Source organism: Thioalkalivibrio sp. ALE30 (assembly GCF_000377465.1).
In the GTDB taxonomy this organism is placed as follows: Bacteria; Pseudomonadota; Gammaproteobacteria; order Ectothiorhodospirales; family Ectothiorhodospiraceae; genus Thioalkalivibrio.
The window spans coordinates 1-55,945 of the sequence record NZ_KB898168.1 but is presented as its reverse complement, the minus strand read 5'-3'; the positions used below and the strand labels follow the sequence as shown (position 1 = coordinate 55,945).

Here is a 55,945-nt window from a genome sequence, read left to right as displayed (position 1 = left end):
CGCCGGAGTGCAGGCGCGCCACGTCCTGGCCCGCCGCGTGGGCGCGTTCGATCTCCTCCATGATCGCGTCCAGCGTCAGCGGCGCGGTGTTGACCACGCGCGCCCCCTCCGGGGCATGTTCCAGCACGGCCTCCGGCACCAGTGAACCCGCGTACAGGCACACCGGACAGGCCGCAATACGATCCCGGCCGCGCAGGGTCAGCAGATCCGCGGCACCCGGGCCTGCACCGACAAAATGAACCGTCATGATGACTCCTCGAAAAGATGTTGGCGGTCGACCCAGGCCACCGCGCAGCTGGCCTGCGGTGACAGACGCCGCGGCAACAGCAGACGCGCGCCCTCGCCGGCCGCTGCCAGCGCCGCTGCCTCGGCCACGGAACCGACCCCGGCCGTTGCACGCACCCGTGGCGACTCCGTCAGCACTCCCCCCTGGCAGTCCGCAAGGGCGGCCATGGACGGGAATACGAGTTCCAGTTCCAGCTCCCGCGCGACCGTCGCCAGCATGCGACTGTCACTCTTATGCACCGGTGCCGCCAGCTGCCGGGCCCCGAGCACTCCGGCACGCTCCACTCCCAGCACGGCGCGAGCCTCGGCCAGTACCTCGCGCATCAGACCCTCCAGCTCCCGGGCCGTACAGGCGGAGGCGAAGCCGACGCCCGGCACGACCAAGCCCCCCTCCTGGTTCAGATCCGGCGCAGGGCCCACAGGGTCACCGGCCGCAGCGGTTTCCAGCCGGACATCGCGCCCAGCGGTTCCGAGCGACTCACATTGATGCGTGTCAGCTCGCCACCATGGCGCTCGCGAGCCGCCGCCAACACCGCATCGCCCTCCACCGTCACGCTGCTGGCGACCAGGCGCCCCCCCGGGCACAGACGCTCCACGCAGTGTTCCACCAGCCCGGGCGTCGTCAGCCCACCACCGATGAAGATCGCGTCGGGGGCAAACAGGTCATCCAGCGCCTCCGGCGCGCGCCCGTGGATGCGGCGCAGTGCCGGCACTCCCAGTGCGCTCGCGTTGCGCGCGATGCGTTCCAGGCGCTCCGCGCGCGGCTCGATGGCCACGGCGGTGTTGGCCGGATCCGCCAGCATCCACTCGATGCCGATGGCACCGGAGCCGGCGCCCACGTCCCACAGCCGCTCGCCGCGACCGGGCGCCAGCAGGGCCAGCGCCACCGCCCGCACCTCGCGCTTGGTGATCTGACCGTCCTGCTCGAACTGCGCCTCCGGCCGGCCGGCACTGGCGGCCAGCACCTGCGCCGCCGGATCGGCCCGGCATTCCAGCGCCACGGTGTTCAGCGCCTCGATCGCGACCTCCGGCCAGGCCCCGGCGCGCGCGCGGACGACCGCCTCGCGGTCCGCACCGAGGGACTGCAGCACGGTCAGGGTGGAATCGCCGAAGCCGAGCCCGGTCAGCCAGTGCGCCAGTTCCGCCGGGGTATCCCCGTCGCGGCTCAGGATCAGCAGTCGCGCGCCGTCATGCAGCCAGGGCCGCAGCGCCTCCATCGGCCGGCCGTGCACCGACAGGCAGCGGGTCTGCTGCAGCGGCCAGCCCATGCGCGCGGCGGCCAGGCTGAACGCCGAGGGCGCCGGCCAGACGGCGGTCTGCGCGACCGGAAAGCGCCGCATCAGGGTCGCCCCCACCCCGAACCAGAAGGGGTCACCGCTGGCGAGCACGCACAGCGGCTGTCCGGCGCGCGCCTCGATCCAGTCCAGCGCGGTCTCCAGCGGCGACGGCCACACCAGGCGCTCCTGCCCCGGCCGCTCCGGCAGCATCTCCAGATGCCGTGCGCCGCCGATCACCGTCGCCGCCGTGTCCAGCGCCATGCGGGCATCCGGGGTCAGCCCGGCGAGCCCCTCCGCGCCCACGCCGACGATGTTCAGCCATGGCGCTCGTTCGTCATTGGTGGCTAGACTGGTCATCCTCATGAGCTCCCGTTCATCCTCCGAAACCGGCCCCCGGGCTGCGCGCCCGCGGCAGATCCTGCTGCTGGGCGGCACCACCGAGGCCGCAGCCCTGGAACCGCTGCTGGACGGCCACCCGCGGCTGCACGCCACCGTGTCGCTGGCCGGACGCACGCGCAGGCCGGCACCCTCGCGACTGCCGCGGCGCACCGGCGGGTTCGGCGGCGCCGAGGGCCTCGCCGCCTTGCTGCGCGACCACGCGATCGACGCCGTGGTCGACGCCACCCACCCGTTCGCGCGGCAGATCTCGGCCAATGCCGTCGCCGCCACGCGCCGCGCCGGCGTACCCCTGGCCCGGCTGACCCGGCCGCCGTGGCAGGCGACCCCCGGGGATCACTGGCTGCGCGTGCCCGACCTGGAGGCCGCCGCCCGCGCGCTCCCCGGCCTCGGCCGGCGCGTGCTCATCACCACCGGGCGCCAGCACCTGGAGGCCTTCGCGGCCGCGCCCGAGCTGGACTACGTGATCCGCTCCATCGACCCGCCGGAACCGCCGCCGGCGCTGCCCCGGGTCACCTGGCTGCGGGCCCGCGGCCCGTTCAGCCTGGCCGATGAGCACCGGCTGCTGGAGACCCACGCCATCGACGTGCTGGTCACCAAGGACAGCGGCGGCGCGGCCACCGCCCCCAAGCTGCAGGCCGCCCGCGAACGCGACATCCCGGTGGTGATGGTGGACCGGCCGCCGGACGCCCCCGGGGTGCCCCGCTTCCACGCCCCGCAGGCGGCCCTGGAGTGGCTGGAAGGCCTCCCGCGCGTTCACCGCGACTCCGCCGACTCGACATAGCGCGGGGTGTACACATGGCGCCGGCCGGAGCGGCGCTCCAGCACCCGGGTGGAGGCGGCGCCCACGATCACCAGCGTGCTCATGTTGGCCGCCGTCGGGTCCACCTCGCCGAGGGTGGAGATCTGCACGTCTTCGCGTTTGCCGCGTCCCACCGCGGTGGCCAGCACGACCAGTGTCTCCGACCCCTGCACCTCGCGCACGATGCCCAGTGCCTCCCCCAGCTGCCAGGGACGTGCGCGCGAGATCGGGTTGTAGAAGGCCATGGCGAAGTCGGCCTCGGCCGCCAGCCGTACCCGACGCTGGATCAGCGACCAGGGCTTGAGGTTGTCCGACAGCGAAATCACGCAGAAATCGTTCCCCAGCGGCGCACCCAGCCGCGCCGCGGCGGCCTGCATCGCCGAGATCCCGGGAGTCACGTCCACCTCGACTCCCGCCCAGCGTTGCGCTTGCGCCCCTTCCAGGGCCTCGAAAACCGCCGCCGCCATCGCGAATACGCCCGGATCGCCACCCGAGACCACGGCCACGTCCCGCCCCTCGGCGGCCATGTCCAGGGCGTGCATCGCGCGCGCCAGTTCCTCACGGTTGTCCGAGGAATGAACACGGTGATGAGGGCCCGCAATCCGTTCCAGGTACGGCCCGTACCCCACCAGATCGGTGGCCGCTTCGAGACGGGCAGCGACCTCCGGTGTGATCCATTCCGGCCCCGCCGGACCCACCCCGACCACACTCAGCCGACCGACCACCGGACCGCCATCCCCGCTCATCGCCGAACCCCGCGCCCGGGGATCACGATCATCGAGAAATAGGGCACCCGTTCCGGGATCTCGGACAGCGGCAGGACCCGCTCCTCGGCAGTGCTGGCGCGTTCCACGTACCAGGCGCGCTCACTCAGCCCCAGCTCCTGCAGGACACCGACCACCGCATCGCGATGGGTCCCCACTTTCATGATGACCGCTGCATCAGTCCCCTGCAGGGCCTGGCGCAGATCGTCGATCGGCATCGTGCCCGGGATCACCGTCAGCAGGTCATCGCGCATGGTCAACGGAGTTGGCAGTTGGGCGGCAGAGGCCATAATCGAAGTCACTCCGGGCACAATACTCGTGCGAAAGCGCTCCTTGAGCCGCAGGTATACGTGCATGAAGGAGCCGTAGAAGAACGGGTCGCCCTCGTTCAGCACCACGACCGAGCGCCCGGCTTCCAGTTCGGCCGCCAGCTGCTCGGCACAGGCGTCGAAGAACTGTTCGATGCGGCGGCGGTATTCCTCGGAGCCGTGCGGAATCTCGTTGGTCACCGGGTACTCCAGCGGCATCTCGCACTGGCCGGTACCCAGGTGGGCGTCCACAATCGCACGCGCCTGACCGCGCCCGCCACGGCGGCAGAAGTAGGCCACGACCGGACTCTGTGCGATCAGCCGCGCGGCCTTCAACGTCAGCAGCTCGGGATCGCCAGGCCCGGTGCCGACTCCATACAGGCAGCCCGCCTCCGGAGATGCATTCACAGGGGAAGAAGTCGTCATATCCGGTCACTCGCAAAGGCGTTGATGGCCGCCGCGGCCATGGCGCTGCCACCGCGGCGTCCGAAGATGGTCAGGTACTCGAGGTCCAGCGGGCTGGCGGCCAGCGCCTCCTTGCTCTCCACCGCACCGACAAAGCCCACCGGGATACCGAGTACCGCGGCCGGACGCGGCGCGCCCTGGTGCAGCATCTCCAGCAGGTGAAACAGGGCCGTGGGCGCATTCCCGATCGCCACCACCGCACCCTCCATATGCGGTCGCCACCATTCCAGCGCCGCCGCCGAACGCGTTGTGCCCATACGCTCGGCAGCAGCCACCACTCCGTCCTCGCGCAGGCTGCAGATCACCGGGTTATCCGCCGGCAGCCGGGCGCGCGTGACCCCATGCGCCACCATGTTGCTGTCGCAGAGGATCGGCGCGCCAGCAGCCAGCGCCGCGCGAGCCGCCCGGGCCACGCCAGCCGAAAACCCGACGTCCTGCGGCAGGTCGGTCATACCGCAGGCATGGATCATGCGTACCACCGCAGACACCAGATCCTCCGGAAAACGATCCAGCGCCGCCTCGGATCGAATAATCGCGAAGGATTCCCGGTAGATGGCTGCGCCGTCGCGCTCGTAATCCGGTACGACCCCCGCGGTATCGCTCTGCGTCATGTTTCTTCTCCGTTATTCATCATCGCGTTGAGGCGCCGACGCAGCTCGGTCGGGCCCAGCCTGCGCAGGGCCGCGAGCATCCCGACGCGCTCTGCGTGCGTAATCTGTTCAAGCGCCGACAGGGCCGCTCGCAGCTGATCCGGTGAAAGACCCTCAAGAAGGGTCTCCCAGTGCGCCGGGGCAGATTGCAGCGACAGGTCGTAATGCCCCGCCCGCGCCGCAAGGACCACCCGGGCATTCGCGGGCCTCCCGCAGTGCTTCTCGCAGCCACTGACATGCAGATATTCGTCATCCGCCAGCAGTCCGCGGGCGGCTGTCCCGAGCATCGCGGCGTCCGCCCGAGTGAATGTCGTACCCGCCGAGCATCCCCCCTGACCGACACAGGCGCTCACCACTAGGCGACGATCTCGTGGATCCGTTACTCCGCCCCATTCAGCCAGCCGGTCCAGGGTGATCGGCCGCGCCCCGACCAGCAGCACGCTGCGCCAGGGAGTCAGCCGCAGGCGCCCTTCTTGGCCGCGGATCTGCTCGGCCAGCCCCCGCAGGGCCTCGGCGCGCAGGGATCCGAACGGGAACGCGACCCCGAAGGCATCGCCATTCAGGCACGCACCAATCCCGGAGTCGGCGTTTTCGCTGCTCCGTGCCGCAACCGGATCCCCACCCGGAAGCACCCGCTCCAGCCCGGGAGGCGTCAGGGCCTTCGCGCCGAACCGAGCCAGTGCGCCGGGCAAACGGCCCGGCGGATCCGGATCCCCCTGGCGCAGCGCCACGAATTGCTCGAGGACTTGCAGGGCAGCGTCCACGGCCTTCTCCGGGCGTGCCCACCCAAGCACCGTCGCGGCGTGAGCCGACGCCCCGACGGCCACGCGAATCCACACGCCACCCGGTCCCGTACAGGCCTCCAGTCGAAGGTCCGCCGGCACTCTACCCAGCGGCAACCCGCCACCCGCCTCCACCAGCACCCCGACCTTCGGCGGCAGTGCGCGCAGGCGCGGGGTTGCGCCCAGTGCCCGCGCAAGTTGCCGCGCGATGGGCTGTACATCCATGGCGGCCTCCAGGTCGATATCCGTCGCCGGTGCCACCAGCACATTGCGCACCGCCTCCGCCTCGGGATCGCGATCCGCCAGACCCGCCGCCTCGAGTTCGGCCCGTGCCGGCTCCAGGCCCGCCGCGTCCAGACCGCGCAATTGCAGATTGCCGCGACTGGTCAATTCCAGGTCACCGGAACCGAAACGCAGCGCTACCTCGGCGAGGGTGCACACCTGCGCCGCGTCGAGCCCTCCGATCGGGTGACGTACCCGCATCAGAAGCCCGTCTCCGGTCGTCATGGGCGCAGCGACTCCGGGACACGCCCGGCGCACACGCGGATGCTCGACACCCAACGGCTTCGCACCCCTGCTCATGACCGGATCCGCACGCCGCGAGCGACCAGGGCCCAGGCCACCCCGCCGACAACCAGGGTGGTCCCCACGAGCACCCAGAAGGTTGTGGCCCAGGCGAAGGACCCGGTCCCCAGCAGACCGTAGCGAAAGCCCTCGACCATGTAGTACAGCGGGTTCAGCGCCGCCAGCGATTGCCAGGGCTCGGGCATCCGTTCCACCGGATAGAACAGCCCTCCCAGATAGATCAGGGGGGTCAGCACGAACGTCGCCACCACGGAGGTGTGGTCGAAACTGCGCGCGTACAGGCCATTCAGCAGGCCTGCCAGGGCGAACAGCGTGGCACTGACCAGCGCGATCCCCAGCGTCGCCGCCAGGTGGTGCAGTTGCAGGTTGGTAAACGGGATCGCAACCAGCGCCACTAGCGCCCCGGCCAGCAGACCGCGGATCACCCCGCCGGTTGCAAAGCCCGCCACGATCAGCCAGGCGGGGAGTGGCGCAACCAGCAATTCCTCGATGTGCCGCTGCAGGCGCGCGCCATAGAACGCCAGCGTCACATTGCTGTAGGCGTTGGTGGACACGGCCAGGATGATCAGACCCGGCAGGATGAAATCGGCGTAGTCGACGCCACGCATGGTGCCCAGCTCGCGCCCGACCAGGTGACCAAAGATCACCAGAAACAGAACGGTCGTTACCACCGATGGCAGCAGGTTCTGCACCCAGGCACGCAGGAAGCGGCGCACCTGCTTGATCACCATGCCGCGGTAGGCAAATCCGTAAGCCGCGAGTCTCATGTCCCGGCCCCCTGCGATGCACTGGCACGTTCCGCGATGCGCTGCAGGAACAGCGACTCGAGCCGGTTGCGCTTGTTGCGCAAGCCCGCCACTCGGATCCCGCACGCGCCGAGGCGTTCAAAAAGCGCGTTCACTTCCATGCCCTGCGGCAGGTCGATCTCCAGGGTCCAGCGATCCACCCGCCGGATCGCCAACCCTTCCAGCTCGGGGCACGCATCAAGGGGGGCGCTCAACTCGAGCACCAGGGTCTGCACGTTCAGCCCGTGCAGCAGTTCGCCGGTCTCGCCGCGCGCAACGATCTCGCCCTGATCCAGAATCGCCAGCGAATCGCACAGCGCTTCCGCCTCCTCGAGGTAGTGCGTCGTCAGGAGGATGGTCACACCATCCGCATTCAGCGCACGCAGCAGTTCCCAGGTTGTATGGCGTCCCTCGAGGTCCACCCCCGCGGTCGGCTCGTCCAGCAGCAGCACGTGCGGGCGGTGCACTAGCGCCCGGGCAATCATCAGCCGGCGCTTCATTCCGCCCGACAGCCCCCAGGCGGACTGCCGCCGCCGGTCCGCCAGGCCCACCTGTTCCAGTACCTGGCCAGTACGCTCGCGCGCCCGCCGCGGGGACAATCCGTAATAGGCCGCCTGGGCTTCAACAATCTCGCCCACCGGCTCGAAGCTGTTGAAGTTGATCTCCTGCGGCACCACGCCCATGCAGGCCTTCGCCGCAACCGCCTGTGTCGCCACGTCGAAGCCGCAGACCCGGATCGACCCGCGATCGGCCCGCACCAGCGTGGTCAGCAGTCCCACCAGGGTCGTCTTGCCGGCCCCATTCGGCCCCAGCAGGCCGAAAAAGCGGCCCGCCGGGACTTCCAGGTCAACATCCGCCAGCCCGACCCGGCCACCGGCATAGCGCTTGGCCACCGACTTCAGGGCGATTGCCGGGGCCATCATGGCGCCAGCCCCCCGGTGTCCCTGGCCAACCCGACGATGCGTCCGGCCCGATCCACCGCGCAGACCTCCAGCGCCGTGGTCTCCGGCAGCATCCCGCGCGCCCGCTTCCAGGCGCGCGCACTGATACGGTCGGCCAGCGCCACACCCTGCTCCAGGCAATCCGCAAGCGCCTGGGCGCTGGTATTCGCCGCGCGCATGCGCGCGACTAGTTCCTGGCTGCCTCCCAGATCCGCCGCCTCCTCCGCCAGCGCGTCGAGATCGATGCGCGACTTGCGGCTGTGGGCATCCAGGTGTCCGGCCGCGAATTTGCTGAGCTTGCCGAACCCCGCGGCCAGCACCACCGCAGGCAGAGGATGACGCCCCAGGTACTTCAGTGCCGCCCCGAACAGATCCCCCATCTCGATCAGCGCCATGTCGTCCAGGCCGTACTGTTCGCGCATCGCCGCCTCGCTGGTACCCCCGGTGCAGCAGGCCACACGCGGACAGCCGTTGGCGCGGGCCACGTCTATGGCCTGATGGATAGATGCGATATAAGCGGCGCAGGAGAACGGCCGGACGATGCCGGTGGTGCCCAGAATCGAGAGTCCCCCGAGGATGCCCAGGCGGGCGTTCATGGTCCGCTCGGCAATCCGTTCGCCGCCGTCCACGCCAACCGTTACCCGAAAGCCCCCGCTGTATCCGCTCGCCTCGGCGAGCGCCTCCAGGTGGCCCTGCATCATGCGCCGCGGGACCGGGTTGATTGCCGGTTCGCCCGGCGCCAGCACCAGGCCCGGGCGCGTAACCGTCCCGACCCCGGCACCCGCGACGAACTCCACGCCGGGTTCGCCGCACAGGGTGACCTCGACCCAGACCCGCGCCCCGTGGGTCGCATCCGGATCGTCACCGGCATCCTTGATGACTCCGGCCACCGCACCCCCCGAGGTCGGTTCCAGATCGTTCAGTGCCAGGCTCACCACCTGCCCCCTGGGAAGGGTGACCTCGACCGTCTGGAGTCGTTGCCCCTCCAGTAGCCAGCGGGCCCCGGCAATGACAGCCGCGCTCGCGCAGACACCGGTGGTCAGACCGGTGCGCAGGCGCCCGGTGGTCTCGGGCGTCTCCGGGCGCATGGCACCCTGCGGACGGTTCGAGTCAGCCGATTTCATGCGTTCCCGGGACGGACTGGGCATCTTGCGCGGCAATCGTCTCGCGCAGCCGCACCACTTCGCCCACGATCAGCAGCGCGGGCGACTGCATGGCCAGATCCGCCACCCGCGCCGGAAGGTCGGCCAGCGTGCCCTCAATAACGCGTTGCGTCGGGCGGGTGCCCTGCTCCACCAGCGCGGCCGGCATCGCGCCATCCGCGCCCGCCGCCATCATCTCGCCGCAGACCTCGGCCAGGGTGTGCAGCCCCATGTAAACGACCAGGGTCTGCTGCGGATGGACCAGCGAGGCCCAGTCCAGATCGGTCTCGCCGGCACGCCGGTGGGCGGTCACGAACTGGCAGCGATAGGCATGATCGCGATGGGTCAGCGGGATTCCTGCATAGGCCGCACAACCACCCGCCGCGGTAATCCCCGGCACGATGCGCACGGGCACCCCGGCAGCGGCAATCGCGGCAGCCTCCTCGCCACCTCGCCCGTAGACAAACGGATCGCCCCCCTTAAGGCGCACCACGTAGTGTCCCTCCTGGGCCAGTGCGACCATGCGATCGTTCAGATCCCCCTGATCGCAGCTGTGCCGTGAGCGGGCCTTGCCCACATACAGGCGTTGCGCCTCCGGGTTGGCCAGATCGAGGATCGCCTCCGGGATCAGGCGGTCGTGCAGCAGGACATCGGCGTGCTGCATCGCTGCGGCGGCGTCCAGTGTCAGCAAGCCCGGATCGCCCGGCCCTGCCCCGACCAGATCCACGCAACCGGGCTTTCGCTCGCCGCACAACGGGAGGCGGGCCCCGGCGCGCGCCCCGGGCTCGATCCGCGTCACATTGTCCCGCGGTCGATCACTCATGCTCGAAACAGCTGGGCCGTGGCCTCCGGGTTGGAGGGGAACCAGGCATGCAGATAGGTCGCGGTCAGGCGGCCGTCGCGATAGATCGCCTCGCCCTGCGACCCCGTCCCGCGCGCGCGCCAGCAATGGCCATAGGGCTCGAGCCCGACCTCGGAGTGGGTGTGATGGAAGGTGTGCCCGCGCAGCTCGCCCTCCGGCAGCGGGGCCGCCTGAAGACCCAGACCCTGCAGGCGGTCCGCCAGTTGGGCCTTGCCCGGCACCAGCCCAGCCATAGCCGCGGCATGGCCCTCGCGGTCGGCCAGTTCGTCCAGCAGGTAGAGAAAGCCCCCGCACTCCGCCAGGATGGGGCGGCCCGCCGCATGATGGGCCTCCAGGTCCGACTTCAGGGCAGCATTGGCGGACAGCTGATCCAGATACAACTCGGGGTAGCCACCCGGCAGCCAGACGGCATCGGCCTCTGGCAACCCGTCCCCCGCAAGCGGGGAAAAGAACCGCAGTTCGGCGCCCATCTTCTCCAGCAGGCGCAGGTTGGCCGGATACATGAAAGCAAAAGCCGCATCCCGCGCGATCGCAATGCGCACGCCGGACAGCGCCGCCTCGGTCGGCGCAATTGTTTCTGGATGAAAGGTCACCGGCTCCGGGAGCCCGGTCACCCCAGCCTCTTCAATCGCGGCCGCTGCCGCCTCCAGCCGCGCATCCAGATCGGCGATCTCGCCTGCCTGCACCAGACCCAGGTGACGATCCGGGACACTTAGCGTCTCGTTACGCTGCACAGCACCAAAGAAGCGGATCGCCTCCGGGGTGCAATCTTCCAGCATCCGCGCATGGCCGGGACTGCCCACCCGGTTGGCAATCACGCCGGCAAACGACAGGCCCGGACGGTAGGTCGACAAGCCATGCACCAGCGCCCCGAAGGTCTGGCCCATGCCGCTGGCATCCACCATGGCCAGGATCGGCAAGCCGAAGGCCTGGGCCAGATCCGCACCGGACGGATCCCCGTCAAACAGCCCCATCGAGCCTTCCACCAGGATCAGATCGGACTCCTGGGCCGCCTCGTACAGCATCGCTCGACAGGCTTCTTCCCCGACCATCCACAGATGCAAGGCGTCGACCGGATGCCCGGAGGCCTGTTCCAGGATCATCGGGTCGAGGAAGTCGGGGCCGGTCTTGAACACGCGCACTCGCAAACCCTGGTTGCGGTGGTAACGGGCGATGGCGGCGGTGATGGTGGTCTTGCCCTGGCCCGAGGCCGGGGCCGCCACGAACGCGGCGGGGCAGCTCACACTCACAGCTCGATCCCCTTCTGCGCCTTGATGCCGGCCTGGAAGGCGTGCTTGACCACACCGATCTCGCTCACGGTGTCGGCCGCCTCGATCAAGCCCTTGGGCGCGGCGCGACCGGTGGTGATCACGTGCTGCATCGGCGGGCGATTGGCGAGATCCTCCAGCACCTCGTCCACATCCAGGTACTGATATTTCAGCGCGATGTGCAGCTCGTCGAGCAGCACCAGGTCGACGTTCGGGTCGTGCAGCATGTCGCGGGCATGTGCCCAGGCCTCGCGGGCCGCGGCCACATCCTTGTCGCGGTCCTGGGTCTCCCAGGTGTAGCCCTCGCCCATCACGTGGTACTGCACCTTGTCCTGGCCACGGAAGAAGGCCTCCTCGCCGGTGGCGAACTGGCCCTTGATGAACTGCACGATGCCGACCTGCATGCCGTGCCCCAGGGCGCGCGCAACCATGCCGAAGCCGGAGGAGCTCTTGCCCTTGCCGTTTCCGGTCAGGATCAGGAACACGCCCTTTTCTTCCTGGGCCTCGGCGATCTTGCGGTCCACCACTTCCTTCTTGCGCGCCATACGCTGCGCGTGGCGTTCGGCCTTGGCCGCGTCGGTATCGTTGGTCATGTTGATGTACTCCTTGAGTTCATTGCTTGTTCGGGGTGCGCAGGGGGCGGGCCTACTCGCCGATCAGGATCATTCGTCCGGTCTCCGGGTCACGGTAGACCTGGCCCATCGACTCGAAGCCGGAGCCGACCTCGCCGGCGCCCTCGGGCGGGTCCGGGATCTCGCGCCCGGGTTCGATCTCGGCACCGCCGCTGGCCGGTTCCAGTCCGCTGCCCGAGGCGGCCATCACCACCATCAGGCCGACAGCGAACACGAGCATGATGTCGGCCAGATTGGCCAGTGGGCCCATCGGCTCTTCGTCAGGGGCATCGAAGCGGCTGGCGCGGTAGTGCGGGACTCTCATGCCGCCGCCTCCAGGCGCTCCATCGCGGCGTCATACCAGCGCCGCCGGAGGCGTCCAAGCAGGAAGCCGAGGATGCCGACCAGCAGCCCCAGCACCGTGGTGTTGAACGCCACCGTAACGGCCTGGGCCAGGATTTCCAGTTCGCCCCGGCCCATCGCGGCCAGCCCGGGACCCAGCGGAATCAACGTCCCCATCAGCCCGAGCATCGGGCCGATGCGTGCCAGCAGATCCGCGCGGTCGATGCGGCGTCGTGCGCGGTAGGCCAGTCGCTCGGCGTCACCGGTGGCCTCCAGCCGGCGCACTCCGCCGGAACGTTCACCCAGTGCCAGCCCAAGCTCCCACACGGCGACCGCGACCAGCACCAGCAGACCGACGATCACCGGCTCCAGCAGCCAGCGCACCACGGTGTCCATCAGTTCCATCGTGATCGAGAACGGCATTCGCGTTTACCTCATTAACCTTTGTTCAGCGCTTCCCAGGTTCTTATGTAGGAGGCCAGCCCTCTGGCCGATGAGCCGCCGGACATACCCCATCGGCCAGAGGGCTGGCCTCCTACAGGAGACATTTCCAGCGGCGGTTATCGCCGTCGGCCGGCGGCGACACCACCGATCAGAAGCAGGAACAGCACGCCGGCGACCAGCCACGGGAGCCAGGGCATGCCCCCCGCCTCGTCGCCAGCCTCCTGCCCGCCGTCGGCCTCGGCCGGTTCGGGGATCTCCGGCATCTCTTGCGCCGCCGGGTCTTCCAGCGGCTGGATCTCGGTGACACGGCTGGGGTCGGCCTCCGCCTGTGCGCGATCGATCTGCGCGGACGCGCGCACGGCCTCGAAGGCCTCGCGCAGTTCGGGCTCCTCCAGGCGCTCGGCCACCTCGTCCAGCATCGGGTGGTCGGGGCGCGTGTGCCCGCTGCCCGGCAGGCCGTGTTCCGCCACCAGTTCGGCAAAGCGTTCGGACAGGGCCTCCAGTACCTCCGGATCGGCCTCCCAGAACCCACGACTGGCGGCCACCAGATGCACGGCCTGCAGGTGGGTCTTCACATGCACGTTGTGGCCGTCGGCGAGGAATTCGTCCACGCCCAGGCCGTGGCGGTCCTGCAGATACACGTCATGCACCTCGTCCCAGACCCAGGAGCGGATGATCTCGGGATTGGTGGCCTGCCAGCCCCACAGGTTGTCGACGAAGTCGCGGGCCATGGTCCGCGCCCCGGCATAGCCGTGGTCCATCAGCGGCTCGATCCACTGCGGGTTCAGGTTCTGCCCCTGCAGCTCGCGCATCAGCGCGCGGCCCAGCGTCTCCACCCGCGGGTCGTCCGGATCGGCGTGCTGCAGCACGCGGTTGTCCGGCACAGCGCCGCGAATACTTTCGACCGCGGTCGAGAGCCCGCCCTGGAAGTCAAAACCGTCGTCGTTGTCCAGCAGGCCGTAGAGGTGCGAGGCGCGCCCGAGATAGGTGCGCCCGACCTGGCCCAGCCGGGCCTCGAAGGCCTCGTGCGCGGAGCCACCGGATTCGTCCGCCCCGTAGGCGTGGCCCATCCGGCGCAGATAGGCCGCGCCCAGTTCGGCTCGGTCCTCCCAGGCCCCGGAACGGTCCGCGAGACGATTGACCCCGGCCCCATAGGCCCCGGGGGCGGTACCGAACACCCGCAGCGCGGCCTGCTGACCCGCCTCGAGGCCATTGAGGCCTGCGGCGCGCAGGGCCTGGGTGTCCTCCACCCATTGGGCGGCCACATCGTTGCGCGCCAGGGGCTCGGTGCCCGGATCGCGCAGGTCTTGCCCCAGCGGGGCCAACGCCGCTTCCAGTGCCTCTTCCAGCTCGGGGTACTCGGCAAGAATGGTCTCGGACGATCCGTCCAGCGCGAGGCGCGCGGCACGATCCAGCCACACCAGCTGGTCCTCGTAGAGGTCGCGGAACAGACCGGAGGTGGTAAACAGGGCATCGCGACGTCGATCGCGCCCGGCTTCATCAAGGTCCATGCGCTCCAGCCCCTGGACGATCCCGCGACTGTTCCAGGCCGGACGAATGCCCAGCATGTCCATGCCAAAGGCGATCATCACGCCCTCGTCACGCACAGTATCCGACGCCCAGAGGATGATCGCCTCGCTGCCATCCGCCTCGGGATCACCGTGCTCGCGGGCATCCGCGGCCAGCTCCTGACCGATACCCCAGGCGATACGCGTGGGGACCAGGTCCGCCGCCAGCGCGTGGAAGTTGCGCCCGGTCGGCAATACCTCCGGCGTACGGATCGGGTCGTTGCCCTGCCCTGGCGGCACGAAACGGCCTTCCAGCGCCGCCAGCAGATGCGCGCGCTCGCTCGCCGGGGACCCACGCAGCTTGGCGTCCCAGTCGTCGCCGACCGCGTCGTCACCCGCCATCGACTCGAGCATCGTGTCCACAGCCTCGTCGCTCCAGTCGCGTCCGAACACATGCAGCCCCAGCGGCATCTGGTCTTCCTGCATGTCGGTCAGGTAATGCCCGATCTCGTGGACCAGCAACTCCTCGTCCATCTCCGCCAGCACGGTCGTTGCATGTTCACCATGGCCCTCGTCCGCGTGGTCATGCTCATGGGCGTGTTCGTGCTCTTCATCCCCGTGTTCCCGGTGATGGTCCGCGTCGCGATGTTCGTCGCCGTGTTCGTCTCCGTGGCCTTCGCCATGTCCCGCGTGGTCCTCGTCGTGATGCCCCTCGTGATGATCACCGTGATCATCATGGTGATGCCCGTGATCGTGATGGTGACCCCGCGCCAGTTCACGCTCGATGGTCTCGGTCAGGCCAAGGTCCTCGATACGTTCGCGCAGGGTCTGGACGGCCCGCGAGCGCGTCGCGGCATCCGGCTGCGCGGCGGCCTCGTAGGTCTCCACCAGCTGGCGCAGTTCCAGCAGGCTGTCGTAGAGCTCGGTGGCCGCCAGCGGCGGGGTCAGGTGGCTGATCATCACGCCCATGGCGCGGCGCTTGGCCTGGATGCCCTCACCCACGCCATCGACAATGTAGGGATAGATGATCGGCAGGGCCCCGCCAAGGAGCTCGGGGTAATCATCCGGTGCCAGCCCCGCGCGCCGGCGCGGCAGGAATTCGCGGGTCGAGTGACGGCCCACATAGACCAGCGCATCGGCCTCGAAGTGATCGCGGATCCAGTGGTAGAAGCCGACATACTGGTGGGTCGGCGGGAACGTGGTATTCGCGTGCAGCAGGCGCTCGCTGACCTCCCAGCCGCGCGGCGGCTGCGGCCCGATGAATACATTGCCGAATTCGATCCCCGGGAACAGCATCTCGCCATCGCGGGTCATCGCCTCGCCCGGCGGCTCGCCCCAGCCGGTCAGGCCGGGGATGCCCGTGCGCACCAGCGCCTTGCGCAACTGCTCGGTGGTCGCGTGCGCGTCCTCCCCCGCCAGCGTGGCCTCCCAGGCCTCCTCGTACTGGGCCAGCAGGTCCAGTGCACGCTCCTGCGCCGCGTGCGGATAACTCTCGAGCATGTGGCGCAGATCACCGACACCGCTTTCCAGCCCAGCTTGCGCGATCTCGACCTTGTCGGCGGCCCTGGCGGCCTCCAGGCGTGCCTGCAGATAGCCGATCGGGCCGTCGACCAGTTCGGCCCGGACGGGCTCCGGCAGGCTATCGAAATACGCCTGATACTGGTCGCGATCCAGCGAGGCGACCCGGCCGGCGATCGCGTCCAGCGCGTCCGCCTGTTCCGGCAGGTTCACGGCCCGATCCTGGATCATCTCCAGCAGGGTCTCGGCGTCCTCCGGCACCGCGTAGCCCAGGTCGTACCCGGCAGCCTCGAGGCGCTGCAGGATCTCCAGCAGCGACTCGGGAACATCCAGCTTGTCCGCACCGATGTTCTGGCGACCCGGCGGATGGTTGTAGTAAACCACCGCCACCCGCTTTTCCACGTTATCCAGGCGGCGCAGCCGCTGCCAGCTCGCCACCCGATCGGCCAGGGCCTCGACCCGCTCGTCGACCGGCTCGGTCAGGGTCAGGCGCACGCCGGTGCGTTCGTCCTGTTTCGGCGCGCCCGCGGTCGCGAGCACCATCGGCTGGCTCATGCCCTGCAACTCCGGCATGGCCACGTGATAGTGGACCTTGTCCCAGGGGATACCCTCGTGCGAGAGCCGCCACTGGGTTGCGCTCACATCCGCCAGGCGGATCCCCTTGATCACCGGGACATCCAGCTCGCCGAAGGCCTCGGCCACCGCCTCGCGATTACCGCCCCCACCGACCACGAAGTCCTGCAGGCTGACGATACCCGCCAGATCCGCCGGGCCGGCCGCCTCGGCCAGCGTCTCGACCGCCTCGCGGCTGGCCCCGCCCCAGCGCGCCAGCACCGCAAAGCACTGGATGTCTCGCGCCTCCAGGGCTTCGCAGGCTGCGTCCAGAAGCGCGCGGTCTCCCGGTCGGTCACCGGTATCCAGGTCCAGCAACGCCACGGCGGGCCCGTCGTCCAGCTCGAGATCGTCCGGGTCGGGAGTGGAGTTCCCATGCCGGTAATAGCGGATGGTCTCGCGCGGGTCCGGCTCCGGCACCTCGATCTCGTGCCCGCCGCGCGCGGCCAGCCAGCGCATCAGGCCTTCCATGTTCTCCGGCGTACGCCCCTGATAGAACGCGCGCCCGGTCAGCCAGTCCGCCTGTTCGGGGAAACGCTCCCGCTGTTGGGCCAGGTGCACGCGCGGGTCTTCGCCCGGGTCGGGGTTGGCCGCCAGTTCGGTGCGCTTCTCGTCATCGAGACCCACGAGTACGGCCTCGCCGCCGATCCGGGACAGGGCCGTCAGGTGACGCACGCTGTTAATGGCCAGAATCGGGGCCCCCTCGGGCGGCGGGGTCTCCCGCAACAGACGGTCGAGGCGCGCGGCCTGGTCCCCGAAAACAGCCGCGACGAGTATGGCGTCGGCCTCCCGCCACAGCGCCGATACCGCCTCGTCCGACTTGTCCGCGAGCTGCTCCGGTGTCCGCAGGATCACCTCCGCCTGCGGATAGGCCTCCAGGAAACGATGCGCGCCTGCGGCCACCTCCGCCGCCGAGCGATCGGAGACCACACCCACCACGAGCGGACCCGCATGGGCCGGGACCATTCCGAAAAGGAAAAGCGCGAAAACGCTCAGGATCGTGCAACGAAAACGCATGGAAACTTCCCGATAAACAGGTGCAATAGGGTGCGAGGCGTGTACTCGACACGCCTCGACCGTTGCAATGGGAATGGGACGCCGCCAGCGCGGCGCCCCCAAGACGACCCGTCAGCCGCGCTGGTTGGCCGGCTGCCAGAGGACCTCCGAACCGTTTTCGTGACGAGCCAGCACACGGCAGAGCACGAACAGGAGATCCGACAACCGGTTGATATAGGCCAGCGACGCCGGACGCAATGCCTCGTGGTGATTGAGCGCCACCAGACGCCGTTCCGCACGCCGGCAGACGGTACGCGCAATGTGACAGTCGGCCGTAGCGGGACCCCCGCCCGGAAGGATGAACTCCTTCAGGGCGGGCAGATCGGCGTTGAAGGACTCCAGCTCCACATCCAGACGCTCCACGGAAGCCTCCGGGAGGGCCTGATGCCCTGGTACTGCCAGTTCCGCTCCGAGATCAAACAACTCGTGCTGCACCAGAGCCAGCGAACGACGGACCTCTTCGGGCAGGTCGTGGACCAGCACCCGGCCCACGACACTGTTCAGCTCGTCCACGTCGCCAAAGGCCTCGACGCGGTGGCTGTCCTTGTCTACCCGCGAGCCATCACCGAGGCCGGTCCGGCCTTCGTCACCCGTACGGGTCGCAATCTTTGACAGTCGATTACCCATGAATCACCTCTGCTGGTAGCGCAGCTTCAAGAACGCGGCCCGGCCCGGCTGGCTGTAGCCAAGGGCGGTCTCGTAGTCCTTGTCGAACACGTTATTGACCGTCGCCTGAAGCTGCCATTCCGGCGCAACCTGATAGCTCGCGCGCAGGTTCATCAGGCCGTATCCGGACAGTCGAACATCGTTATCCTGATCGTCGAACGACCGGCTCTTGGCAATCACTGAGCCCCCAACCGAAAAACGGTTGAGATTCCGATCGAGATCGAACCGGGCCGTCACGGGCGAGCGCCGGCGAAGTTCCTTGCCAGTCTCACGATCTTCGGCGTCCATCAGCGTAAGGGAAGCGCGAGAAGCCCAGCGCGGGCTTTCGTAACCCGCTTCCAGCTCGATTCCCTGAATACGTGCTTCATCGATGTTCTCAGCCCGAAATGCAACGGGATCAAAACTGATCATCTGATCCAGTTCCGTGCGGAAGACGGCAGCATCGGCATAGTAGGCCTCGCGTGTGTAGCGCGCCCCGATTTCGAGGCTCCGCGAATCCTCCGGCTCGAGGTCGGTATTACCAAACCCGGGGAAGTACAGGTCGTTGAAAGTCGGCGCCTTGAACGCAGTGCCGTAGGACGCCCGCAGACGCAGCGGGTCGGTCATCTGAAAGCCCCAGGCCACTTGTCCCGTGACCTTGTCACCAAACTGTTCGTTGTCGTCGTAGCGCAGGCTGCCTTCCAGGTCGTGGCGACCCATGTCGACCTGAACAACGGAATACGCTCCTAGGTTGTAGCGCGAATCCTCGTCGTAAACGGTATCGCTCGCCACACGATCCTCGTAGGCGTCGATACCGGTGATGACGAGGATATTGTCCGCAACCACAATGTCGTTGCGCCAATCGACCATATCGCGACGGGTATCGAACTGGGAAAAGAATTCCCCCTCAAGAAAGTTGTCCGATTCGTCGCGACTGTGGCCTGCAGAGAGCTCGGTGTCCCAACGCTGAGTGACGGGAATTCTCACGCCGGCGCGAAGCGCGGCATGGACGAAGTCGGATTCATCCGGCGAGAAGATCGAGCCACTGTCGAATTCGGTCGTGCCCTCCGAATAAAGAATATTCCCGAAGAACTCGACGCCATTATCCAGACGGTGCGAGACCTTGGTTGCCAACGAGGTGTTGTCGTAGCCATCCCGGTCGTCGTCACCGACATCGTCCTGCACATTGATGCCGTCGGTCGCGAAGTGGCTGAGCGAGAAACTGTAGTTCGTGCTCTCGGTACCACCCGCGACACCAACCCCGGCCTCGCGGGTATTGAAACTGCCACCGCCGACAAACGCGTTGACTTTCGGAGGCCCTTTGCGGCCTTCGCGAGTGAAAGTCTGCACCACGCCACCAATCGCATCGGAACCGTAGATGCTGGTTCGCGGACCGCGCACGATCTCCACCCGCTCGATCTCCTCCGGTGGCAGGAACTGCCAGCTTGCGCCACCACTGGTGGCCGACCCCATGCGCACGCCGTCGATCAGAAGCAGGGTGTGGTCGGAGCTTGTCCCGCGGGTGTAGACGGAAGTTGTCTTGCCGAAGGCGCTGTTCTGGGAGGTTTCGATCCCGGCGCGGCCCTCCAGCAGATCGGTGAACTGCTGGGGCTGCAGGCGCTCGATCTCTTCGCGGTCGATGATGGTGACCGAAGCAAGCGTCTCGTCGACGGTCTGCGCGATGCGAGAGGCGGTGACCTGGACGGTTTCCAGGGTCTGCGCGTCGTTGGTATCCGGCGTATCCGCCAGAGCGGGACTGGTGGCCAGCAGGATGGCCGTGGAAAGTGCTGTGCGTTTCATGTCGTCCGTGTCTCCCGGCGAGCCGCCCGCACGCCGTTGATTCGTCGGGATCGCGCGAACAGGGGGAGACAGACACGAGGGGGATCGGCCTCAACCGGCTAACGGCCGGGCCCGATCATCCGCCTCGCATGCCCGCCGCATGCCGCGCGATCATTCCCTGGCCGGTCTCCGGGCTGACGAGCGTTCCGGTGCGGCGCCTTCCCGAACCTTATGTTCAGTGGCACTGGCCGCGACCATCAGGGACCGTCGGGCGGTCCCTCGCTCGATCACCGTTGCGGGGGCAGCGTCGGTTTCGCCCGCGGCTCCCGAGGACCCGTCTGGACTCACCGAACTTCCCGTTTAACCCGCCAGGTCGAGCCTGGCCGGGCACCGGGGAACGCGGCGAACACTACACAATTGGGCGCAAAATTACCAGCCGGAGGAGACTCGATCTCGCACAACCGGAACCGTCGAACCAGGCCTGTCGCGACGGATCATCAGCGGCGGCGCCGCTCCTCGGCGTGGAGATAGCGGGTCCCGCGCTTCAGCAGCAGGCCCCAGGTCTTGTCCTGCAGCATGGCGTCAAACTCGGGCGACCGCTCGGCGCGCAGTGCCACGGGATGCGACTCGTCGCCGGCATGCGTTGCCAGCATGTCCAGGCGCTCGCGGTTGGCGCCGTACTGCTCGACCAGGAAATCGCGCATCGAATCGCTCAAAGGCAGGTGATAGATACGCGTGAGGCGCATCGCCAGCCATTCGGCCATGCGCCCGAGATCCTGGCGGACCTTGCGCACCATGGCCGAGCCCAGACCCGCCTTGGCATCCGCGCTCATGCCCACATACAGCCCCCCGAGATACGCGGCCGGGTTGGCGTAGATCGCACGCTGGATGCTCGGGTTGGTGAGGTCCACCAGCGGCTCCAGGATCAGGGCCAGCTGGATGCCGATGCGCTTGGCCGTCTCGGCGTCCAGCGCTGCCCCTCCGAAGTAGAACAGGTCGCCCTCACGCTGGATCTTCAACTCCTTAAGGAAGTTGCAGAAGTCGTTGGCCAGCTTCAGCTTCTGGTCATCGGTCAGCTCGATCAGCTCCTCGCTGACCCGGATACCGCGCACACTGCGCTTGAACCAGCGCTTCTCGCCCCGCTTCTCCACCTGGGCGCGGCGCAGGGCCTCCCAGCGCTCCACCGCATTGGCGTAACGGCTCTGCGCCTGCATCAGCTGGTCGCGCGCCTCGCGCAGGTCCTCGACCCGCCGCAGTGCCAGTCCCAGGAGCTGCCCGTCCGGCGAATGTTCCCCCGGTTCCCGATCCTCCAGGGTGCGCAGGGCCTCCAGGACCTGGCGCCCCAGGTCGGTTACGGGCTCGCGCAGAGCCTGCGGATCCAGCCCCGAGGCATCGCTCTGGGACAGCAGAATACCGAGCGAGCGCAGGCGGCTGACCACCCCGGCCTGCGCCACGCGAAAGCGGTTGCCCTGGGATTCCAGTCGGTCCAGGGCGGCCCCGAGCTGCCAGCCACCGGACCATTCGAAGCTCAGGCGCTTGATCTGGCGCCCGTTCACGAGCTCGAACGCGAGCACGAAGATCGCCTGCACATCGTCGAGGGTGCACCGGGCCAGGTCGTCGGCATCGGCGGCGGAAAACAGGCGGTCCAGGAACTGGTCCACCCGGCGCACGCCATCCTCCTGGGTCGGCGCCACGCCGCGCAGCCGATCGCGCAGCAGGTCGGCGACCTCCGGGGCCTCGTGGTGCAGCTTCTCCAGAGCCGCGAGCCGCGAATCCTCGGTCGCGCCCACCAGATCGCCCACACGCGAGCGCAGGCCCAGGCGGCGATAGATCTCGATCTGCTCCGCGGCAGCCGCCAGGCTGGTATCGCCGGTCATCTCGCGTACCGCGACGGCCACCCCCTCGGGCGAGATATCCACCTCGTGGAGCAGCACCTCGGCCGCCTTGCGCCGGCGCATGTCCGGTGCGAGCTCGCTCATGGCCAGATCACGGGTCACGAACAGCAGGTCCGGCAGCAGGTCGATCGTGTTGCGCAGCTGGTCGCGCGACTGTTCCTGGCGTTTGCCGCGGGTGGCATCGGCGACAAAGCGCGCCACCAGGCCGATCACCCCGAACAGCAGGGTGTAGACGGCGAAGAAGATGAAGTTCTGTGCCGGGGCGGCATGCCCGAAACCGAGAAAATACCCGCCCTGCATGGCCAGGAACGTGACCGGTCCCGCCGCCCACAGCAGCTGGAGGAAATTGAGCGACCAGGGGACGCGCCGCGCGGTGGCCGCCACCTCGGTGATGCGGCTGCGGCCGGCCGCCTCGATCAGGACGTTCTCCTGCGACGGCCCGACGGCCTGCGGGTCTTCCTGACCCGGTGCCTCCCTGCGTTTACGAAAGCGACCGAACACGCGCCCCTGCTCCGGAATGGATGGTCACCGCCGGCATGGCCGCAACGTCCCCATTAGTGTAGGGAAAGTACGTTCGGTTCGCGCGCTCCGGGCCCCGTTTTCGCGCCGTTCCCGGCGCATTCGGCCACCCCTCAGGCCGCGTTGCTGCGCCGTGCCTGGGCCTCGCCGGGCGGGATCGAGACCACCTCGGAGGCATCGTCGCGATAGAGGTAGTCGCGCGTCAGCGGCACCGCGTCCTGCTGCTTGGCCATCTGCACGTGGAAGACCACCTGTCCCCACCAGCGGAAGGTCCCCTCGCAACTGGCCAGATAGAACTCCCACATGCGGCAGAAGCGCTCGTCAAAGCGCGTCACGGCCTCGGCCCGGACCTTCTGGAAGCGGCGGTACCACTCAGCCAGTGTCTCGGCATAGTGCAGCCGCCAGAACTCGATGTCCGTGGTGTACAGCGGGGTGGGTTCCAGCGCACTCATCACCTCGGACAGCGCCGGGGTGTACCCGCCCGGAAAGATGTACTTGCTGAGCCACGGGTTGGAGGTGCCCGGCGGCTCCTGCCGCCCGATGGTATGCAGCACGGCGATGCCGTCGGGCGTCAGGAGGTCGTGTACCCGCTGGAAGAACGTACCGTAGTTGGGTGTGCCGACATGCTCGAACATGCCGACGCTGACAATCCGGTCGTACTGGTCCTCGTGCTCGCGGTAGTCCTGGTAGAGAAACCGCACCCGGTCCTCCAGCCCGCGTCGCCCGGCCTCCTCCCGGGCCACCCGCAGCTGCTCCCGGGACAGTGTCACGCCGTCGACCTGCACGTCCGCGTGCTCGGCCAGATGGAAGGCCAGGCCGCCCCAGCCGCAACCGATATCAAGGACCCGCATGCCGGGTTCCAGGCGCAGCTTCCTGCGCAGCATCGCGCACTTGGCCTGCTGCGCTTCCTCCAGCGTCATATCGGGCCGCTCGAAGTAGGCACAACTGTAGAACATGCCCTCGTCCAGGAACTGGCGATAAAGCCACTCGTCGACATCATAATGATGGGCGATGTTCTGATAGCAGCGCGCCACCTTGTTGCCCTGCTCGATCAGCGCCCGGAGCATACGCACCGCCGGATTGACACGCTGCTGGAACATCGGCGCGAAGTTGCGCATAGCCACATCCAGGAACACCTGCAGGCCCTCGGGGCCAGGCGACCACATGCCGTTCATGTAGGTCTCGCCCAGCTGGAACCCCGGATCGCGACCGATCTTGCGCAGCGCCGCCCGGTCATGCAGCTGCATCGTGATCTCCGGCGTACCGCTACCGAAACGCTGCTCGCGGCCATCCGGGTGCCGCAGCACAAAGGTCCCGTAGCGCATGTATTGCTCGAGTAACCGCTCGATCATCTTGACCCCTGTCCTTGTCTCGGCGGCCCGTGCGCAACGCGTGGGTTCCAGGCCGTTGCCGCGCCACCCAATGTAAACTGAGTCTAAATATTGTTATCTCGCGTTGTCCATGCCTGATGCCGCGCGCGGTGAAGTGGGCGGCCGGCGCCGCTTCGAGACCCGTAATAACCCCGACCCGAATCACCTGCATTCCACAGGGACAGTAGCGCATTCCCGAGCGTGATGGCAGACCCCGAAAATCCCTTTCCCCAATTCCGAAAAAACGGCTACCCTGCACTCATGACGCTACGACCCACCCAAGCCTGTCAGCACTGCACCCTGCGCCAGCTCTGCCTGCCGGTCGGCCTGCCGCAGGACGAGCTCTGGCAGCTCGACGAGATCGTCCAGCAGCGCCGGCCGATCGCCAAGGGCGCGGCCCTGTTCACCATGGGGGCCAAGTTCGACGCGCTGTATGCGGTCCGCACGGGGGCGCTGAAGACGGTGCTGATCTCCGATGACGGCACTGAACAGATCACGGGCTTTGCCCTGGCCGGCGACCTCCTGGGACTGGACGCGATCCATTCGGGCAAGCACCCGGTGAGTGCCGTGGCCCTGGAATCCACCAGCGTCTGTGCCGTGCCCTACGGGCATGTCGACGACCTCGCCGGGCGCCTGCCCACGTTCCGCCAGCACATGATGAGCGTGATGAGCCAGGAGCTCGCGCAGGACGAAAGCCTGCATGCGCTGCTTGCCCAGCGCACGGCCGAGCAGCGCCTGGCGACATTCCTCGTGGGGCTGTCGGAACGCCAGCGCACTCGCGGCCTGTCCCCCGAGCGGTTCTACCTGCCGATGTCGCGCGCCGACATCGCCAACCACCTGGGCCTGACCCAGGAGACCATCAGCCGACTGTTCACCCAGCTGCGCAACCAGGGCGTAATCAGCCTGCACACCCGCGACCTCGAGATCCTGGAGCCCGAGAGTCTGCGGAACACCGCCGGGGTGACGTTCACCTCCTCCGCCGCGAGCAGTGCCTGAATCCGGAGGCATCCCGGAACGGCCGTCGACGGGCTTCGAGGCCTTCTGGAGCTTCGCCGGAACCCTCTGGGCCGACCCCGATGCACGCGCGCGCCTGCTGCGCTGGCAGGAGGACTTCGGGGTGGATGTGATGCTGGCGCTGTTCGCCCTGTGGTACCCCCGACCGCTGACGACCTCTCAGTGGCAACGGCTCGCGCAAACCGCCCGCCGCTGGCAGACCTCAGCCACCGGACGCATCCGCGCCCTGCGCCGCCAGTTGCACACCCCCGAGCGCGACACGCTCTACCGCGCGGTACTCGCGCTCGAACTCCAGAGCGAGCGCCTGGCGGGCCTGCAACTGCTCGCGCAGGCCCGCCAGCTCTCGACGCCGGATAGCCGGTCCCACGCCGTGAACCACCGGCGCCGACTGCACACGCTGTTCCCCGCATTGCCGGAGGCCGAGATCCGCGACGCGCCACACACTCCGGATCGGTGTTCTCAATAGCGTGTCCACGCAGGGACGTACGTAGCGGCATGCCGGCTGCATGCGCTGGCGGTTCCGGCTATCCTCCCCGGCATACAGACCCTACACGGCAGGATTCATGTCCGACGATCTGCGCACCCAGCTCCTGAAGACGGGGCTGGTGGACGAAAAACAGGTTCGCAAGGCCAAGGCGCAAAAGCATCAGGCGCAAAAGGGCAACGCGAAAAAGAAGAAGGACCGCAAGACCGGCCCCGAGCCGGGCGTGGCCGAGGCGCGCAAGGCCGAGCAGGCCGAACGCTCGCGGCAGAAGAACCGCGAACAGCAGGAGCGTGCCGAACGCCGCGCCCGCCACGCGCAGATCCGCGAGCTGGTCAGCACCCACCTGGCGCCGATCCCCACGGGCGATGCCGCGCTGGACTATCACTTTCAGCAGGGGGGGCAGATCCGTCACCTACCGGTGACAGCGGATCTGCAAAAGCGCCTGGCCGACGGGCGCGCCGCGATTGCGGGGCTGGATATCCGGCCGGAGAAGGGCTTCCGGGTCATTCCGCGGGAGACAGCGGACCGCATCCGCGAGCGCGATCCGGAATGGCCGCTGGTGATTCCGGCCGAGGACGATGCGTCGTCCGAGCCCGACCCGGACGACCCCTACAAGGATTACGTCGTTCCCGATGACCTGATGTGGTGAGGGCACGGGGCACGCATGGGCAGGCGCCCCCGCGAGTCCGTCAGTCCGTGGTGCGCTTCACGTCCGCGGCCGGCATGCCGGACTGCTGCGGACGCCGTGCCTCGTCACTGGACATGTCCTGAGGGGTCAGCCCCCCCTCCCCCAGACTCTGGGGTGCACCCGCCGACTCCTCCTCCGGCGCGCCGTTGCCACAGCCCAGTGCCAGCAGGCCGACGGCGGTCAGTCCGATCACCAGGGGGGTCGCTCGCTGAATCTCTCGCATCGCTATCGCTCTCGGGTGTTTTCAGGTCAAAGCGTGCAAGCCCACGGCCCGTCGCGCAAGCGCCGGCGTGAAGATCACGGGCTTGGCACACGCCCTTGAGACCCGCCTGGCTGCGGATTCGCTGTCAGACGGCCCCGACCGGCAGGATGCGGGTCCCGGCCTGGCCGTCCAGGATATCAGCGGCATGCCCCAGCGCACCGATCCCGACCCGGATGCCGCCTTGCGCCGCGCGCCGCGCCGCCTCCATCTTCGGGCCCATGGAACCCGCGGGGTAGGCCGCCGGCTCCACGGCCGTGACCAGCAGGGCCTTCAAGCGCCGAGCGTCCGGCGTGCCCCAGTCCATATAGACGCCGTCGACATCGGTCAGCATCAGCAGCCAGTCGGCCTCGACATGCGCGGCCAGACGGGCGGCCGTCAGGTCCTTGTCGACCACAGCCTCGATGCCCTGCAGGCGCCCGGCCGCGTCGCGCGCGACTGGCACACCCCCACCCCCGGCGCAGATCGCGACAGCGCCACTATCCACCAGGGAGCGTACCGCCTCCATGCCCAGCAGCCGCTGCGGCTCGGGCGAGGCTACCACGCGCCGCCAACCCTCGCCGTCGGGCGCGATATCCCAACCGCGCTCGTCGGCCAGTGCACGAGCACGGGCCTCATCCCAGGTGGGGCCGATGAATTTCTCCGGATGGCCAAAGGCCGGATCGTTGGGGTCGACCTCGGTCTGCGTCAGCAGGCTCGCCACCCGGTCATGCCCCAGTGCGTTGTGCAGCTCGCGCGCCAGGATGTAGCCGATCATGCCGTGACTCTCGGCGCCGACAACGTCCAGCGGCCAGGCGATGCGATCGCACTCCGCCTGATTGGCCAGCAGGCCAACCTGCGGCCCGTTCCCGTGGGTGACGACCACCTCGTGCTCGCGCGCCACGGCGGCGATCGCCTCGGCGGCCTGTTGCGCGTTGCGCTGCTGGGCCTCGGCCGAGGGGGTCTCGCCACGTTGCAACAGGGCGTTGCCGCCCAGCGCGATCACGATGCGCATGGCGGTCCTCCGGGGGATTTGGTGGGTGTCAGGTCCGCGGCAGGGTGACGCCGCGCTGCCCCTGGTACTTGCCGCCGCGATCCTTGTAGGACGTCTCGCAGACCTCGTCGGACTGCAGGAACAGCATCTGCGCCACACCCTCGTTGGCGTAGATCTTGGCCGGCAACGGCGTGGTGTTGGAGAACTCCAGCGTCACGTGGCCCTCCCACTCGGGCTCCAGCGGGGTCACGTTCACGATGATGCCGCAGCGGGCATAGGTGGACTTGCCCAGGCAGATGGTCAGCACATCGCGCGGGATACGGAAGTACTCCACCGTGTGCGCCAGGGCAAAGGAGTTGGGCGGGATGATGCAGACATCCGACTGCACATCCACGAAGCTGCCCTCGTCGAAGCCCTTGGGATCGACGATGCTGGAATTGATGTTGGTGAAGATCTTGAAATGATCCGAACAGCGAACGTCGTAGCCGTAGCTGGAGGTGCCGTAGGACACGATCCGCTCCTCGTCGCGGTAGCGGATCTGGCCGGGCTCGAAGGGCTCGATCATGCCCTGCGTCTCGGCCATCTCCCGGATCCAGCGGTCCGACTTGATGCTCATTGGCCCTGTCCCTGGTCGGCGGTTCGCCGGATCAGTTGTTCTGAATCACGATATTGGGGAACTTGCTGCTGTAGTCCTTGGACTGCTCCGCCAGCTTGGCGCCGGTGCGCCGCGCGATCTCGCGATAGATCTCGGCGATACGCCCATCCGGGTCGGCGATCACGGTGGGCTCGCCGCCATCGGCCTGTTCGCGGATGCGGATGTCCAGCGGCAGGGCGCCCAGCATATCCACGCCGTACTCCTCGGCCATGTTCTCCGCACCGCCCTGGCCGAAGATGTACTCTTCGTTGCCGCACTTCGAGCAGATGTGGATGCTCATATTCTCGATGATGCCCAGCACCGGCACCTCGACCTTCTCGAACATGCGCAGGCCCTTGCGGGCGTCCAGCAGCGCGATGTCCTGCGGCGTGGTCACGATCACCGCGCCGGACACCGGAATCTTCTGCGACAGCGTCAGCTGGATGTCGCCGGTGCCCGGCGGCAGGTCGATGATCAGGTAGTCCAGATCCTTCCAGTTAGTCTCGTTCAGGAGCTGCTCCAGCGCCTGGGTCACCATCGGGCCACGCCAGATCATCGGCGTGTCCTCCTCGATCAGGAAGCCGATGGACATCGCCTGTACGCCGTGGCGCTCCAGCGGCTCCATGCTCTTGCCATCCTTGGACTCCGGGTTGCCCTTGATGCCCAGCATGCGCGGCTGGCTGGGGCCGTAGATGTCCGCATCCAGGATGCCGACCTGCGCGCCCTCGGCCGCCAGGCCCAGCGCCAGATTCACCGCGGTGGTGGACTTGCCCACCCCGCCCTTGCCGGAGGCCACGGCGATGATGTTCTTGATCCCCGCCATCGGCTTGAGGCTCTTTTGAACTGCGTGCGTCGTGACCTTGGTGTTGATGGTCACTTCCGAGGATTCCAGCCCGGCGACACCGGCCAGCGCCCCCTGGATGGCTGCGCGGAGCTCGTCGTGATAGCCGTTCGAGGAGTAGCCCATCTCGATGGCAATGGAGGCGCGCGCGCCCTCCACCTGAATGTCCTTGACCGCGCCGGCGGCCACCAAATCCTGCTCCAGGTACTTGTCCTGAACAGTCTTCAGGGCGTTTTCGATCTGCTCGCGCGAGAGTTCGGCCATGGTGTTCGTTCCATCCAGCAATTGAAGGGTGACCGCGCGATTCTACTGGCACCGGTACGGCACGCCAATGGCAACACGCAGTGCCAGTCCTTTCCCGGGGCCCAAACATGCTCATCCGGCCGGGTGTCAAGCCTTTCGCAACGGTTTTATGCACAAACATGGCGCATACGGGGAAGACAGGCCTAGATAGCCGCACAAACGTCCAAAACGCTGCACAATAGTTGTTTAAGTTCATGTTTTATTGGATTTCTTTTGGGTTGGTCGATTTTTAACCAATTTGTCATGCGCCCTTGTGTGGCAAGGGGTAGCGACCGATTCCACCGGGTTTCCCACAGACTTATCCACAGCTTCTGTGGACAAGCGGGCCCAGCCCGCGCTGCGCCTCGACAAGCCGCCGGACACACCCGACAATAGCGCCCCTGCACCCGCGGCCCGGCGCCGCCCATCACGAGCCAAGCAATGACCGAAACCCCGCGCAAGATCCTCGTCACCAGCGCCCTGCCCTACGCCAACGGCCCGATCCATCTCGGGCACCTGGTGGAATACATCCAGACCGACATCTGGGTGCGGTACCAGCGTGCGCGGGGCCACGAGGTGATCTACGTATGCGCGGACGACGCCCACGGCACGCCGATCATGCTCAAGGCCCGATCCGAGGGCATCGAGCCGGAAGAACTGATCGCGCGGGTGCGCCAGGAACACGAGGCCGACTTCAGCGAATTCCTGATCGGCTTTGATCACTACCACTCGACGCACTCCGACGAGAACCGCGAGCTGGCCGGCCAGATCTACAAGGCCCTGCGCGACGCCGGGCACATCGAGACCCGCACCATCGACCAGGCCTATGACCCCGAGGCCGGGATGTTCCTGCCGGATCGCTTCATCAAGGGCACCTGCCCCAAATGCGGCGCGCAGGAGCAGTACGGCGACTCCTGCGAGGCCTGCGGCGCGACCTACAGCCCGATGGACCTGAAAGACGCGGTATCGGCCATCAGCGGCGCGCGCCCGGAGTCCCGCGCCTCGGAGCACTACTTCTTCAAGCTGGGCGACTTCGAGGCCTTCCTGCGCGACTGGACCCGCTCCGGCCGTCTGCAGGACGCGATCCGCAACAAGCTGGACGAATGGTTCGAGACCGGCCTGAGCGACTGGGACATCTCCCGTGACAAGCCCTACTTCGGCTTCGAGATCCCCGACGCCCCGGGCAAGTACTTCTACGTGTGGCTGGACGCCCCGATCGGCTACATGGCGAGCTTTCGCGCCTTCGCCGAGCAGCAGGGCCTGGACTTCAACGCCTGGTGGGGCGCGGACTCCGACGCCGAGCTGTACCACTTCATCGGCAAGGACATCGCCTACTTCCACACCCTGTTCTGGCCGGCCATGCTGCATGGCGCGGGCTTTCGCACCCCGTCGGCGGTCTTCTGCCACGGCTTTCTGACGGTCAACGGCCAGAAGATGTCCAAGTCGCGCGGGACCTTCATCCGCGCCCGCGACTACCTGGACCACCTGAACCCCGAATCGCTGCGCTACTACCTGGCCGCCAAACTGGGGGACGGGGTCGACGACCTGGATCTGAACCTGGACGACTTCGTGCAGCGCGTGAACTCGGACCTGGTCGGCAAGGTGGTCAACATCGCCAGCCGCTGCGCCGGCTTCATCCACAAGCGCTTCGACGGCCAGCTGGCCGCGGAACTCCCGCGCCCGGACCTGCACGACGCCTTCGTCGCCGAGGGCGAGGCGATCGCGGCGGCATTCGAGCGGCGCGAGTTCGCCCAGGCGATGCGCCGCATCATGGCGCTGGCGGATCAGGCCAACCAGTACATCGACGAGGCCCAGCCCTGGGTGCTGGCCAAGCAGGAAGGTCGCGAGGCCGAGGTGCAGGCCATCAACACCCAGGGGCTGGACCTGTTCCGCATCCTGATTGTCTATCTCGCCCCGGTGCTGCCGAAGCTGGCGGCCGACGCCGCCGCGTTCCTGAACCTGGACGACACCCGCTGGGCGAACCGCGAACCCCTGATCGGACGTTCCATCCAGAAGTTCAAGCCGCTGATGACGCGCATCGAGCCGGAGACCATCGAAAAGCTGCTGGAGGCCTCGAAGGCCACTCTGGCCGCCCGCGAGACCGCCAGCCCCGACAACGCGGCCCCTGAACAGGCCACGGAGGCGAACGTGGACCCGATTGCCGAGACCATCGACTTCGATACCTTTGCCCGGGTCGATCTGCGTATCGCCCGCATCGCCAATGCCGAGCACGTGGACGGCGCCGACAAACTCCTGAAACTCACCCTGGATATCGGTTCCGAGACGCGCCAGGTATTCGCCGGCATCAAGTCCGCCTACGCCCCGGAGGACCTGATCGGCCGGTATACCGTGATGGTCGCCAACCTGGCCCCGCGCAAGATGCGCTTCGGCGTCTCCGAGGGCATGGTGCTGGCCGCCGGCCCGGGTGGGTCGGAGCTCTACATCCTGAACCCGGATGACGGGGCCCGCCCCGGCATGCGCGTCAAGTGATGCCCACCGCAACCGACGAGAACGGCATGGAACGCGCGCGGCCCATGGATTTGCACCCGAGCCTCGCGTAAGCTGCCGCTCTTTTGTCGACACCCGGACGCATGGAACAAAGCCCCGAATTCAAAGCGCAGGTTCGCCTGCTGGCCGAAGCCGGACGCGAACTCGCGGACCGCGGCTGGCTCCCCGCGCGCACCGGGCACTTCTCCGCGCGTCTGGACGACCGGCATATCGTGATTACCGCCCCGGGGCGCAGCAAGGACCTGCTGGACGCCCACGACTTCATGGTGGTGGATCTCGAAGGGCATCGGGTCACCGGCAGCGGCGAACCCGGCCCCGAGACCTTCCTGCACATCATCATGTACCGCCGCGACGCGCAGCTCGGCGCCGTCCTGCATACGCACAGCGTGCAGGGTACCGTGCTGTCGCGGCAGGTCACGGGCTCACTGCTGCTGCGCGACTACGAGGCCCTGCGCGAACTCCCCGGCTGCGAACACCCCGCGCGCGGCATCCGCATCCCGGTGTTCGCCAACGAGCCGGACATGCAGCAGCTGGCCGCCCGGGTCGACGCCGCCATGGACCGCGACCCGGCACTTGCCGGTTACCTGATCGGCGGTCACGGGCTCTACACCTGGGGCGAGACGGTGGAACGGGCCATGCAGCGCACCGAGGCCTTCGAGTTCATGTTCGAATGCGAAACGCTGGCCCGCCAGCTACCCCTATGACCCCGACCTCCGCTCACCCCGCCCCCCAGGCCGTCATCCTGGCCTTCGAGGGAGTCCTCGCCCCGTCCGGCGTGCTGCGCGATACGCTGGAACCACACGCCCTCGAGGCGCTGCCGGACTTCCTCGAGCGTCACGCCGAGTCCACCGCGGTCCAGCGGACGCTGACGGACATCCTCGCCTACTCCGGGCGCGAGCTGGACGTGGACGGGCTGCTGTCCCAGATCCGCGCGTGGATCCGGGGCGGGCAGGACATCACGCCGGTGCGCCAGCTCCAGGGGATGGTCTGGGCCGATGCGCTGGAGGCCGGGGCCCTGCAGCCACAACTCTCCCGGGAAACCGCCGCGACGCTGGACCGGCTGCACCGCAGCGGAGTGGCCCTGTACAGCTTCGGCGCGACCCCGGCACCGGTACAGCGCGACTGGCTGCGCCACGGCCCGCACCCGGAGGTCGAACAACACCTGACCGGACTGTTCGACACCCGCATCGGTGGCCGCCGCGATGCCGGCAGCTACCGTCGTCTCGCGGAGGAGATCGGCCTGACGCCGGAGACCGTGCTGGTGCTGTCCACCCGCCGTGACGAGCTGGACGCCGCCCACCAGGCCTGGCTGCTGACCGCTCGCCCGGCCGCGGACCCCCAGGCCGAGGACGACCATCCGGTGCGGCCCTTGACCTCGCTCATCTCCGACACCGCCGACGGGCGCTAATCTGACTCGACATTCCCGGCCTCTGCCACGCGCCGGACTAGGGAGACGCTGATTGAATCGCACGTCCGCGTTGGTGCCCCCTGTTTTCCGAGACAAGGCGCGTCGTGTAGCGGGTAGTGGTTCTACCCGCAAGAGGCGCAACGCAGGATCGGGGAACAGGGTGCACCAACCCCACAAGCTATTGAAAGCAGGGGCCCGGCCGCCCGTTTTTATGATCAACAACGGGCGCGGGAACGGCGTTGCGGCTCCTTTGTGCAGAATGACTGCACGGCAGTCACCGCGCCTTGTTCGCACGCAAAAGCGACTCGAGCGCGGACGTGCGATTCAATCAGCGTCTCCCTAGGTTTCGCGCCCGGAAAGGGCAATGGCCCCGTCGCGGGCAGGGTTGAGCGGGCACCGCCCGTCGCCGATACTGTGTTGTTGACCTGACGACTCGGATTTTTCGTGGAATACGTCCTGATCCTCATCAGTACGATCCTCGTGAACAACTTCGTACTGGTGAAGTTTCTGGGCCTGTGCCCGTTCATGGGGGTCTCGCGCAAGGTCGAGACGGCCACCGGCATGGGCCTGGCCACGACCTTCGTGCTGACGTTGTCCGCCGTCAGTTCCTACGTGATCAATGAATACCTGCTGACCCCGCTCGGGCTGGAATACCTGCGCACCATCGCCTTCATCCTGGTGATCGCGGCGGTGGTGCAGTTCACCGAGCTGGTGGTGCGCAAGACCTCGCCCCTGCTCTACAACGTGCTGGGGATCTTCCTGCCGCTGATCACCACCAACTGCGCGGTGCTGGGCGTGGCCCTGCTCAACGTCCAGGAGGCACACAATTTTGTCGAGTCGGCCCTGTACGGTTTCGGCGCCGCGGTCGGTTTTTCGCTGGTGCTGATCCTGTTCTCCGCGATCCGCGAGCGCATCGCCGTGGCCGATGTGCCGGTGATGTTCCGCGGCAGTGCCATCGCCATGGTTACCGCCGGGTTGATGTCGCTCGCGTTCATGGGCTTCTCCGGGCTGGTGCGGCTGTGAGCGTGCTCTACGCCATCCTCGCGATCGGTGGCCTGGCCGCTGCGTTCGGGGTAATCCTGGGGTTCGCCGCGCAGCGCTTCCGGGTCGAGTCCGATCCGGTGGTGGACCAGATCGACGCCCTGCTGCCACAGACCCAGTGCGGCCAGTGCTCCTACCCCGGCTGCCGGCCGTATGCCGAGGCCATCGCCGCCGGCGAGGCGGACATCAACCGCTGCCCGCCCGGCGGTCAGGCCACGGTCCAGGCCCTGGCCGACCTGCTCGACCGCGAGCCCACCCCGCTGGAGGAAGAAGAGCAGGAGAAGGCCGTCGCGATCATCGACGAGAACATCTGCATCGGCTGCACCCTGTGCATTCAGGCCTGCCCGGTGGATGCCATCCTCGGGGCCGCCAAGCAGATGCACACCGTGATCGAGGAGGAATGCACCGGATGCGAGCTGTGCATCGAGCCCTGTCCGGTCGACTGCATCACCATGGTTCCGGTCGGCACCGACATCACCGAATGGCGCTGGTCGGAACCGGAACCCTCGCCCATCGAGCAGCCCATCAAGCGGCCCATCCACGCCATCGCGGACGGTTCGGGGGCTTCCGACTGAGTCGGATGTCCGCAAACCGTTAGAATACGCTTATGCAGCTGCATCGCTTCCACGGGGGCCTGAAACTGGCCGACGAGACCGAAGCCAGCACCCGCGATCCGGTGCTGGTGATGGGCGTGCCTCCGCAGCTGATCGTCCCGCTGGGCCAGCACATTGGCGAGGCCGCGGAGCCCTGCGTGGCGGTCGGCGACTACGTGACCAAGGGTCAGCGCATCGGCCAGTCCAAGGGATATATCGCCGCCCACGTGCACGCCCCCAGTTCCGGGGAGGTGATCGAGATCGCCCCGCACGCGGTGCCCCATCCCTCCGGTCTGGACGCCCCCTGCGTGGTCATCCAGACCGACGGGCGCGACGACTGGGGCGACACCCGCATGGAACCCTGGCTGGACTGGGATACCCGCGAGCCGCGCAAGCTGCGCCAGCGCATCCGCGACGCCGGCATCGTCGGGCTGGGCGGGGCCGCCTTTCCCACCGCGGTCAAGCTCAACCCGCGCGCCGGTCAGCGCATCCATACATTGATCGTGAACGGGGCCGAGTGCGAGCCCTACATCAGCGCCGATGACATGCTGCTGCGCACCGCCCCGGAGGCGGTGTTCGAGGGCATTCGCATCGTCGCCCACCTGCTGGACGTCGAACGGGTGCTGTTCGCGGTGGAAGACAACATGCCCGAGGCGATGCGGGCCCTCACCGAAAACCTGCCGGGCGAACTGCGCGAGCTGATCCAGCTGGTCTCGGTCCCCTCCCTCTACCCCACCGGCGGCGAACGCCAGCTGATCAAGGTGCTGACCGGCCAGGAGGTTCCCAGCGGCGGTCTTCCGGCCGATGTCGGGATGGTCTGCAACAATCCCGGCACCTTCAAGGCGGTCTGCGACGCGATCATCCAGGGGCGCCCCCTGCTGTCGCGCATCGTCACCGTTACCGGGCCGGGCGTGCGGCACCCGCGCAATGTCGAGGCCCTGCTGGGGACCCCGTTCGCCGACGTCATCGCCGCGACCGGCGGTTACGCCGATGGGGTGGATCGCCTGGTGATGGGCGGCCCGATGATGGGTTTCGCGGTCCACGACGACGCCATACCCGTGATCAAGGGCACCAACTGCCTGCTCGCCACTCGCCCCCAGGACACCCCGCCCCCGGGGCCGGTGATGCCCTGCATCCGCTGCGGCGAGTGTGCGGCCGCCTGCCCCGCCCAGTTGCTGCCGCAGCAGCTCTACTGGCAGGCCAAGGCCAAGGACTTCGACGCGATCCAGGACTACGGCCTGTTCGACTGCATCGAGTGCGGCTGCTGCGCGCATGTCTGCCCCAGCAATATCCCGCTGGTGCAGTACTACCGCTACGCCAAGAACGAGATCTGGGCGCGCGAGAAGGAACGGCAGAAGTCCGACATCGCCCGCGAACGCTATGAGTTCCGCCAGGAGCGCATCGAGCGCGAGGAACGCGAGAAGGCCGAGCGCATGGCCAGGAAGAAGGCGGCGGTAAAGAAGAAAGAGGGCGAGGAAGGCGCCGACGACGACAAGCAGGCCGCCATCCAGGCCGCGCTGGAACGCGCCCGCGCGCGCAAGGCCGCCAAGGCCGCACAACCCGCCGAGACCCCGGGGGACGGACAGGACAACGCCGGCACCGCGGAGGCCGGCACATCCAGCGAATCCGGCCCGCGCGATTCCACGGACTCGGGCAGCCGCTGATGCGCTTTCGCACCGAATCCTCGCCGCACATGATCCCGGCCCACTCGGTGGGCGGGGTCATGCAGCAGGTCCAGATGGCCCTGGTACCCGGCACCCTGGCCATGGCCTGGTTCTTCGGCTGGGGCGTCCTGGTCAATGTGGTCCTGGCGGTACTGTTCGCCGTGGCCTTCGAGGCTGCGATCGTGGCGGCCCGCAAGCGCCCGGTCATGGCCACCCTGAGCGACAACTCGGCCATCGTGACCGGCTGGCTGTTCGCCCTTGCCGTACCACCGCTGACGCCGATCTGGGTCACCCTGATCGGTATCGCCTTCGCGATCGTGGTGGCCAAGCACCTGTATGGCGGGCTCGGCTACAACCCGTTCAACCCCGCGATGGTCGGCTACGTGGTCGTGCTGGTCTCGTTCCCGCGGGAGATGGCCCTGTGGCCCGCGCCGGACACCCTCTCCGACCTGTCGTTGGGCCTGGGCCAGACGCTGCAGACCGTGCTCACCGGCAGCCTCCCGGCCGCACTCGAGTGGGACACGATCACCCGCGCCACGCCCCTGGATGCAATGCGCGAGGGGCTGGGGGCCGGGCGTACCGTCAGCGAGGTCACCGCGAGCCCGCTGTTCGGCAGCTTCAGCGAGACCAGCTGGGAGTGGATCGGCAATTTCTTCCTGCTCGGCGGCCTGTACCTGCTGTTCCGGCGCATCATCCACTGGCATATCCCGCTGGCGGTGATCCTGGGCGTGGCCATCCCGGCCGGCTTCTTCTGGATGCTGGACCCGGATTCCTTTGCCTCGCCGGCGTTCCACGTGTTCAGTGGCGCGGTCATCATCGGCGCCTTCTTCATCGCCACCGATCCGGTCTCCGCCTCCACCACGCCGCTGGGTCGCATCCTCTACGGCGCCGGCATCGGCGTACTGATCTTCATTATCCGCACCTGGGGCGGCTATCCGGACGCGGTCGCCTTCGCCGTGCTGCTGATGAACATGGTCGCCCCGACCCTGGACCACCTGACGCGGCCGCGCATCTTCGGGCGCTCGCGCCGCGGACCGCCGCCGGGGGACGGGCATGCTTGACCTGAAGCCCCGCGACATCCTGCTGGCCACCGCCCTGCTCGCCGGCTTTGCGGCCGCCGGGGCGGGGATCGTCGCCCTCGTCCAGGGCACGACCGAGGCCCGCATCGAGGAGAACCGCATGGCGGTCAACCGCAACCGCATCGCGGAGCTGACCGGCGACCTGGATTACCGGAACGACCCCGTGCACGACACCATCGATCTCGGCCATGACCTCCTGGGCGGTGACCACCTGCCGGCCTGGTTCGCCCGCGATGCCGATGACGAAGTGGTCGGCATCGTGTTTTCCGCGATCGCGCGCGATGGCTACAGTGGCGACATCCACCTGCTGATCGGCGTAGATCGCGACGGCGAGCTCCAGGGGGTGCGCGTCTCCGCGCATCGCGAAACCCCGGGTCTGGGTGACGCCATCGAGGCCGAGCGCTCCGACTGGATCCACGACTTCGACGGCCGCTCGCTGGGGAACCCCCCGGCCGAGGACTGGCACGTGCGCAAGGACGGCGGCGTGTTCGACCAGTTCACCGGCGCCACCATCACCCCGCGTGCGGTGGTTCGCGCCGTTTATCGCACGCTGCAATACTTCGACGAACACCGCGAGGAGCTGCTGGCGACCCGGCCCGACGACGCCCGCTCCATGGCGGAACCGCTCCCGCAGCCCGAGGACCACGGGGACGACGAGGCAAGCCGATGAACCCGACCCTGACCGACATCATTCGCGACGGCCTGTGGCACAACAACCCCGGGCTGGTGCAGCTGCTGGGGCTGTGCCCCCTGCTGGCGATCTCCGGCACCATGGTCAACGCGATCGGTCTCGGCATTGCGACCACCCTGACCCTGCTGCTGTCCAATGTGCTGGTCTCGCTGATCCGCAACCACGCGCGCCCGGAGATCCGCATCCCGGTGTACGTGCTGATCATCGCCTCCATCGTCACCGCGATCGAGCTGGCGATGAATGCCTGGTTCCACGGGCTGTACCTGATCCTCGGGATCTTTATCCCGCTGATCGTCACCAACTGCGCCATCATCGGTCGCGCCGAGGCCTTCGCCTCGCGCAACTCGGTGCCGCGCGCCGCCCTGGACGGCCTGATGATGGGCCTGGGCTTCACCGGCGTGCTGATCGCCCTGGGTGCGCTGCGCGAGGTCCTTGGCCAGGGCACGCTGATGGCCAATGCCCACCTGCTGTTCGGCGAGTGGGGGCACGGGATGACCCTGCAGCTCTATCCCTCCGAGCACGGCTTCCTGCTGGCCCTGCTGCCCCCGGGCGCCTTTATGGCCATGGGCCTGCTGATCGCCGCGAAGAACTGGATCGACAGCCAGTTCGAGCCGGAGCCGACCGCCAGCCGCGACGAGAGCGCCACCGAATCCGAAGCCGCCCCCGACAACGCCTGAACCGAACCGGCCTTGATTCCTGGCCGTCAGCCGGTAAACTTCCGGCGCCACGAATCCGTTCTACCGGGGCCGCGCGCCCCGGACACTCAAACGTCCCAGGAGATTGGCATGGCTGGACATTTCCCGTTTGCTGGCAAGCGCGGCACGCGCTACGGCCTCGCCCCGCGCGGCACGATCGCCGCCTTTTTCGAGAACCACGGGTTCAACGACGACCTGCAGGAGAAGTACTACAAGTGGTGGTACGACTGGGCCAAGGACTTCGTCGAGAAGGACAGCGACCTGTCCTACACCATGATCCGCAAGTTCGACAGCTACCCGATGGGCACCCACGCCCACCACTCGTTCCACCTGAACGACAAGTACTGGCCGAGCTGCCTGGATGAACTGGGTTCGTTCATCCGCGACGTCATCTTCCCGAAGCTGGACGAGAAGGCGATGCATGATCTGGAAGAGAAGCACGCCAAGCTGATCAAGGATCTGGAGAAGGAAGCCGAATCCAACCCGCGCGACGCCGCGCCGGATGTCGGCATGTTCCGCCACGTCTGAGCAACGCCACTACGCGAGTTGCCGGCCCCGCGAAGCGGGGCCGGTTTGTTTGGAGCCTCCGCATCCATGAACGCCGCAAAGCGAGAAGCCATCTTCGAGCGCCTGAAGGCGGCAAACCCCGAGCCGACCACCGAGCTCGAGTACGACACCCCCTTCGAACTCCTGATCGCGGTCATCCTGTCGGCCCAGGCCACGGATGTCGGCGTCAACAAGGCCACCCGCCGCCTCTACCCCGTCGCCAACACCCCCGAGGCCATCCTCGAACTGGGTCTCGACGGGCTGAAGGAACACATCAAGACCATCGGCCTGTACAACGCCAAGGCCGAGAACGTGATCAAGACCTGCCGCATCCTGGTCGACCAGCACGGCGGCGAGGTTCCACGCGACCGCAAATCGCTGGAGGCCCTGCCGGGTGTGGGCCGCAAGACCGCCAACGTCATCCTCAACACCGCCTTCGGCGTCCCCACCATCGCGGTGGACACCCATATCTTCCGGGTCGCCAACCGTACCGGGCTGGCCAAGGGCAAGACCGTGCTCGAGGTGGAGAAGCGCCTGATGCGCCTGACCCCGAAGGCCTACTTGCAGGACGCCCATCACTGGCTGATCCTGCACGGCCGCTACGTCTGCAAGGCGCGCAAGCCGGAGTGCTGGCGCTGCCCGATCGCCGACCTGTGCGAATACAAGGCCAAGACCCCACCGCCCGCGGGCGCCTGACACCCCCAACTCCGAGGACAACCCGCATGTACGGCAACCGCGACCAGATCCGCACCCAGTTCGTCGACGCCTGGCACAAGGCGCAGGCCGGCGAGACGCTGACCGACCTGGAACAGCAGCTGGTGGACGTGATCTCGGAACACCCCGAGTACCACGAATTCATCAAGGACCGCGAGACCGCGCTGACTGGCGAATTCCCGCCGGAGCTGGGCACCTCCAATCCGTTCCTGCACATGGCGATGCACCTGAGCCTGCGCGACCAGGCACGTACCGACCGGCCCGCGGGCATCCGCGAACTGCACCAGGGCCTGTGCGCCCGGTTTGGCGTGATGGACGCCGAGCACCGCATGATGGAATGCCTCGGCCAGACCCTGTGGGAGGCCCAGCGCAGCAACAGCGCACCGGACGAGAACGCCTACCTCGAGTGCCTCAAGCGCCTGGCGAGCCGGTAGCCGACTGTTCGGCCGGCGCCGGCTGCCGGTCCAGTCCCAGCCGATCCAGCAGCACCAGCATCGCGGGGGTGAACAGCAACGTCAGCGGCGTGGCAATGAACAGCCCCCCGGCGATCGCGGTCGCGAGCTGCACCCAGAAGCCGGTCACCGGCGCCCCGACGTAGAAATCCCTGCCGGCGAAATCCACGGTCCAGGCCAGCACCATCGGCATCAGGCCGAGGATGGTGGTGATCGCGGTCAGCAGCACCGGCCGCATGCGCTGGGCCGCCGCGCGCAGGGCCGCCTCCAGGGCATCCAGCCCGCGCCCGCGCTGCTCGTTGTAGGTGTCGATCAGCACGATGTTGTTGTTCACCACGATCCCGGCCAGCGCCAGCACCCCGATCCCGCTCATCACGATGCCGAATGGCTCGCCGCGCAGCAGCAGGGCCAGCAGCACCCCGGCGGTGGAGAACACGATCGCCGACATCACCAGCAGCGCCTGCGAGAACCGGTTGAACTGGGTAACCATCATCGCGAGCATCAGGAACAGCGACAGCGCGAAGGCCGCGAGCAGGAAACGCGCCGCCTCGGCCTGTTCCTCGGCCTGGCCGCGAAACCGCAGCTGCACCTCCGGGTCCAGGTCCATCCCGGCGATGCGCGCCTCCAACGCGCGCTGGCGCTCGTCCACCAGGTAGCCGCTGGCCGCATCCGCCTCCAGGGTGTAGGCGCGATCGCCGTCGCGGCGCTTGATCAGGCCGGTGGCCGGCACTGGCACCAGTTCCGCGAAATGCGCCAGCGGCACCAGCCCGGTCGCGCCGGGCAGGTTCAGGGTGGCCAGTTGCTGCAGGTGGCGCTGCTCCGCCGGCAGGCGCAGGCGGATATCCACCTCCTCGTCGCTGTAGTCCGGGCGGTAGCTGCCGAGCTGGATGCCGCGGGTCAGCAGCTGCACCCCCTCGCCCAACAGCGGCACGTCCACGCCGAAGCGCGCCGCCTGCTCACGATCGAAGCGCACCTCCAGCTCCACCCCGGGCAGTGGCAGGTCGTCGGTCACGTCCTCGAAGCCGCCCAGCTCGTCCATCGCAGTGCGGATCTCGCGGATCACCGGCGCGATGCGGTCAGCCTGGCGGCTGGAGGCCTCGACCACGATCGGCCGGCCCTCGCGCGGCCCGCGTTCCTGGGCGCGAAACTGCAGGCGGATGCCCGGCAGGTCGGCGGTACGCTCGCGCAGGTCCTCGATGATCGCGGCCGCCGGCGGGCGCTCGCGCCAGGAGATCAGTTCCAGCTGGATCAGGCCGACCAGGTCTTCCGGGTAGTCGCCCTGCAGCCGCCCGAGCTGGGTACCGATGGTCCGCGCATAGACATGCTGGATCTGCGGCACCCCCTGCAGGCGCCCCTCCACCTGTCTCACCAGGGCGTCCGCCTCCCACACCGACAGGTCGCCGCGCGCCTGTACCTGCACCTGCACGAAGTCGGGCTCCACCTGCGGGAAGAACTCCACCCCGCGCCCCTGCTGGGCATACAGCGCATAGGCGGCGGCGACCAGCGCCAGCGTGCCCGCGAGCGTCCAGCCGGGGCGACGCACCAGCGGCTGCAGCAGGCGGATGTAGGCGCGGGTCAGGCCCTGCAGTTCGTCATAGCGACCATCCTCGGCCGCGCGCACGTAGCGCGTCTGGGCCGCGTTGATCGGGTGGCTCTGGCCGATCACCGACCCCAGCGCCGGAATAAATACCAACGCCATCGCCAGCGAGGCGATCAGGGTCACAATCACCGTGGCCGGCAGGTAGACGATGAACTCACCGACCATGCCGGGCCACAGCAGCATCGGCGCGAACACCGCCAGCGTGGTCCCGATCGCGGTGGTGATCGGCCAGGACATGCGCTGCGCCGCGGCGCGGAAGGCCTCCCGCCGCGGCATGCCCTCGGCCACATAGCGGTCAGCCAGCTCCACCACCACGACCGCGCCATCCACCAGCATGCCGACCACCAGAATCAGCCCGAACAGCACCACCACATTGAGCGTGAAGCCCATCAGATAGATCGCCAGGATGCCGCCGAGGAAGGCCCCGGGGATGGCCACGCCCACCAGCAGGGCCGCGCGCGCCCCCATCATTGCCAGAATCACCAGCGCCACGATCAGCACCGCGGCGATCACGCTGTTCTCGAGATCGCCCAGCAGGTCGTCGACATCGCGCGCCATGTCCTGCAGGTAGGTGACCTCGACCGTCTCCGGCCAGTCGGCCCGCGCCGCCTCGATGGTCGCGCGCGCGGCCGCCACCACCTCCAGGATGTTGGCCTCCGAGGCCTTGCGGATCTCCAGCGACACCGAGGGCTGTCCGTCGATGCGGGTGAAGCCCTCCGGGTCCAGATAGCTCTGGCGGACCTCGGCGACATCGCGCACCCGCACCACCGCGTCGCCCTCCACCCGGATCGCGGTATCCAGCACGTCGTCGACGTCATCGATGGTGCCCGGCACCCGCAGCGGGATGCGCCCGGCGCCGGTATCCAGCGCCCCGGCCGCAACCAGACGGTTGTTGCGTTCGATCGCCCGGGTCAGCTCGTCGAACGACAGCTCGAAGGTCTCCAGCACCAGCGGATCGACCAGCACCTCCATCTGCTCCTCGCGATCGCCGCCGACATCCGCCTCCAGCACCCCGGGGATCGCCTCCACGCGGTCGCGCAAGTCGCGCGCCAGACGCACCAGCGTGCGCTCGTCCAGCGGCCCGGACAGGTTCAGCGTGAGCACCGGGAACAGCGACAGGTCGACCTCGGAGACGCTCGGGTCCTCGGCCCCGGCGGGCAGTTCCGGGCGCACCTGGTCGACCTCCTCGCGCAGGTCCGACAGGGCCCGACGGTTGTCCCAGCCGGGCTCGAAGTCCAGCCGCACCAGGGCAAAGCCCTCGCCGGCCCAGGACTGCATCTCGTCCACCCCGGGCAGGGTCTGCAATTCGCGCTCCAGCGGGCGCAGCATCAGGCGCTCGGCATCCTCCGGACTGACCCCCGGATAGGGCACGGACACGAAGAAGATGGGGATGTCGATCTCGGGGGCCGCCTCCTTGGGCACCACCTGGTAGGCGGTCGCGCCCAGCACCAGGATCAGTAGCAGGAACAGCAGCACCGTCCGGGCGTGCTCCACCGCCCAGGCGATCAGGGCCTTCACCGCAGGGCCTCGCCCACCGGTTCCGGCCCGGCCGCGCCCGTCGATGCCTCCATGGGCCGGGGCCGCACGGTCTCGCCCGGGGTCACGAAGCCGTGGCCGATGGTGATCACCCGCGCGCGCTCCGGCAGCCCGGTGACCCAGACGCCGTCCGTGGCGGCACGGATCACCTCGACCGCGTGGAAGACCACCCGGTCGTCGTCATCCACCGTCTTCACCCCGACCCGGCCGCTGTCGTCCAGCCCCATCCAGGCCGGCGACAGCTTGTGCGCCGCGACCGTCTCGGTCGGAATCTCGACCCCGGCGCTGATCCCGGAGGGCAGCGCCTCGTCGGCATTCGGGACCTCCACCTCCACGCGGAAGGTCTGGGTGCCGGACTCGGCGACCCGCGAGACGAACCGCACCTCGCCCTCGGCGCGACGCCCGTCCAGGAAGCGAATACGCGCCGCCTGGCCCGACTCCACCCGCCCAATCTGGTGCTGCGGCACATGCACCACCGCCAGCAGCGGGTCGTTGTCCACGATCTCCGCCACCGGGTCGCCACGTGCCACGAAGTCGCCCCGCTCGGCCAGGCGCTGATTCACCACCCCGTCCACCGGGGCGATAATGCGCGTGTTGCGGATATCCAGCTCGATCGCCTCCAGCTCCGCCCGGGCGGCCTCGCGCTCGGCCTCGCGGGCCTCCAGCTGGGTGCGAGATACATGGCCCTGATCGTGCAGCCGCTGGGCGGCCTCGTATTCGCTCTCGGCGCCGCGCAGCCGGGCGATCGCCTGGCGCCGGCGCGCCTCGCGGTCATCCATGCGCAGCCGCGCCAGGGGCGCGTCGGCCGCCACGCGTGCCCCGCGGGCCACCTCCCACTCGGCCACCTGGCCGGCGGTCTCGGCGCGCACCAGCACGCGCAGATCCGGCTCCACCCGCCCCTGCAGCACCAGCAGGCGCTCCACCGGCTCCGCCTCCAGCGCGGTCACGGCCACGGCCATCGGCTGCGGCTCGGCCGCCCGCGGCGCCTCGTCGGCCTCGCGCCCGAACATCCCCGAGGCGATCCAGAGGATCACCAGCAGCAGGATGCCCAGCGCGATCAGCACGCGCGCCTGCCCGCGCAGGCGCTGCCACCAGGAATCAGCCATCGCCGCGCCTCCGCTGTATGCCGGCGGTACTCACTTTGCCCCGCCGAACAGACGCTGCCACCAGCGCCGGCGGCTCCCGGTCGGCGGCATCGCCGCCTCCAGGTCCACCGGCGGCACGCGCGACAGCACCCAGCCCGGCAGCACCCGCAGCCCCGAGGAGCCGCAGCTGGAGCCGAGGTTGTTGGGGTCGAAGATCTTCACGAATGCCGGCGCCTCGCGGTCATCGACGTAGACGATCCCGCAGTAGTCCTCGTCGTGATCCTGCCGCAGCAGGGTGTCGACCTCGTCGATGAAACGCCGGAAATCCTCGGCGGAGACCGGTTCCACGGGCACGGTGTCCCCCACGGCGTAGATGTACCAGCCGCCGTCGGCACGGTCGCGCAGCAGCGTCCACAGCCGCTCCAGCTGCTCCCAGTACAGGATGCCGGTGGAACCGGCCTCGAAACGTTGCAGGAAGTCGGGCACGGGCCCTTGGGACGCTGGATTCATACGGAGATCCGTTTATCCGGAAAAGACCCTTATCCTAGGGAAACACTGATCAATGTACACACTCGCGTTGGCACCCCAGGTTCTTCGAGACCAGGCGCGTCGTGCGGCGGGTAGTGGTTCTACCCGCCCGTTTTTGATGGATTCGGGGCGCAACGCAGGATCGGGGAACCTGGGGTGCCAACCCCACAACCTATTGAACGAAGGGGCTCGGCCGCCCGTTGTTGACAAAAACGGGCGCGGGAACGGCGTTGCGGCTCCCTTGTGCAGAATGACTGCACGGCAGTCACCGCGCCTTGTTCGCACGCAAAAGCGACTCGAGCGCGTGCGTGCACATTAATCAGTGTTTCCCTCGGGAAACAGCGGTGAATGTACACGCTCGTGTAGTTCCCGCATGGCTTGCAGGGAACCCCCGACCGGGGCCAGGCTCTTAAACGGAAAGCCTTTAGCCAAGAAGACTGCGCCATGCGAACCATCTCCCACGCCACTTCCCTGCGCGCCGAGCCGGAACGGGTCTTCGAGTTGCTGAGTCACGTGCCCAACTTTGTCGACCTGTGCGACCACGTCGAGCATATCGAGTGCCTGGGTGACGACTGCTATCGCTGGACCATTCGGGCCGCCGGGATGCGCATGGATTTCGATGTCGAGGTCTGCACCGCGATCGCGCCGGAGCACTTTGCCTGGCGCTCCATCCGCGGGGTGCAGAACCGGGGCAGCTACCGCCTGAGCCCCGAGGGCGAGGACCGCACGCGCGTGGAGTTCGAACTGGAGTACAAGCTGAACCCGCTGCTCGACGCGGCCGTGCGGCGCGCGGCCCAGTCGCTGGTCGACCGGGTGTCGGGCCAGCTGATGGAACGGGCCCAGCAGCGGCTGGACGCCGAGGCGGCCCGTTCCTGACCCCAAACCTGGCCCCAGCGTGGCCGGGTGTCAGGCGGTCTCCGCCGCGGCGCTGGCATCGGGGCGCGCCAGCAGGTCGCGCAGGGTGCGCCCGTTCAGGCGCTCCTCGCGCGCCTGATCCACCTCTTTCAGCGTCGTCTCCACACTCAGGCTGCCGCGCAGACGACGAATGGCGTGATCATCGCTGTCCTCGCGCAGCGCATCCAGGATTTCGTCCACGCGGATCGCGTCCAGGTCGCGGGCCGGTACCAGATGCTGGCCCTCGCTTCCCGCCTTCAACAGCAGACCGGCCTCTTCCAACCGGCGCGCCGCATCACCCAGGGCATTGCCCGGCACCGCCAGGGTCGCGGCCACCTCGTCCAGGGTGGGTGCCGGGCGCCCGTCGTGAAAGCGCTGGCCGACCTGCTGCATCAGGTGCAGCCCCATGCGTTCGCGTGCCGCCCCGGACAGGCGCAGGCGGATGCCGCGCACGTTCATGTACTCCGGGTGCTGGACGAAGAAGGCGACATTGGCCCCGATCAGCAGGATCAGCCAGGCGAGGTAGATCCAGATCAGCAGCATGATCATGATGGCGAAGCTGGAATAGATCGCCGCATAGCGCGTTGAACCCGCCACCATGTTGGCGAATACCCAGCCCACGCTCTGCCACAGGAAACCGGCCACCACCGCGCCGATCAGCGCCGGGAGGATCTTGACCCGGGTGTTCGGCACGAACACGTAGATGAACGCGAACGCGGAGATGATCAGGATGTACGGCACCAGCCGCGAGATCTCGGTAATCAGCATGCCGAAGGGTTCGACCCCGGCAATCGCCTGCATCGCGGCCGATGACATCACCGTGGCGGTCAGCCCCAGCGCCGAGACCACCAGCACCGGACCAATCAGGATCACCGACAGGTAGTTGGAAAAGCGCTGGGCCAGGCTGCGGCTGTTCTCCACCCGCCAGATGGTGTTGAAGGCCAGCTCGATCTTCTGCACCAGTGCGATCACGGTGTACACGAGGAACAGCAGGCCCACGAAGCCGAGCACGCCCACGCGCATATTGTCGACAAAGTCGAGCACGTTGTGGGCGATCTCCACCCCCTGCTCGCCCAGCGGCTCGAGCACGCCCAGCAGGAACGGCTCCACCGCATTGTGGGCACCAAAGGCCTTGAGCACCGAGAACGACAGCGCCAGCAGCGGCACCATCGACAGCAGGGTGGTGTAGACCAGGCTCATCGCCCGCAGCGTCAGCTGGCCCTCGGAGACCTCGCGGGCCAGGCCGAACAGGCCCCGCACGACACCCAGCGGGACCGCCTTCCACCAGGGCAGCGCCGAGAGGTCCGTGTCCTGGACCAGCTCGACCAGCTGGCGCCGGCGGGCATCCAGGCGTTCGGCCCAGGCTACGCCCGCCACGCATTACTCCCGTGGGTATGTGGCCCCGTCACCAGGCCCTACTTCTGCCGCCACTGGCCGTTACGGTCCTGGTACCAGTAGCCCGCCGGGGCCTCTTCCACCCAGACGCGGGCAAAGGTCTCGCGGATCTGGCGTTCCCAGTCCGGGCGGTCATTGGCGCGCGCGATCTCGCGGTAGAGCGAATCGCGGTCGGAGTTCTCCTCGCTGACCTGGCGCTGTACGGTGCTGCGGTCCCGCAGCGGCACCTCGGAGAGGTCACGGATCACCACGTCGCCGTTGTTGCCGAACCCGATCGCCCCGCTGCGGAAATGCGGCGCCAGCTGCGGCGCCCGCTCACGCATCGAGGCCCGGATGCGATTGATCGCCGGGGTCTCGATCTGCAGGTCCGGGCTCTGCGCCGCGGCCGGGCTGACCAGACGCTCCAGCACCCAGGCCAGCACCGGCGTGCTGCCCGTCGCGGCGCCGGCATGACGCGGCTGGGCCGGAAGCTGCGCGCCGGACTCGGACTGCGGCGCGGCCTCGCTGTCCGGCACCTGCAGCGCGTCGCGCACGATGGCGCGCGCCGCCTCCTCCGCCGCGGCGGTGGGGAAGTAGATATTGATGGTCACGCAGCCGGCCAGCAGGGCAAACACCAGCGCCAGTCCCGGAACACTCCACAAAGCCTTCATGCCTGTCATCCCTTGTTCGAGCGGGTCCGTCCCGCATGTGCCCAATCTACACCATCATCCTGAATGGCAACCAAACGCTGAATGCGTGGTTACTGCACCACCGGGCCCTCGCCCGCCTGGATCGTGGCCAGGCGGTTGATCAGCTCCGGCCAGTCGACCCGCCGGTTGTACCCGATCACCTGGATCTGCGGCAGCCCGCCACCCTGGACCAGTACGAACCCGTCATCGGGGCGATCGGCGACGCCAGAGGCGGTGCATACGTCCCCGCGCAGCTCGCAACGGAAACCCAGGCGGCGATAGCTGAAGTTCTCGAAGAAGCGCAGAAAGATCGACGACGCCGCCGCCTGGATCCCGCCGCCCAGCTCGGTGATGTTTTCCACCGCGCGCTGGCTGATGCGCCGCCGCCCCGGCGCGTCCATCGGCGTCATCAGCTCCAGATCCATATGCACCGGCGACCAGTCCACCATCACCAGGTCGTTCACGTGGCCCGACAGACGGCCCTGGATACGCCCGAAATCGAAGGCACGGGTGACCAGTTCCAGGTCCAGGCGCTGAATCTGCGTCGACAGCCCCAGCTCCGGGGCGTAGCCGAACAGATCGTGGATGTAGACATCGCGCAACACCACCTCGCCGTCAAACACCTGCACCAGCAACCGCCCGTCCACGTTCAGGTCGCCATCCTCCAGGCGGACGCGCGGGATCATTCCCGCCACCTGCCCGGAGAACCGGGGCCATCCCAGCACCTCGGTCAACGGCTCCAGGCTGATGGCCCGGATGCCGCCCTGAAACTGCACATCCGGCCCGGTCTCCGTCTGCTGCAGACTGAAGGCCCCGACCCGCAGCCCACCATCGAGGATCGGGATCTCGGTCGCCTCCAGTAACTCCAGTCCCTGTGGCCGCGCCCGCACCTGCGCGCTGAAGGCATCGAACGGGAGCCCGTAGAGATGGGCGGCATCCACTTCGATGCGCCCCGGACCGCCCGGCACCGTGTCCGACCAGTCGAGACCACCCCGAGCCCCACTGAGACCGAAGCGTCCCCGGCGATCCTGCGCCTCCACCCCGGACCACTCCGCACGCATGTAACGCGGCATGGAATCCTGCAGTTCGATCTCGCCCGCCAGGTGACCCGCGACATCCAGCTCGCCCAGCGGGGTCCCCACCAGCCAGGGCGACAGTAGGGTGTCGTAGATCACCCCCAGCGCCGCGATCTCCGCCTGGACCCGGCCCTCCAGCCCGCGCCCGGGCGCGAACGCCAGGTCCTGCCCCTGCAGGGCCGCCGCCGCCCCATAGTCCAGCGAGAGCGAATCCGTGCGCGCCGAGCCGTTGTCGGCGTCCGCCACCAGGCCACGGGCCTCCAGCACGACCGGCCCCTCGGCGTCGAGATCCACGAACCAGGGATCCACGAACACCACGCCTGCCGTCACGGCCGCCTCCACATCCCAGCCGTTCGCGTCCCCCGCGACCCACAGTCGCGCATCCAGCTCCTCGCCCGCCTGCAGCCCGAGGTCATCGCTGAAGGCGAGGTCATGGACCCGCAGGGTGCCTTCCGAACGGCCGCGTTCACGCCAGCGCAGCGCAACATCCGCCCGGCCCTGCCCGAGGTGCACGGGCAGCTCCATCGGCAGGCGCGGGGAGGCGGCCAGCGCCGCCAGATCAATGCCGTCGAGATCGGCCCGCACATCCCAGCCGCGCGCCGGGTCGCGGTGCACACGAACATCCCCGCTGGCCCCGAACCAGCCCGGCCAGGCGCCCGCCAGGGTCAGCTGACCGCTCTCGCGGCCCCAAACCAGGCGCACCCGCGCGCCGCGCAGGTCCAGATCCCCGGCATCCCCCCAGAGCCGGGCGGCCTCGCAGCGGACCTCGGTACGGCCGAGCCGCAGGTCGCCACATTCCACCCGCAGTCGTCGCAGGGTCCCGATCGGGGCGGGAAGCTCGACGCGTTCCGCGCGGATTTCCAGCGACAGGCCTTCGCGCGTCCATTGCACCCGCGTACTCAGGCCGCGGGCATCGAGATCCTCGCGCAGCAGGGATTCGATCTGCAGGTCGAGCTGGACACCGCCGGCAGCCGATGGGGATTCGGCGGCCGTCACCGACCCCGCCAGCAGGAAAAACACCAACCCGGCCGCCGCGGCCACTGCGCCCGGTGCACCGCGCCGCGCGTGCATCAGGCCGGGTCGCCCCGCTCCGGCAGGCGATCGCGCAGCGGGCGCGCCAGACGCGCCACCCACTCGCGCAGGGCGAAGCGGGAGGTCTCCAGGGCGTCCAGTCGCGGCAGGAAGTCCTCGACCCGCATCGGGTCGCCGGTCGGGCCGCGAAAGCCGGCCGGGGCCGGGTCGGCGGCCAGGCCCGCGCGCTCGAAGCAGGCCAGCGCACGCGGCAGATGCAGCGCCTGGGTCACCACCAGTACCCGCTGCACATCACTGTTCTGGAGTCGCTGGCGGGTGTGGGTGGCGTTCTCGAAGGTGTTGCGCGAGGTGTTCTCCAGCCAGCGCACCGGCACCCCCAGCTCGCCCTGCAGGCTCGCCGCCATCAGCTCGGCCTCGGAGCGCCGCCCCGGCAAGGCACCCGGACGCCCGCCGGAGACCAGGATCGGCAACCCGGTATCGCGGTGCAGCCGCGCCGCATGGCGCAGGCGCTCGTGAGTCCGCGGGTTCAGGGCGTCACGCCCGCCGTCCTCGGCGCGCCCGGGCCAGCGGCCACCCCCCAGCACCACGATGGCATCGGCCCGGCCCACCGCGATTACGCCGTCGCGCAGGTCACGCTCGATGCTGTGGGCCAGCGGCTGGGCCACGATGTTCAGGCTCGGCAGCACCAGCGCCAGCAGGCCCAGGGCGAGCAACGCCCGCCCACCCCGCCAGTCGGCCCACCACAAGGCCACGCCCACAAGGGTCAGCGTGATGCCCAGCCCGGGCGGCAGCAGCAGGTGCTCGGCGATCGTCTGCAGGGTGGCGAGCACGAGAGTCTCCGCCCGCGACCGGGGTTACTTCTTGCCCGGGGAGTAGAGATAGTGGGCGTAGGTGGCCACGTCCTCGGAGACCCGGCGGATCAGGTGATCCAGGCTGATGATGGCAAACTCGAGCAGGTTCACCGCGATGTACGGCTGCTCGACGCGCAGGCGATCATACATGGAGCGCGACAGGCGCAACAGGCGGGTATTGTCGCTCAGGGCACGCATGCGCACGCCGCGCGGCACGCGGTCGAAGAACGACATGGACCCGGCCAGTTCGCCGGTCTGCATGCGGCCGACCTCGATCTCCTGGCTGCCGTCGTCGTGGTACAGCGCAGCGGTCCCGCTGACCACGAAGAACAGCGACTCCCCGACCTCGCCGATGTCCGCGATCACCTGCTTGTGATGGGTCTCCACCACTTCTAGGTACTCGAGCAGGACTTCGACCTCGGCCGGCGTCAGGGACGCCGAGATCGGGTGCTTGGAGAGGAATTCGGTCAGCAGTTCCTTGGACATGGAGAGGGTTCCTTCTGACGGGTCCGCGGTAGAAGTGAGAGTGCTTTAGAGTATAACGAACACGGCCCCGGGACGGGGCCGACACGCCACGGAACGCCGGGGAGGTAGCCCTTGATCGACATCGACGTCCTGCGCCGCAACCTGCCGCGACGCCTGCGCGAGGGGCGCACCCTCCTGCTGGTCGCCGCCCCTGAGACCACGGACAGTCCACCGGATGTGGAGCAGGAAACGGTGGCAGCGTTTCTCGAGCATCCGCCCGATCCACGAGTGCCGCTGGTCCTGCTCCCGGACACCCTCAGCGCGCTGGATGTGACCACCGGACAACAACTGCTGGGCGGCCTGCGCGACCGCTGGGCCGACGAGGTGCTGATCCTGCACCGGCTGGACGACCAACGCTGGGACCTGAACGACTTCCTGGCGCTCGGATTCCGGCGCGACCCCGAAGCCGAGACCGCCGCGCCGGATCACGCGGTCTATCGCACCAGCCTGTACGACTACAAGCTCACTCCCGACTGGCTGAACGCCCGGTTCTGGGCGAACCCCGAGATGTGGGACAAGGCCCGCTGGTAACGCTGTGCCGGGCGAATCGCGACGCGGGGACTACTCGTCGCGGGGGTTCAGGCGCGGATGCGTCTCGTCACCCCACCACCAGACCAGCGCACCGGATGCAAACATCGCGATCACCACGAACCAGAAGCCCCAGATCACCGAGCCGCCCAGGTGGGCCACGATGCCCAGGCCCAGGGCCCCAACGCCGTAGCCGAGATCGCGCCAGAAGCGGTAGGTACCGATGGCCGAGCCGCGCCAGTTCGGGTGTGCAATGTCCGCCACCGCCGCACTGAGGTTCGGGTACAGCAGCGCCATGCCGAACCCGGTCACCGCCGCCGCGAAGGACCACCACAGTACGCCCTCGCCGAGCAGGGTCAGGGCGACCCCGCCGCCACAGATCCACATCCCCCAGATGATCGGCTGGCGTCGCCCCACGTGATCGGACAGACGCCCGGTAAGGAACTGCGAACCGCCCCAGACGAAGCCGTAGATCCCGACGACCCAGCCGATCGCCGCCAGACTGAGCCCCTGCTGATACAGGAACACCGGGTAGAACACCCAGACCAGCGCATCCACGAACTTCTCCACCAGCCCGGCCTGACTGAACGCCGCCATGCGCCGGTCGCGCCAGGACATCAGGGTGAACACCTGCCAGGTCGTCGGCGTGTCGGGGATATTCGTCGGGTAACGCGGCACCGGGCCGGTGGACTGACCGGCCGCATGCCGGGCACCCTCGGCCTTTGCCCAGTCGAGGGTCTCGCGCACGAACACGGCGGTCATCACGATCGCCAGGGCGATCACCACCAGGCCGAAGATCAGCAGGCCCCAGCGTGGCCCGAACGCGGCCGCCATATAGCCGGTCACGATCCCCGCCACGGCAACCCCGACATACCCGGAGAACTCGTTCATGCCCATGGTGAAGCCGCGCTCGTCGGCCCGGGTGATATCCATCTTGGCGGTCTGCGTCATCGACCACGCCAGCCCCTGGTTCACGCCCAGCAGGACGGTCGCCGCGACGATCCAGCTCCAGGACGGTGCGTAGAGGATCATGAACGGGATCGGGATGGCCGCCACCCAGCCCAGCATCAGGACCGTCTTGCGCCCCAGCCGCTCGGACAGGCGCCCGGCAACGAAGTTGAGCGCCCCCTTCACGACCCCGAAGGCGACCACGAACGCGGTCAGCAGCATGAACGAGCCCTCGGCCACACCGAACTCGCTCTCCGCCAGCGCCGGCACGACCGTGCGCATCATCCCGATGGTCAGGCCAACGAAGAAGACCTGGATCAGTTGCTGCCCGAACTGCCCGAGGTTCTCCCGAATCCCGTGCGTCAGATGGGCGTAGGCTTCCGCGGCCTTGTGATGGTCCGTCATGAAGAGTCCCTCTGCTATCGGATCAGGAGGCGATATTCGCCGCGACGTAGGCATCCATTCCCACCGGGCGCGGGGGGATGTTCTGGGTCAGAAAATCGACGAACGCCTCCCGCTCACCGATCGCAAGCCCCGGGTTGAAGCGCTTCTCGAACCCGAGCGTCGACGACGGCTTCCCGGACAGCCCCGCGCCGCAGGCACTGCCGGCATAGTGACCGGGATAGATCTCCAGTTCGTCCGGAAGGACCAGGAGGCGCTCGTGAAGGCTGTCGAACAACCGTCCCGCCATCTCGCGCTCCCGCCCGGCCAGATCGGGGCGTCCAACACTGCCGATGAACAGCGTATCGCCCGTAAGAACGAACCAGGGCTGGTCCCCGCGGCGTTTGTCGGTCACCAGAAGACACAGGCTGTCCTCCGTGTGACCGGGGGTATGGATCACCTCGACCTCGACGTTGCCGACCTCGAGCCGATCGCCATCCTCCAGCGCATGGAAGTCGAACTCCACCACCGAACGATCCGACGCATGCAGGCAATACTCCGCCCCGGCACGTCGGGCCAGGTCACGGCCACCGGAATAGTGATCGGCATGCACATGCGTGTCGATCACATGCGTGATGGCAACACCCGCCTCGGCGGCCCGCTCCAGGAACCATTCCTGGTCCCCGTCCACGACATCCACCGCGATGGCCTTGCCCAGCGATCCACAGCCGAACAGGTAGGACAGCGACGACTCCCGGGTGGGCAATTGATGAAAAAACATGACACTCCTCCTGGGCCGTTCACCGGCCTCCTTCGTTTTTATCGATCGTCCTGATCGGCGCTGACGGGCAGGCCCTGGTAGCGCCACTCCGCGATACCGTCCTCGAGCCGGCTGGCCCGGATGCCGTGCCGACCCAGGATCTGGACGGCCTCGCTCGCCATCAGGCAGTACGGTCCTCGGCAGTACGCCACCACGGGGCGGTCAGTCGGCAATTCGCCCAGCCGGTCGCGCAATTCGCTGACGGGGATGGATCGGGCATAGGGAAGATGGGCGCTGGCGTACTCCATGCCCGGACGTACGTCGAGCACGATCACCTCGCCGCGCCGCGCCCGCTCGAGTAGCTGTTCGCCCGCCATGGGGGCCAGATCGCCCGCACCCTCGGCGATCTCTCGAGTGGCGGCCTGCAGCTCCAGCAGCCGTTCTTCGGCCAGTGTTCGCAGCATCACCCAGAAATCGGCGACATGCCGATCGACCAGGCGGTAGAACATGTACCGGCCTTCGCGCCGGGCCTCCACCAGCCGCGCAAGGCGCAGCTCCTTCAGGTGGGCACTGGCCAGCTTCACGCTGATCTCCGCGTCCGACGCCAGTTGTTCGACGCTCTTCTCCCCCTGCACGAGGATCTCGATCAGCTCCAACCGCTTGGGACTGGCGGCCGCGCGGGCAATGCGGGCCACCTGTTCGTACAGGAGGTCTTTGAGTTCGCGTCCGGACACCGCACACATTCCAATATTCGTTGGAATATAAGCTAACCAACGCGCGCCGCCAACGCAAGCCCTGCTTGCGCACCCGCGCGGGACCGGACCCTCCGGTTTTTGGGGCATTCTGGCGAACGCAGTAATTCCTGAGTACGGTACTCTGGAACTTCAATTAGAAGTTGCTTACTAACTGAATGACTATCCCGTGCCCACGGGCACCCTTCCCCTGCAAAAGGAGGACGTCATGAGCCAGCTGATCAACAACTTCCCGGCCGACGGCGTGGTCACCATCAATCGCGTGATCCTGAAGCCGGAGTACACCATCGACGACCTGCAGGAGCGTGTCGCGGTCCTCTGCGAGAACGTGAAGACCTACCACTCGGATACCGGCTTTGTCGGCGGCTTTGTCGCCCTGAACTCCGGCGCGGTCTCCAACGAGGGCTCGACGATCGGCCAGGCGGTCGAGAGCCCGATGAAGGACAAGGAAGCGCTGATCATTACCTTCTGGAACAGCTTCGAGGAACACGAGGCGTCGCATCAGAGCGAGACCTTCCAGCCCCTGTTCCAGCAGGTCCTGGAACTGTGCGAGAACGGGAACGAGGAGATCGCCTACGAGATGCTCTGGTCCGGCGCGGCCTACGACCCGGAACAGGCCAAGGCCGCCCGCCAGGCCAAGGAAACCCACGCGGCCTGACGGCTGCATGCCGGGAGCGATCCCGGACCAAGGAACTGTCGTCTCTCCAACGACTGTACCCATTGCCGGGGCCTAACGCCCCGGCTTTTTTGTCGGCCGCCCTGGTCGCGCCTCCATAGCCCCCTGCAGGAGCCTGCTTGCAGGCGAATTCCCCTGACCACGTCTGACTTTGGCAGGGGCTTCGCCTGCGAGCAGGCTCCTGCGATTTTCGGGGTGTGCTGAACCGGGGGTCATCTCAAGCATCCGGGCTCTTGGAGTAGTGTGCTGAGTTATGTGCAGAAGCTGGCAGGAGGTGAGCGGCCATGGTATTCGGGTTGGTTAGCGACCACCGGAACCCCTCAAGGAGGGCGAGACCATGACCACTCACAAGAGCCAGGCTACTGCGGATCGCACGTCACTGCGAGCGTTTTTGGGGACAGACGAGGAACTGATGCGCACGCTGGTGCGCGAGGCGGTCCAGCAGGTTCTGGAAGCCGAGATGAGCGACCAGCTCCAGGCGGCACCGGGCGAGCGCACCGAGGGCCGCCTGGGCTACCGAGCCGGGTACTACC

At 68.0% G+C, this 55,945-nt stretch carries 55 protein-coding genes and 1 riboswitch (1 of these 56 cut by a window edge); of the genes, 20 read left to right on the top strand and 35 right to left on the bottom strand.

The features are described from left to right. The 3 genes in view from cobM to D107_RS0100265 are tightly spaced (each overlapping or abutting the next) and all read right to left on the bottom strand, a layout consistent with a single transcriptional unit that may run on beyond the window. Positions 1-247, bottom strand: the beginning of a protein-coding gene (cobM, locus tag D107_RS0100275; protein WP_018875740.1) for a precorrin-4 C(11)-methyltransferase. Its footprint begins 518 nt before the window's first position; 247 of the gene's 765 nt are visible here — the first part of the coding sequence; it begins with the start codon at positions 245-247; its stop codon lies beyond the left edge, outside the window. Continuing rightward, positions 244-705, bottom strand: a complete 462-nt coding sequence (locus tag D107_RS0100270) for a cobalamin biosynthesis protein (protein WP_018866848.1) — start codon at positions 703-705, stop codon at positions 244-246. The genes cobM and D107_RS0100270 overlap by 4 nt, the downstream gene beginning before the upstream one ends. After that, positions 684-1,919, bottom strand: a complete 1,236-nt coding sequence (locus D107_RS0100265; protein WP_018866849.1) for a bifunctional cobalt-precorrin-7 (C(5))-methyltransferase/cobalt-precorrin-6B (C(15))-methyltransferase — start codon at positions 1,917-1,919, stop codon at positions 684-686. Before D107_RS0100265 ends, D107_RS0100270 begins: the two co-directional genes overlap by 22 nt. Before the next feature lie 4 nt (positions 1,920-1,923). On the opposite strand from D107_RS0100265, the gene D107_RS0100260 reads away from it, so the two are divergent. Further along, positions 1,924-2,742: a cobalt-precorrin-6A reductase gene (locus D107_RS0100260; RefSeq protein WP_018880465.1), complete on the top strand. Its 819-nt coding sequence runs from the start codon at positions 1,924-1,926 to the stop codon at positions 2,740-2,742. On the opposite strand, the gene cobJ is transcribed toward D107_RS0100260, so the two are convergent. The 17 genes from cobJ to D107_RS0100175 all read right to left on the bottom strand — a co-directional run bounded on the left by cobJ (position 2,715) and on the right by D107_RS0100175 (position 23,593). Further along, complete coding sequence (gene cobJ / locus D107_RS0100255) at positions 2,715-3,506, bottom strand: precorrin-3B C(17)-methyltransferase (protein WP_018880464.1); 792 nt, start codon at positions 3,504-3,506, stop codon at positions 2,715-2,717. The genes D107_RS0100260 and cobJ overlap by 28 nt on opposite strands. Beyond that, complete coding sequence (locus D107_RS0100250; protein WP_038035040.1) at positions 3,503-4,258, bottom strand: precorrin-2 C(20)-methyltransferase; 756 nt, start codon at positions 4,256-4,258, stop codon at positions 3,503-3,505. Before D107_RS0100250 ends, cobJ begins: the two co-directional genes overlap by 4 nt. Further along, positions 4,255-4,908, bottom strand: coding sequence for a precorrin-8X methylmutase (locus D107_RS0100245; protein ID WP_018875744.1), 654 nt, complete (start codon positions 4,906-4,908; stop codon positions 4,255-4,257). The genes D107_RS0100250 and D107_RS0100245 overlap by 4 nt, the downstream gene beginning before the upstream one ends. Beyond that, positions 4,905-6,236 (bottom strand): precorrin-3B synthase, encoded by a 1,332-nt coding sequence (gene cobG, locus D107_RS0100240; protein WP_018880462.1) that lies wholly within the window; start codon positions 6,234-6,236, stop codon positions 4,905-4,907. Before cobG ends, D107_RS0100245 begins: the two co-directional genes overlap by 4 nt. A gap of 71 nt (positions 6,237-6,307) precedes the next feature. Then, the gene (locus D107_RS0100235) at positions 6,308-7,081 is read right to left on the bottom strand and encodes an ABC transporter permease (RefSeq protein WP_038035039.1); all 774 of its coding nucleotides are present in this window, start codon (positions 7,079-7,081) and stop codon (positions 6,308-6,310) included. Beyond that, the gene (locus tag D107_RS0100230; RefSeq protein ID WP_018880460.1) at positions 7,078-8,022 is read right to left on the bottom strand and encodes an ABC transporter ATP-binding protein; all 945 of its coding nucleotides are present in this window, start codon (positions 8,020-8,022) and stop codon (positions 7,078-7,080) included. The genes D107_RS0100235 and D107_RS0100230 overlap by 4 nt, the downstream gene beginning before the upstream one ends. After that, positions 8,019-9,128, bottom strand: a complete 1,110-nt coding sequence (locus D107_RS0100225) for a cobalt-precorrin-5B (C(1))-methyltransferase (protein WP_018880459.1) — start codon at positions 9,126-9,128, stop codon at positions 8,019-8,021. The genes D107_RS0100230 and D107_RS0100225 overlap by 4 nt, the downstream gene beginning before the upstream one ends. Before the next feature lie 22 nt (positions 9,129-9,150). Then, entirely contained in the window at positions 9,151-10,005 is an 855-nt protein-coding gene (cobA, locus tag D107_RS0100220; protein ID WP_026280698.1) for a uroporphyrinogen-III C-methyltransferase, read from the bottom strand. After that, on the bottom strand, positions 10,002-11,294 hold the full coding sequence (locus D107_RS0100215) for a cobyrinate a,c-diamide synthase (RefSeq protein ID WP_018138717.1): 1,293 nt from the start codon (positions 11,292-11,294) through the stop codon (positions 10,002-10,004). The genes cobA and D107_RS0100215 overlap by 4 nt, the downstream gene beginning before the upstream one ends. Continuing rightward, positions 11,291-11,905, bottom strand: coding sequence for a cob(I)yrinic acid a,c-diamide adenosyltransferase (gene cobO / locus D107_RS0100210; RefSeq protein WP_018880457.1), 615 nt, complete (start codon positions 11,903-11,905; stop codon positions 11,291-11,293). The genes D107_RS0100215 and cobO overlap by 4 nt, the downstream gene beginning before the upstream one ends. A 52-nt stretch (positions 11,906-11,957) precedes the next feature. Next, positions 11,958-12,248, bottom strand: a complete 291-nt coding sequence (locus D107_RS0100205; RefSeq protein WP_018878895.1) for a DUF2149 domain-containing protein — start codon at positions 12,246-12,248, stop codon at positions 11,958-11,960. Further along, positions 12,245-12,688, bottom strand: coding sequence for a MotA/TolQ/ExbB proton channel family protein (locus D107_RS0100200; protein WP_018174775.1), 444 nt, complete (start codon positions 12,686-12,688; stop codon positions 12,245-12,247). The genes D107_RS0100205 and D107_RS0100200 overlap by 4 nt, the downstream gene beginning before the upstream one ends. Positions 12,689-12,825: 137 nt before the next feature. Then, positions 12,826-17,364 carry a cobaltochelatase subunit CobN gene (locus D107_RS0100195; RefSeq protein ID WP_026280697.1) on the bottom strand — a complete coding sequence of 1,513 codons (4,539 nt, stop codon included), beginning with the start codon at positions 17,362-17,364 and terminating at the stop codon, positions 12,826-12,828. Between the two features lie 111 nt (positions 17,365-17,475). Next, entirely contained in the window at positions 17,476-18,030 is a 555-nt protein-coding gene (locus tag D107_RS0100190; protein WP_026280696.1) for a cob(I)yrinic acid a,c-diamide adenosyltransferase, read from the bottom strand. A gap of 3 nt (positions 18,031-18,033) precedes the next feature. Beyond that, positions 18,034-19,848 carry a TonB-dependent receptor domain-containing protein gene (locus tag D107_RS0100185; RefSeq protein ID WP_018880453.1) on the bottom strand — a complete coding sequence of 605 codons (1,815 nt, stop codon included), beginning with the start codon at positions 19,846-19,848 and terminating at the stop codon, positions 18,034-18,036. Positions 19,849-19,989: 141 nt separating this feature from the next. Next, positions 19,990-20,237, bottom strand: a riboswitch (cobalamin riboswitch). A gap of 87 nt (positions 20,238-20,324) precedes the next feature. Then, complete coding sequence (locus D107_RS0100180) at positions 20,325-22,223, bottom strand: hypothetical protein (protein ID WP_018878381.1); 1,899 nt, start codon at positions 22,221-22,223, stop codon at positions 20,325-20,327. Positions 22,224-22,354: 131 nt separating this feature from the next. After that, positions 22,355-23,593, bottom strand: a complete 1,239-nt coding sequence (locus D107_RS0100175) for a cyclopropane-fatty-acyl-phospholipid synthase family protein (protein WP_018866868.1) — start codon at positions 23,591-23,593, stop codon at positions 22,355-22,357. A 279-nt stretch (positions 23,594-23,872) separates the two neighbouring features. Here D107_RS0100175 and fnr point away from each other — a divergent pair, with 279 nt between their 5' ends. The 3 genes from fnr (at position 23,873) to D107_RS0100160 (ending at position 25,758) form a co-directional block, all read left to right on the top strand. After that, positions 23,873-24,607, top strand: a complete 735-nt coding sequence (gene fnr / locus D107_RS0100170; RefSeq protein WP_018866869.1) for a fumarate/nitrate reduction transcriptional regulator Fnr — start codon at positions 23,873-23,875, stop codon at positions 24,605-24,607. After that, a complete protein-coding gene (locus D107_RS0100165; protein ID WP_018880452.1) occupies positions 24,600-25,091 on the top strand; it encodes a DUF2390 domain-containing protein in 492 nt (163 codons plus the stop codon). Before fnr ends, D107_RS0100165 begins: the two co-directional genes overlap by 8 nt. Positions 25,092-25,188: 97 nt before the next feature. Next, positions 25,189-25,758 carry a DUF2058 domain-containing protein gene (locus tag D107_RS0100160; RefSeq protein ID WP_018866871.1) on the top strand — a complete coding sequence of 190 codons (570 nt, stop codon included), beginning with the start codon at positions 25,189-25,191 and terminating at the stop codon, positions 25,756-25,758. A 40-nt stretch (positions 25,759-25,798) separates the two neighbouring features. Here D107_RS0100160 and D107_RS0100155 read toward each other — a convergent pair whose 3' ends face one another. The 4 genes from D107_RS0100155 to apbC all read right to left on the bottom strand — a co-directional run bounded on the left by D107_RS0100155 (position 25,799) and on the right by apbC (position 28,768). Beyond that, positions 25,799-26,020: a hypothetical protein gene (locus tag D107_RS0100155; protein ID WP_018878383.1), complete on the bottom strand. Its 222-nt coding sequence runs from the start codon at positions 26,018-26,020 to the stop codon at positions 25,799-25,801. Between the two features lie 124 nt (positions 26,021-26,144). Further along, positions 26,145-27,050 carry a carbamate kinase gene (locus tag D107_RS0100150; RefSeq protein ID WP_018880451.1) on the bottom strand — a complete coding sequence of 302 codons (906 nt, stop codon included), beginning with the start codon at positions 27,048-27,050 and terminating at the stop codon, positions 26,145-26,147. 28 nt (positions 27,051-27,078) lie between these two features. Continuing rightward, on the bottom strand, positions 27,079-27,645 hold the full coding sequence (gene dcd, locus D107_RS0100145; protein WP_018866874.1) for a dCTP deaminase: 567 nt from the start codon (positions 27,643-27,645) through the stop codon (positions 27,079-27,081). Positions 27,646-27,676: 31 nt separating this feature from the next. Continuing rightward, on the bottom strand, positions 27,677-28,768 hold the full coding sequence (apbC, locus tag D107_RS0100140) for an iron-sulfur cluster carrier protein ApbC (protein WP_018880450.1): 1,092 nt from the start codon (positions 28,766-28,768) through the stop codon (positions 27,677-27,679). A gap of 459 nt (positions 28,769-29,227) precedes the next feature. On the opposite strand from apbC, the gene metG reads away from it, so the two are divergent. From metG to D107_RS0100080, 12 genes are all read left to right on the top strand, one after another. Continuing rightward, positions 29,228-31,276: a methionine--tRNA ligase gene (gene metG, locus D107_RS0100135; protein ID WP_018880449.1), complete on the top strand. Its 2,049-nt coding sequence runs from the start codon at positions 29,228-29,230 to the stop codon at positions 31,274-31,276. Positions 31,277-31,377: 101 nt separating this feature from the next. After that, positions 31,378-31,998 (top strand): methylthioribulose 1-phosphate dehydratase, encoded by a 621-nt coding sequence (gene mtnB, locus D107_RS0100130; RefSeq protein WP_018866877.1) that lies wholly within the window; start codon positions 31,378-31,380, stop codon positions 31,996-31,998. After that, positions 31,995-32,702, top strand: coding sequence for a hypothetical protein (locus tag D107_RS0100125; RefSeq protein ID WP_018878386.1), 708 nt, complete (start codon positions 31,995-31,997; stop codon positions 32,700-32,702). Before mtnB ends, D107_RS0100125 begins: the two co-directional genes overlap by 4 nt. Before the next feature lie 444 nt (positions 32,703-33,146). Then, positions 33,147-33,725 carry an electron transport complex subunit RsxA gene (rsxA, locus tag D107_RS0100120; RefSeq protein WP_018866879.1) on the top strand — a complete coding sequence of 193 codons (579 nt, stop codon included), beginning with the start codon at positions 33,147-33,149 and terminating at the stop codon, positions 33,723-33,725. Next, the gene (gene rsxB, locus D107_RS0100115) at positions 33,722-34,318 is read left to right on the top strand and encodes an electron transport complex subunit RsxB (RefSeq protein WP_018880448.1); all 597 of its coding nucleotides are present in this window, start codon (positions 33,722-33,724) and stop codon (positions 34,316-34,318) included. The genes rsxA and rsxB overlap by 4 nt, the downstream gene beginning before the upstream one ends. Positions 34,319-34,350: 32 nt before the next feature. Next, entirely contained in the window at positions 34,351-36,000 is a 1,650-nt protein-coding gene (gene rsxC, locus D107_RS0100110) for an electron transport complex subunit RsxC (RefSeq protein ID WP_018880447.1), read from the top strand. After that, positions 36,000-37,061, top strand: coding sequence for an electron transport complex subunit RsxD (gene rsxD, locus D107_RS0100105; protein ID WP_018866882.1), 1,062 nt, complete (start codon positions 36,000-36,002; stop codon positions 37,059-37,061). Before rsxC ends, rsxD begins: the two co-directional genes overlap by 1 nt. Then, a complete protein-coding gene (gene rsxG, locus D107_RS0100100) occupies positions 37,054-37,749 on the top strand; it encodes an electron transport complex subunit RsxG (protein WP_018866883.1) in 696 nt (231 codons plus the stop codon). Before rsxD ends, rsxG begins: the two co-directional genes overlap by 8 nt. Continuing rightward, entirely contained in the window at positions 37,746-38,447 is a 702-nt protein-coding gene (locus tag D107_RS0100095) for an electron transport complex subunit E (RefSeq protein ID WP_018866884.1), read from the top strand. Before rsxG ends, D107_RS0100095 begins: the two co-directional genes overlap by 4 nt. Before the next feature lie 108 nt (positions 38,448-38,555). After that, positions 38,556-38,993 carry a hypothetical protein gene (locus tag D107_RS0100090; RefSeq protein WP_018866885.1) on the top strand — a complete coding sequence of 146 codons (438 nt, stop codon included), beginning with the start codon at positions 38,556-38,558 and terminating at the stop codon, positions 38,991-38,993. Between the two features lie 66 nt (positions 38,994-39,059). Continuing rightward, positions 39,060-39,707: an endonuclease III gene (gene nth / locus D107_RS0100085; RefSeq protein ID WP_018880446.1), complete on the top strand. Its 648-nt coding sequence runs from the start codon at positions 39,060-39,062 to the stop codon at positions 39,705-39,707. A gap of 26 nt (positions 39,708-39,733) precedes the next feature. Next, a complete protein-coding gene (locus D107_RS0100080) occupies positions 39,734-40,159 on the top strand; it encodes a DUF1841 family protein (RefSeq protein ID WP_018880445.1) in 426 nt (141 codons plus the stop codon). Here the strand turns inward: D107_RS0100080 and D107_RS0100075 are convergent. The 3 genes from D107_RS0100075 to D107_RS0100065 are packed head-to-tail and all read right to left on the bottom strand — an operon-like array spanning position 40,137 to position 44,908. Continuing rightward, positions 40,137-43,295, bottom strand: coding sequence for an efflux RND transporter permease subunit (locus tag D107_RS0100075; protein WP_018880444.1), 3,159 nt, complete (start codon positions 43,293-43,295; stop codon positions 40,137-40,139). The two genes, D107_RS0100080 and D107_RS0100075, sit on opposite strands and share 23 nt — an antisense overlap. After that, complete coding sequence (locus D107_RS0100070; protein ID WP_018880443.1) at positions 43,292-44,419, bottom strand: efflux RND transporter periplasmic adaptor subunit; 1,128 nt, start codon at positions 44,417-44,419, stop codon at positions 43,292-43,294. Before D107_RS0100070 ends, D107_RS0100075 begins: the two co-directional genes overlap by 4 nt. Before the next feature lie 30 nt (positions 44,420-44,449). Beyond that, entirely contained in the window at positions 44,450-44,908 is a 459-nt protein-coding gene (locus tag D107_RS0100065; RefSeq protein WP_026280695.1) for a hypothetical protein, read from the bottom strand. A gap of 462 nt (positions 44,909-45,370) precedes the next feature. Here D107_RS0100065 and D107_RS0100060 point away from each other — a divergent pair, with 462 nt between their 5' ends. Beyond that, positions 45,371-45,802 (top strand): SRPBCC family protein, encoded by a 432-nt coding sequence (locus tag D107_RS0100060; protein ID WP_018875767.1) that lies wholly within the window; start codon positions 45,371-45,373, stop codon positions 45,800-45,802. A gap of 30 nt (positions 45,803-45,832) precedes the next feature. Here D107_RS0100060 and D107_RS0100055 read toward each other — a convergent pair whose 3' ends face one another. From D107_RS0100055 to D107_RS0100035, 5 genes are all read right to left on the bottom strand, one after another. Next, positions 45,833-47,197, bottom strand: a complete 1,365-nt coding sequence (locus D107_RS0100055; RefSeq protein ID WP_018880441.1) for a YihY/virulence factor BrkB family protein — start codon at positions 47,195-47,197, stop codon at positions 45,833-45,835. Between the two features lie 38 nt (positions 47,198-47,235). Next, positions 47,236-47,865 carry a YdbL family protein gene (locus D107_RS0100050; RefSeq protein ID WP_018866893.1) on the bottom strand — a complete coding sequence of 210 codons (630 nt, stop codon included), beginning with the start codon at positions 47,863-47,865 and terminating at the stop codon, positions 47,236-47,238. A gap of 89 nt (positions 47,866-47,954) precedes the next feature. After that, positions 47,955-50,030 (bottom strand): hypothetical protein, encoded by a 2,076-nt coding sequence (locus D107_RS0100045; RefSeq protein ID WP_018880440.1) that lies wholly within the window; start codon positions 50,028-50,030, stop codon positions 47,955-47,957. Continuing rightward, positions 50,030-50,821, bottom strand: coding sequence for a YdcF family protein (locus D107_RS0100040; protein ID WP_018880439.1), 792 nt, complete (start codon positions 50,819-50,821; stop codon positions 50,030-50,032). Before D107_RS0100040 ends, D107_RS0100045 begins: the two co-directional genes overlap by 1 nt. Before the next feature lie 24 nt (positions 50,822-50,845). After that, a complete protein-coding gene (locus D107_RS0100035) occupies positions 50,846-51,328 on the bottom strand; it encodes a Crp/Fnr family transcriptional regulator (RefSeq protein WP_018866896.1) in 483 nt (160 codons plus the stop codon). 111 nt (positions 51,329-51,439) lie between these two features. Here D107_RS0100035 and D107_RS0100030 point away from each other — a divergent pair, with 111 nt between their 5' ends. Then, complete coding sequence (locus D107_RS0100030) at positions 51,440-51,898, top strand: DUF6231 family protein (protein WP_018880438.1); 459 nt, start codon at positions 51,440-51,442, stop codon at positions 51,896-51,898. Positions 51,899-51,928: 30 nt separating this feature from the next. On the opposite strand, the gene D107_RS0100025 is transcribed toward D107_RS0100030, so the two are convergent. The 3 genes from D107_RS0100025 to D107_RS0100015 are packed head-to-tail and all read right to left on the bottom strand — an operon-like array spanning position 51,929 to position 54,727. Then, positions 51,929-53,248 carry an MFS transporter gene (locus D107_RS0100025; protein WP_018875772.1) on the bottom strand — a complete coding sequence of 440 codons (1,320 nt, stop codon included), beginning with the start codon at positions 53,246-53,248 and terminating at the stop codon, positions 51,929-51,931. Positions 53,249-53,270: 22 nt separating this feature from the next. After that, positions 53,271-54,005 carry an MBL fold metallo-hydrolase gene (locus tag D107_RS0100020; protein WP_018880437.1) on the bottom strand — a complete coding sequence of 245 codons (735 nt, stop codon included), beginning with the start codon at positions 54,003-54,005 and terminating at the stop codon, positions 53,271-53,273. Positions 54,006-54,043: 38 nt separating this feature from the next. Then, on the bottom strand, positions 54,044-54,727 hold the full coding sequence (locus tag D107_RS0100015) for a metalloregulator ArsR/SmtB family transcription factor (protein WP_018880436.1): 684 nt from the start codon (positions 54,725-54,727) through the stop codon (positions 54,044-54,046). A gap of 217 nt (positions 54,728-54,944) precedes the next feature. Here D107_RS0100015 and D107_RS0100010 point away from each other — a divergent pair, with 217 nt between their 5' ends. Further along, the gene (locus tag D107_RS0100010; RefSeq protein WP_018866901.1) at positions 54,945-55,394 is read left to right on the top strand and encodes a hypothetical protein; all 450 of its coding nucleotides are present in this window, start codon (positions 54,945-54,947) and stop codon (positions 55,392-55,394) included. 355 nt (positions 55,395-55,749) lie between these two features. Beyond that, on the top strand, positions 55,750-55,945 hold a 196-nt coding region (locus tag D107_RS0100005; RefSeq protein ID WP_026280694.1), incomplete at its 3' end, for a transposase.

What these genes read in the sequence shown, in the direction of transcription:
- D107_RS0100045 (WP_018880440.1), bottom strand. Translation starts at nt 50,030, where the DNA reads ATGCACGCGCGGCGCGGTGCACCGGGCGCAGTGGCCGCGGCGGCCGGG.
- D107_RS0100200 (WP_018174775.1), bottom strand. Translation starts at nt 12,688, where the DNA reads ATGCCGTTCTCGATCACGATGGAACTGATGGACACCGTGGTGCGCTGG.
- metG (WP_018880449.1), top strand. Translation starts at nt 29,228, where the DNA reads ATGACCGAAACCCCGCGCAAGATCCTCGTCACCAGCGCCCTGCCCTAC.
- D107_RS0100250 (WP_038035040.1), bottom strand. Translation starts at nt 4,258, where the DNA reads ATGACGACTTCTTCCCCTGTGAATGCATCTCCGGAGGCGGGCTGCCTG.
- D107_RS0100050 (WP_018866893.1), bottom strand. Translation starts at nt 47,865, where the DNA reads ATGAAGGCTTTGTGGAGTGTTCCGGGACTGGCGCTGGTGTTTGCCCTG.
- D107_RS0100065 (WP_026280695.1), bottom strand. Translation starts at nt 44,908, where the DNA reads ATGAATCCAGCGTCCCAAGGGCCCGTGCCCGACTTCCTGCAACGTTTC.
- D107_RS0100015 (WP_018880436.1), bottom strand. Translation starts at nt 54,727, where the DNA reads ATGTGTGCGGTGTCCGGACGCGAACTCAAAGACCTCCTGTACGAACAG.
- D107_RS0100175 (WP_018866868.1), bottom strand. Translation starts at nt 23,593, where the DNA reads ATGATCGAGCGGTTACTCGAGCAATACATGCGCTACGGGACCTTTGTG.
- rsxC (WP_018880447.1), top strand. Translation starts at nt 34,351, where the DNA reads ATGCAGCTGCATCGCTTCCACGGGGGCCTGAAACTGGCCGACGAGACC.
- D107_RS0100010 (WP_018866901.1), top strand. Translation starts at nt 54,945, where the DNA reads ATGAGCCAGCTGATCAACAACTTCCCGGCCGACGGCGTGGTCACCATC.
- D107_RS0100185 (WP_018880453.1), bottom strand. Translation starts at nt 19,848, where the DNA reads ATGAAACGCACAGCACTTTCCACGGCCATCCTGCTGGCCACCAGTCCC.
- D107_RS0100260 (WP_018880465.1), top strand. Translation starts at nt 1,924, where the DNA reads ATGAGCTCCCGTTCATCCTCCGAAACCGGCCCCCGGGCTGCGCGCCCG.
- D107_RS0100060 (WP_018875767.1), top strand. Translation starts at nt 45,371, where the DNA reads ATGCGAACCATCTCCCACGCCACTTCCCTGCGCGCCGAGCCGGAACGG.
- mtnB (WP_018866877.1), top strand. Translation starts at nt 31,378, where the DNA reads ATGGAACAAAGCCCCGAATTCAAAGCGCAGGTTCGCCTGCTGGCCGAA.
- D107_RS0100230 (WP_018880460.1), bottom strand. Translation starts at nt 8,022, where the DNA reads ATGATGGCCCCGGCAATCGCCCTGAAGTCGGTGGCCAAGCGCTATGCC.
- D107_RS0100245 (WP_018875744.1), bottom strand. Translation starts at nt 4,908, where the DNA reads ATGACGCAGAGCGATACCGCGGGGGTCGTACCGGATTACGAGCGCGAC.
- D107_RS0100125 (WP_018878386.1), top strand. Translation starts at nt 31,995, where the DNA reads ATGACCCCGACCTCCGCTCACCCCGCCCCCCAGGCCGTCATCCTGGCC.
- D107_RS0100090 (WP_018866885.1), top strand. Translation starts at nt 38,556, where the DNA reads ATGGCTGGACATTTCCCGTTTGCTGGCAAGCGCGGCACGCGCTACGGC.
- D107_RS0100195 (WP_026280697.1), bottom strand. Translation starts at nt 17,364, where the DNA reads ATGCGTTTTCGTTGCACGATCCTGAGCGTTTTCGCGCTTTTCCTTTTC.
- fnr (WP_018866869.1), top strand. Translation starts at nt 23,873, where the DNA reads ATGACGCTACGACCCACCCAAGCCTGTCAGCACTGCACCCTGCGCCAG.
- D107_RS0100190 (WP_026280696.1), bottom strand. Translation starts at nt 18,030, where the DNA reads ATGGGTAATCGACTGTCAAAGATTGCGACCCGTACGGGTGACGAAGGC.
- rsxD (WP_018866882.1), top strand. Translation starts at nt 36,000, where the DNA reads ATGCGCTTTCGCACCGAATCCTCGCCGCACATGATCCCGGCCCACTCG.
- D107_RS0100020 (WP_018880437.1), bottom strand. Translation starts at nt 54,005, where the DNA reads ATGTTTTTTCATCAATTGCCCACCCGGGAGTCGTCGCTGTCCTACCTG.
- cobO (WP_018880457.1), bottom strand. Translation starts at nt 11,905, where the DNA reads ATGACCAACGATACCGACGCGGCCAAGGCCGAACGCCACGCGCAGCGT.
- cobJ (WP_018880464.1), bottom strand. Translation starts at nt 3,506, where the DNA reads ATGAGCGGGGATGGCGGTCCGGTGGTCGGTCGGCTGAGTGTGGTCGGG.
- D107_RS0100025 (WP_018875772.1), bottom strand. Translation starts at nt 53,248, where the DNA reads ATGACGGACCATCACAAGGCCGCGGAAGCCTACGCCCATCTGACGCAC.
- D107_RS0100235 (WP_038035039.1), bottom strand. Translation starts at nt 7,081, where the DNA reads ATGAGACTCGCGGCTTACGGATTTGCCTACCGCGGCATGGTGATCAAG.
- D107_RS0100035 (WP_018866896.1), bottom strand. Translation starts at nt 51,328, where the DNA reads ATGTCCAAGGAACTGCTGACCGAATTCCTCTCCAAGCACCCGATCTCG.
- D107_RS0100080 (WP_018880445.1), top strand. Translation starts at nt 39,734, where the DNA reads ATGTACGGCAACCGCGACCAGATCCGCACCCAGTTCGTCGACGCCTGG.
- D107_RS0100225 (WP_018880459.1), bottom strand. Translation starts at nt 9,128, where the DNA reads ATGCGCCCGGAGACGCCCGAGACCACCGGGCGCCTGCGCACCGGTCTG.
- nth (WP_018880446.1), top strand. Translation starts at nt 39,060, where the DNA reads ATGAACGCCGCAAAGCGAGAAGCCATCTTCGAGCGCCTGAAGGCGGCA.
- cobA (WP_026280698.1), bottom strand. Translation starts at nt 10,005, where the DNA reads ATGAGTGATCGACCGCGGGACAATGTGACGCGGATCGAGCCCGGGGCG.
- D107_RS0100265 (WP_018866849.1), bottom strand. Translation starts at nt 1,919, where the DNA reads ATGACCAGTCTAGCCACCAATGACGAACGAGCGCCATGGCTGAACATC.
- D107_RS0100155 (WP_018878383.1), bottom strand. Translation starts at nt 26,020, where the DNA reads ATGCGAGAGATTCAGCGAGCGACCCCCCTGGTGATCGGACTGACCGCC.
- D107_RS0100205 (WP_018878895.1), bottom strand. Translation starts at nt 12,248, where the DNA reads ATGAGAGTCCCGCACTACCGCGCCAGCCGCTTCGATGCCCCTGACGAA.
- D107_RS0100150 (WP_018880451.1), bottom strand. Translation starts at nt 27,050, where the DNA reads ATGCGCATCGTGATCGCGCTGGGCGGCAACGCCCTGTTGCAACGTGGC.
- D107_RS0100070 (WP_018880443.1), bottom strand. Translation starts at nt 44,419, where the DNA reads ATGGCTGATTCCTGGTGGCAGCGCCTGCGCGGGCAGGCGCGCGTGCTG.
- rsxG (WP_018866883.1), top strand. Translation starts at nt 37,054, where the DNA reads ATGCTTGACCTGAAGCCCCGCGACATCCTGCTGGCCACCGCCCTGCTC.
- D107_RS0100160 (WP_018866871.1), top strand. Translation starts at nt 25,189, where the DNA reads ATGTCCGACGATCTGCGCACCCAGCTCCTGAAGACGGGGCTGGTGGAC.
- D107_RS0100095 (WP_018866884.1), top strand. Translation starts at nt 37,746, where the DNA reads ATGAACCCGACCCTGACCGACATCATTCGCGACGGCCTGTGGCACAAC.
- dcd (WP_018866874.1), bottom strand. Translation starts at nt 27,645, where the DNA reads ATGAGCATCAAGTCGGACCGCTGGATCCGGGAGATGGCCGAGACGCAG.
- cobG (WP_018880462.1), bottom strand. Translation starts at nt 6,236, where the DNA reads ATGACGACCGGAGACGGGCTTCTGATGCGGGTACGTCACCCGATCGGA.
- apbC (WP_018880450.1), bottom strand. Translation starts at nt 28,768, where the DNA reads ATGGCCGAACTCTCGCGCGAGCAGATCGAAAACGCCCTGAAGACTGTT.